Raw genomic sequence first — 55,906 nt, forward strand, 5'->3', positions numbered from 1 at the left:
CGACAACTCGAGAAGCGAATGTTCGCCTGGAGACAAGAAACGACAGTGGGCTGGTCATGACTATGAGCACGGACAAATTCACGCGCGGTGACGGAACGCGACGTACGAGCGAAACGGCCGCGATTCACATAGACGATTTGACCAAGGTCTACGACACACCTCGCGGAGAGGAACTCGTCTTCGAGGACCTTTCGGCCTCCATCGAGGCGGGGAGCTTTACGAGTGTGATCGGGCGATCGGGCAGTGGCAAATCAACGCTTTTGAGCATAATGAACGGCACCGTCTCGGCCACATCGGGGAGCATCTACTTCGAACAGGGGGGCGAGCAGGCAGAATCGGCCGAGATCGGTCAGGTATTCCAGGAGCCGCGGCTGCTACCGTGGGAATCGTGCAAAGACAATATCGAACTCGTAAACGAGAACAACGATGCGTATACCGACGAGACGGCCCAGGAGTTACTCGATCTGGTAGGGCTATCGGAACACTACGACAAGTACCCGACCGAACTGTCCGGTGGGCAACAACAGCGAGTTGGCATCGCCAGGGCTCTCAGTATCTCACCGGACATCCTGTTGATGGACGAACCGTTCAGCAATCTCGACGAACTCACGGCAAAGAACATGCGAGACGAAATCATCGAAATATGGCGTGAACTCCAGAAAACCGTGGTGTTTGTGACACACGACATCACCGAAGCGATCCAGTTGTCGGACCGTATCCTGATGATGGGCGGCGGGGAGATTTATTGTGATCTTTCGGTTCCTCTCTCTCGGCCACGTGATGTTACAAGTAACGAGTTCGCGTCCTTCCGCCAAGAGGCCGTAGCGAAGTTCGAGGAGATACAGGAGTAGTATGTTGCTAAAATATATCCGGGGAACTGCTGCCGGCTGGCAGGGATTTTCCATCCCTCGAAACACCTTGGTATACCGTGCGATCGGCGTCGGAGGCGGGGTCGTACTGTGGTATCTGATCGCGTTCACGTTCCCCGAGAACCTGCTGCCCTATCCTCAACAGGTCATTTCCGCCGCGGTCGATCTGTTCCGGACGGATCGGGTCCTCTTCCACGTCGGCGCCACGCTACGCCGAACAGTGCTGGCATTCGGCGGATCGTTCCTGATCGGTGGCGCAGTCGGTGTATTAATGGGGACGAGCAGCATCGGTCGGCGGTTCCTCATCCCGCACGTCCTCATCTGGTTTTCCGTCCCTGCCGTCGCCGCCGCCGCGATGACGACGCTTATGTTCGGGTACGGTGAGCTGGCGATTCTCGCTTCGACTGTCGTTATCACGTTCCCGTACATCGCGGTGAACGTGTGGAAAGGCGTCGAAAGCATCGATTCCGAACTGGTCGAGATGAGTTCCTCCTACGGGGTGTCGACAAAACGAACCCTGCTTCGAGTAATCGTGCGCGATACGGCCCCGAGTTTGTTCAGCGCTTCCCGGTTCGGTCTCGCTATTTCCTGGAAGATTGTCACTGTCGCAGAAATGTTCGCGGCCGACAACGGCGTCGGGCAGAAGATCATCGGCACGTACGAACTGTTCAGATTCGAGCAGACGTGGGCGTGGGCGTTCATATTCATGTTCATCATCCTCTTGCTCGAATACTGTCTGTTCAAGCCGCTCGAACGGCGAGTCTTCGACTATCGCCAGGACGCCGACTTCACCCAGCTCGGCGGTGGCAGGTAGCCACGGTTGGATTCGGTCTGCTTCACACGGAACACCTCTCATAGATCGATCTCGACTTAACATCGATGATACAGTTATGCAGTCAGAAAACATATAGTATATTACAGCAATCGAAAGCAATAATATTTATTATAGTATTTCGGCCCGCCAGTCTGGGGCCACTCGTGGAGAACAAGATCGTCACGCCTGCGTAGACGCCGGCGCTTTTCAGAAATATCCGGACGGGGAAAGCGATGTCATCCACTCTCTCTCGAGCTGTCGGCGGTTGTTCAAAGGATCAAAAGTGGGTCGTCACAACCACGTTCCAGCGATCTTGGCTGTCAAATCGGTTCTAAAGCGTTTACCGCTGGGCTGGGAAGGTGGCGGGGATTGGATTATCCCGTGGTCTGCATCGATCAAAGGGAGTATCTCCACTGTTGGTGCGTGAGCCGCGTATTTTTACGCCGCAGCTCATGGCCCGCGGTCGAATTCTCCGGAGTAGAGGGCTAAACTTTCGCTGGGCGCAGTCGTCTAAGGCGGTGAGCAGTTAAGTACTGATTCGAGGGTTGCGCGACTCCAGTCACGCAAAACATTTTTATCAATATTCTTTATATTTAGTGAAATTAGATAGTTAGGGCCCGCTCGGTTCTGGCTGTTCACGTACGAACTGGTTGTAGGGTCTTTGGAGAGGGTCCGTTCCGAATCCTGGGATCGTGGGCGGCCGGCGACACGCTCGTCGAGGCCGCCGAATCTGTCTCGGCGTCCGGATGCCCAACCTCGCGTCGGCGGCGCTCGCGCGGTCCCAAGAACGGTTCGTTGCCGATTGCGCCGACCAGGAGGGAACACTATTCCTGCTCACTTGGGTACGTGCCGACTACGACGGCGCGATGGTCCGTGCCCTGCGAGACAAGGGCTGGACCTGTACGGGGTTTGCCGAAACAAGCGAAGCCAGCAACTGCGAGGACAAGCCGATCCGAAAGCGCTGGAAGTGGCGCTTTCTCTGTCCCGTCGAACAGGTGAAACAGCAATCCACGCTTACCGACTGGATATGATCCCGCAGAAATCCGTCATCGAGGACATTAACGTGGAACGAGATGCTCCACTACACCATCCGGAACGAGTAGGCTCTCACCCCGGTTAGACTCTAAGACAATCCTACAGTCGGTAGCTGATATCTATTCACCGTGCGGACGAACATGCTCGAGTACATGCACAAGAAAAGCGACGAGAAGATGGAGGCGTTCAACGACCGCATCAAGCGTCACGTCAGGTTCGAGAAAGAGCGTGACGTACCAGGAGTATTCTGGGTGGGGCGGAGGGTACCTTTGATCGACGTTCCGGCATATCTTGTTCAGGGAGATTGTCGATAGATACGGCACGGCGAACATTTTGCTGTCGAGCACGTCGGGGCAGTAGGCCCCAAGAAGTTGGTTCGTGACTGCGTGGTGTCTCGTTATTATGAACAGCACATTTGGAACGGCGGCGGACGGATGTACAGTACACGTTCCGCTGGATGAGCCTCTGGGAGGACAAAAGGCATAGGTGTGATAGCTATAATTACTTCGCCCTCCAGCGCGTTACCAACATGTTCGGCTACTGCGGTACCGAGTACGACGAAGACGCCGGTGTCATGAAGTATCAACTCGCCTCTGAGGACCCGCTCCAGGACGGAGAGAAGACCTTCTACGGCCGCGTCATCCACAAGGCCATCCAATAGTTCGTCAACAAGGTCAAGTCCGTCGCCCTCGGGCTGGGACCGGCGAAACGCATCAAACTCCTGCTGGGCCCGATCGGCTCCAGGAAGTCCGATTTCAACCGGCAGGTCCGACGCTACTGCGAACATTACACCCACACTGACGAAGGGCAGATGTACACGTTCCGGTGACTCATCCCTGTTAAGATACACCTTGCCACTTACCTGGTAGAGACAGCGGTATTCGAGATTGCGGGACAGAGCCTCTAAGTCGCACAAATCCGTAACTGAAAAGCTTGAGATTGCTCATTGCTTATAAAATCAGAATGTCTCGCAAGATGGCTCTACCGCTGTCCTGCGATTTATTTCGGGAGTGTATGCAGTCGGAGGAAGTCTTATGTGACTAACTGCCGTGCTAAATGGTGCCGTGAGCAATGAAGACCTCATCGGACTGCTCATTTCGACACTTGCGTTCGCGGCCACTACCTTTGGGATAGGTGTTGCCGTTGGGGTCGCGATAGCGTAGTGGTTGATCCGAGCAGTCCTACACGGCTTTTACTGCTCCAGGCCTTGAATAGTTATTGCCAGCGGCATCAAGGTGAGAACATCCAACTCACTGTACGTTAGCAGGCAAGTGGAGAGTGCCCACGGATTGTGACTGGCTCCCGCCGGTTTCGATGTAGCACGATCTCGTCCGCGGTTGGGTCAACGATACACAGGCAGTCTGTAAACAGAAATCCAGAAACATATTTATATGAATCAGCTCTATAATTTACAGAGATGCTGACAAAGGCCAGCCTCGCATTGCTAGACGCGCTTAGCGCTGGACGTGAGGCGGCGCCAGACGAACTCGCGACCGAAACTGGGTATTCGCAGGATCATATCTACGATGTCCTCGATGGGTTAATCGAGGACGGCTTGCTCAGCGAAGCCCGTGGTTCGAAGAACCGGCGTCTCGTCCGAGTGACTGACCATCCAGTCGTCGAGTCGTATCGAAACCTCCGTTCGAATCTCGGGCACGTCGACTGGACTGAGATACTCTCACCAGCGACGCTACGGGTGTGCTGGTACCTCGACGAACCACGTCGAGTGACCGAGATCGCAGATCGACTCGACATCACCAGACAGGGCGTCCACAACGCGTTGTCACCGCTCAAGCACCGGGCAATGCTGTCACCGTCTGGGCCCGAATACGCGTTGACCGATGACCTCTCGCCACTGCTGACGTTCGCACGAGAAGCCGTGACCCACGAACATCGCTCGCGAGTTCGAGAACTCGCTCCGAGTGCGACTGTCGAGTGGTGCGACCCGAAGCGAGCACTCGTTCGCGTCCAGACGTCCGAGGATACGACCGCACTAGAGTCGGCCGCTGAGTGGCGGGTGACTGGACTCGCACGATTCCAGGAGTACGGCTTGCAGTTCTTCCTCGCCGGTGAACCCGCGTTCTGGTACGCCCCGGATGAAGACCTCACGCCCTCGGAGGTCGTGTGCCACACCCTCGTCCTCGATAGCGGTTCGCGACGCGTCAGTTATTCGATGCTATTGATCGAGAAACTGGATATCGACCAGGAAACCCTCATAGAAACGGCAACGTGGTACGATCTGGAGACAGCGGTGGCCGCGATGTACCGACCCCTTCACGGAGACTTCGAGGTCTCCGAGGACCTCCCGATCTTCCTCCCGAGCGAATCAGAATTTAGCGCTCTCAAAGAGCAGTACGGTGTCTCATGACGGTGTTCAAAGGTGGCGATGCGATCAGAGCGTTCCTCGAAGAGTTCGACAGCTGGCTCTCGGAACCCGTAGACGTGTATCTCCTCGGCGGCTCGGCGATGACAGTGCGAGGGCTGAAAGATCAGACCGAGGATATCGACCTTGCACTGGGTGTCGTTTCCGAGTTCGAGCACGTCTACCAGGCGCTCCAGGCCCAAGGGTTCGCGGTGGTTGACGAGCCGACGGAGTCGTTCGAGGGTGTCGGGAAAACAGTTGAACTCCATCACGAAGACCGCGGATTTCAGATCGACCTCTTCGAGCGGCAAGTCGTCGGAAAGGTGTGGATCACCGATCGAATGCATGACCGGGCCGAGGAATTCTGGACCGGCGACCACGCGACGGCGTTCATCCTCTCGGACGAGGATATGTTCCTGTTGAAAGCGGTCTCTGGTGGTGACCTGGCGAGTGGCCGCCGGCGCGACATCGATGACATGCGGAAGTACGCCCAGCGTGGCCTCGACTACGAGTCGATCCTGACCGAAATCGATGAACAGCGTCCGTTCAACACAGGGTCGACTGAAGCACGACACATCCGCGACCGTTCCCATCCGCTGTTTACTATCGAGATGGCAGTCGATTCGCTGTCAGGCCTTCCAAATTCGTTCACATCTCGTGTCGCAGAGTTCGCGACAGAGTTCGAGGTCGAGTATACCGTCTTGGGTGCGGTCGATGATGGACTAACCGATGTCGAGAAAATTCGAGACCGCGTCCTCTCGAACGTGAGAGCGCTTTCTGACGACCAGCCGGACGCTGTTGACGATGCGATCGCTCGGTTAATCGCAAAACAGATTCTAAAGCGCGAGGAGACTGCAGTCCGCCTTCAGTGAGTTTTTGTCCTCCGGCCGGGTGAGAGTATGTCTTCTCAGATCGAAGCACCCAGCGGCCAGCAGCGTGCGTTCGAACAGTTCATGGCCACCGGTTCCCGGCCCGACAGCCACCAGATCCACAGCTCGGTCGTCGAAAAGATTGGTGACGAGAGTTCGCTGCAGACGGTCCGCGACCACGTCCTCAAGACGCTCTGCCAGCAAGTCCCCGGCCTCGGCGTGGCCGACGTTCACGACCTCCGGGTGAGTCTCGACATCGACGTTGACGCGGATGCGTCCGTCGACGCGCAGGTCTCGTCGATCCTCCAGGCGGCCGCCGCGACGCTCGCCGAGTGGGATCACATCTGAGGAGATTCCAATGTCAGGGAACTTCACGCTCGGAGATTTCGGCGTCGGCGGCCGCCGCTCTCGCGCTGGGGACGTTCGGATCGATGTCGAACAACGGGCCACCGAGACCGCCGCCGGCCAGTGGGAATACCTCGCCCACACAGAGAACCGGATCGCGTGGCACATCCCCGGCGAGACGTCGACGCTAACGCTGCATAGAGGCGACACGGGGACGACACTGAAACGAGGGACACGGATCGTCGGGACCGAAGACACGCTCGTCGACGGACTGGAGTTGGCTGCCGCGTACATGCGCGCCCACCCAGAGGGAGGCTCCCGATGGTCCTGATCGAACGCAACGACTGGCCTGCGACCGAACGCCGGCGGGTCGACGAGGCGCTCCGCCGAGCCCACTGGTGGCAGTCCATCGAACCGCACAAATGCGCGTTCTGGCCCGTGTTCGACGGAACACTTCTCGCGCACTACCCAGAGTGTCGGTTCAAGCGGAACGAGCAGGTTTCTCTCGCCGATTTTGGTGAGCTATGACCGATCCCGACAAAGCACTCCGTGAGCAGTTGCCGCCGTCCAAACTCCTCGACACATCCAATTTCGACTTGATCAAGGCTGGTATCGCCTGTATGCGGCGCGAGGAAACTGTCCGCGAATATATCGGATACGAGAACGCCCACCAGCAACGAGTAGCGATTATTGAATCGCTCGCGCTCCGGCTTGACGGTCTGGAGGAGTAGCTCGTCAACGGCCAACGAGAGCAATCTGAACAAAAAGTTTGTTCTCCCGAGTCGAGTGAGGGTCGTGTCCGAGAGCGCGGCCCGTTCGTACCTATGTCCGTTGACGAATCCACATCCGCAAGTCCAGAGACCGACCAGCAGCCGACTCACCAGTGCGCCATCTGCGAAACATCGCTCGAGCAGAGTTCCCAACACCTCGCGGACAACCGAGAGACGCTCGTTTACTCGTGTCCCGACTGCCGGATCGGGGCAAAGGCCGTCGTCCAACAGTCCGGCGCGTCCAGTGAACGGTGTCAGCGCCGCTTCGACAGCGCCCAGGCCGATGCCGTGACCAATCCGTCGGTTTACACTCTGGCCGCCTTCGCGACCGACGAGTTTCCCGACGGCCAGTACCACGTTACCCGAATTGGCGAGCATACCTTCGAAATTAGCCTCCCCGAGTCAGCAACCCAGTGGGACATTCTCCGACTCGTGGATCGCCTCTCCGTGGGGTCACTATCGGCTGTCGCCGAGAACCGGTGTATCGTCGTTCGTGATACGCGCTGGCCTGATACCTCAACAGAGCCTGTCCCTGACGGCGGTATCATCCAGGCCCGAATTGCAGACGGAACCGTCCCTGATCCCGCCGACGACCCCTTTGCCGTCGCCGACGACGACAAGCCCCGTACCAAGCGCGCTAAGCGCGAGGAGATGGACGTTTCGTTTCACCAGAAACCTGGTGTGTACGAGGTCCATTCGGCCTCCGGGAGTTACTACGAGGTCGACGTCATCGCGGAGACGTGTACCTGCCCTGACTTCAAGCAGACCTGCAGCGATCCAGACACACCCATCGACAAGTGCAAGCACCTCCGTCGCGTCGCACTTGAGATTGAGGCCGGCACCGTGCCACGGCCGGACGGGAAACTCCCCGACAAGTAGCGCCTCGCGAGGCGACTGAACAAGAGAGAAGAGCGCGTTCTCGTGTGTTTGTTTCCCCCGAGAGGGTGCGGGAGTCGTCCTCCCGAGAGCGTACATGTCTGTCGAAAATTCCAACAGTCCCGACGAGCACGTACAGCTTCAGTTTGACCAGCACGGCGCCCCGATCTCCCCCACAGTCGGCGAGCCTGATCGGACCGCTTCCTGGTCGGACCTCGGATGCGACATTCCGAATACCTTCTCCAACACTCGGCAGGTATCCCTCGCTGAATGCATCCTTGTCGAACTCGAGCACGAACCCGTCGCCGTCCAGTTGGCATTCCGTGACGAGTGGACGCTGTTCTTCCACTCGGAGTTCATCAGTGGGGAGCGCAGTGAGGAGTTCGTCCGTTACCGGCTAACCTCGGCGGCGGGCCAGCAGATTGTCGCGATTCCACGAGCGGACGTTCGCAACCAGTTGCTCACCTACCTAAGCCGCTCGGAACCTGCTGGGCAGGGATCGCTGACTGTCCGTCCACTTTCGACGCTATAGGACTCTGTTAAATGTAGAGTCGTGTAGTCAGGACCTCACGGCCGGAATTGGCATCTATGTGATGGCTTTCTCATCTCGTGCGAGATCCAGAGTTTGAGTTCAGTGTGAGCCCGAGGCCAACCGTCACGGCGTAGTGAACCCGGTTACCACGGGCGAGTGGAACACGTCGTCGGACGAGTTACTCGCCGCCACCTTCGCTGCCACCTCCTTCGGTCGTGTTAGTAGGAATCGTACTTTCAGGGTCAAAGATGCCTTTGAGTCCGGTGAGCAGGAGGAGAACGCCCATGAAGATCGAAATGGGGCCATCGGGTATGGTTCCCGTATACGGTATCATTGGAATGTCTCTTATAAACACAGTCCAGAGCATAACACCGCCCAACACTGCCAGACCGACCGAGATGATACGTTGGGTCCGTGTACTCCGATAGTTTGCCATACCAGAACATCACTCCAACTGTCATATATATTCTGGGACGTGGACCTACTTGCACCTCCGTTGTTCCGCCAGTCCCCGACTGCTGCATTCGCGCCCTCTATTCAGCAGGCTGGTTCTGTCAGGTAGCAATTCGATATTTCCCCACGTACTGCGCCAACATTCCAACGAACCTACCAAGCAACGGTTGATAGAGAATTGAGCGCTCGCTCTCGGCCAATTTATCTCGCTCTCCGGGTGCGAGCATGCCGTCGCCACAAATCGATACAGATCCGATTGTCTCGATTCTCAACCAGATCCAGCAGCGCGGGCACAGCGCCTACACTATTTTTGAGGACTGGGTCGAACTCATGCTGTTGGGCCTCCAGCGTCGGGACGATCCATACCTGGAGATCGTCGACGACTACAGCGAGCCCCGAGACATGGACCACTCGGAGGGAGAACGTACGGTTGACCTCTTCGCCAACGCCTTTGGCCAGCTCCAGAAGCAGATGTCCGAAACCAACGCCGACGTGCTAGGCGCCGTCTACGAAGCGTTCGGTATGAGCAGCGACAATTTCGGCCAGCACTTCACGCCCCACAATGTCTGTGAGACAATGATCGAGATCACTCACACCGTCGACGAGCAGCCCCGCAATGAAGGCGAACAGCAGGTCGTTATTGACCCGGCCTGTGGGAGCGGGCGGATGCTCCTTTGTGCAGGCCACCGGATTCCCGAAGCCGTGTTCGTCGGCCAGGACAAAGACCCGCTCTGCACGAAAATGACCGCACTGAACCTCTGTTTCTTCAATCTTGATGGCTACGCGATTCTCGGCGACTCGCTCACACTCGAGTATTGCCGCGTCTGGCAGACGAACTACTCCCCACTAGGCGGCGCCGTTCGCGAACTCGACGACGAACAGGTTCAGACGTTGCGCAAAAATCTCGCTCCGGAGGCCGACACCAATACGTCCGAGGATGATGTCGGAGTCGCAGACTCCGTTGGAACGCCATCGATCCCCGACGATACCGCGACCGAACAGCAGTCGCTGACAGTATTCCAGACTGAAGATATCTAACAACGTTATCAGCAATCGAGCGCACCCCTCGTTTATAGTGTAAATATTCGAATTTCAGCTGTGATTCGCGGTCTTACGGCGGGTTACAGATTAATACCGGGGCACCACCGCCCCAGTTTATATACCCCATTTGACTGGAGGCTTCCAAAAAATGAGCTCCGAAGCATCCGACGCTTCGACCGATGCGACAGCACAACAGTCTGAGTCATCAGCGAGAGGCCCGTCGCTGACCGTCGTCGGGACCGGGCCGGCGACGTTCACCCGGCAGGTGAGCGACGAGGCGAGCATCCTCGCCGAACACGACACCGTCGAACTCACGATCGAACGGGAGGTGTACTCGGCTGCCGAGTTCGAGACAATCGTCGATCCTACTTTCGAGGGGACCGGCCCGACCGTCTGCAAGCCCCTAGTCGTCGATGGGTTGATCGACGAGCACGCGATGGAGGGCTACCAGCGCAGCGAGATCAAAGACGACTGGACGCTGAAGGTCACCGGAACGGTCGCTGACTGGAAACAGCTGATTCTTGATCTCGTTCCCGATCTTCACCGGCGCAGCAGTGACGAAGGCGCGGCAGTCAGGCGACTCTGGGATCTCGCTGCTGATGGTGTGACCAACGACGGCGCTGTCCTCGCAGCACTGGATCTCATCGACCAACACGACATCGAGACTCGTCGTGAAAAACTGACCGATCTCTTGACCGACGGTGGTGACGCTGAGTGATCGATCCGGTCTCACTATTCGTTCTCAGTCCCGACATGGTCGGGACGATCCCGGACGGGGACTCCGAAGCAAGGCGCGTCACCGTCCACGAATTCGGCCGTGCGGATGCCCAAACAGTCCGGGTTCGGACCAACGCGGGGCACCGTGTCTATCCGGCGGCCTAATATCGAACATATCGTCGACTTCCAAATCAGGGAGTGCCGGCCTCAATAGGTTGGGTCCTTCATCAATTAACAGGGCGTCGTGACATCCTCCGCGCCGTGAACGGCGCGGCTTCCCACGCATGGGGAATACCAGCTAAGTGCGGCTATCGCTGGCAGAGGGTTCCGACCCGTGGAAGGCCGAGAGAGTCATTTGCGAGTGTTTCTCGCTCGTCTCACGGTGGGTCGTGGTGCTGTCACAGGCACTCCCATCCCGAGGCGAGTCATTGCCTGCCGGTTTCAGCGGCACGCTCTCTCCCCACGGGTCAGCCCGTTGTGCAACGTTGATTGCGCCGTTTATGTCGCCCTGAAACGCCGTGATGTGGCACTCGTCGTTGGTACACCGGAACGTGGCTTGTGCGGCTCTGTTCCCGATGTGGCCGCACTCGTGGCACGTCTGGCTGGTGTACTCCGGTCGGACGTACTTGACCGAGATACCGGCCTCTTGCGCTTTGTCCTCGATGCGGTTCTGTAACCGGGCGAACGCCCACGCATGGAGTCGCCGGTTCATGTACGCGCCGTAGTCCAATTCTTCACGGATGTACGTCAGATTCTCCATCACCAGCACCGGCTTCTCGAATTGTCGGGCGTACTCGACGGCCTGCCGAGATGCCTTCTCAACAATATCGCTCAGCGCGTTCTGATAATGGTTGAATCGCTCGTCAATCCGCCACTCGGCGGCGTCACGCTCTTGAAGTCGTTTCAGAGTGGTGTGCATCTCTTTGCGGAGATGCTTCGCACGGCTCCCGTCACACACGAACGGGCCAGTTGGTGAACCGTCCTTGAGGGCACAGCCCGTTATCAGGGCGGTTTCACCAATATCCAGACCGATGTGCGTCACGTCGTCGCCGTCTGTCGCGTAGTCGGGTTCTTCGACCGGAAACTCGACAGTGACGTGTAGCGTCCACGATGTACGATTCCGTTGCAGGCGGAGTTGGCCTGCCGAAGCGTCCTCGCCTACGAGGGCGTGCCACAGACCCTCTTGTTCGGGGTTGATGCGAAGCGGTATCCAGAAATTCGTTCCGCGACCGGGTTGGGGTGCCCACCACGTAAACTCGTAGTCTCGTGCCGGAGAGTGGTCAAACTCGGCGGCTTGGTTAGTGAGCCGAACCGGATGGTCGTCGTCTAATTCTTGTGCGTTGTAGGTGTCGTGCAGTTGTGGGACGTAGTTGCACAGGGCCGCTTTCGCCTGATACGGTAAGTCGTAGGGCGTCACCACGTCGCTGGTTGCACTCATCATGTCACACCCGGCGTCGAACGCTTCGTGTAGCCCCTCACGGTAGGCTTCGAGCAGGTTACACAGTTTCCGCTCCTTGTGTGCTGTCGGCGGCGCGAGGGTCGCTTCAAGCGTCTTAATCGTCGTTTCCATCCGTCTCTAACCCTTGTTCAATTAGCTCGCGGTAGGCACGCGGATGGCGGATGCCATTCTCACGAGCGTACTCTTTGACCCGCTCGTGCAACTCGCTACCGCGCTCCATATCTATCTCTGTTCGCACAAGAATTTGTACGTTTCTGTCTTACTAAATACTTACGTTGGGTCTTCAGTCAGGCAACAGTCACGGAGATTGTAGCACGGAGCTTACGCGATTCACTCCCGTCCCCAGAACTCTTCGCGTTCTGGTGTGCGAATGAGACGCTTCGCGTCTCGTCAACGCCGTGAACGGTGGGATTCTCTCGCTGTGTCAAGATAGAACAGGTCTGAAAAAGGCGCAAAACCCGTTCTCATTCCGGCGCGACAACGTCTTCGCACACCGGACACTCGGCCCAGACACCGTCAGTACCGTCGTCTTTTTCGTACTCTACCAGTAGCCACGCTTGGGGGATAGACTCACCACAGTCCGGACACCGACCGAGAGACGATTCATCGGTGCTCATGGAAAGGGGGTGGAAGGAGCGTGTGACAGTCTTCCTTCCGTACGTACCTGTGAAGTCCTCGTTGGTAAGTTTTCGGCGGCATTGCCGGTGATGAACACAGGATTTCCGCTGGAACAAGTCTCCGCCACAATTAATCCGTTGTCACCTGTAGTTCAAAGGACGATGGGGGTCCGCACAGTCCTCACTCGATTACTCCCCGGAGGCGGGTCGAACGTAGTCGTCGAGTGTCGCAACTGCGGAACGAGCGTCTCGCCGGGGACCGAAGAGTGTCCAGACTGTGGGGACACCGAGTTCTCTCGGTACGAGATCCCAGAATAGATCGCAGAGTTACACGGACTCTGCGTCACCATGATGACGACTTCGTCGGTAGCCTCACAGTGGCTAATCTCAGCCAGTCTCCGCCTCGACCCAGGAACACGATTCTCCGTAGCCGAGATGGCTTAGCCGGTCAGTGAGGGCCATACACTGAGCGGCTCGAGGAAGAGAATTTAGGTATTAGAACCGTTCTATTTCAGCCTACAACTGAATCTACCGATTACGGCTAATCGATTTGTCTCCTTCTCACAGAAGTAGAATGTATTCTGACAACTATCAAGAACTAAGAGCAATGTCGTCGTACGCCTTCTTAGACGCGATGTCTGACAAGAATCCTCTCTACGACGAAGACAATCCTCGCGGAACGGTCTACTCTGAGTCTACTGAAGATCCATATGGAGAGCCGGACGAACACGATCCGGCCAGCGGCCACTACCCCGATCGGAAAGACCAGCGTGAGCAGCATGGCCCACACACCTGCCGGGACTGTGACACGGAGATCCCGACGGTCTGGGATCGCTGTGAACTCTGTGCCCGTGAGGCTGCCGACACAACGAATCGGCCGTGGCTCCAGGACGAGAACTCCGAAACGAATGCTGACCAGGAAACCCCCGACTGGACGTTCGGTCGAGTGGTGTTCGCGGTCGTCCCGTCCTCGACGCGATACAAGGCACTCGCTCTCGGTGTCTCGGCTTTCAGACTCGCCGACAGCGAGGCACTAATCGGTGGTCAAGAGTATCCCGATGCGGATGTGAAGCCGGTGGCCGACTTCGAGAGTCCGCCGGCGACACACCTCACAGCTGGCTGGGGCCACATCGTCGACGTCGCGCCCCTTGTCAGCGACGACGGCGGACGGCTCTTCAAGGCGGCTGTCGAGCGGACGGTCCAGGCGTCGGGAGCGGACACCCACCTATATCTGACCGAGGGTGACCCGCTCGTGACCCGGGACGACGTCGAGGCATTCCGAGCGCAGATCACAGACGGTGACGACCAATACTGGATCTTGCCCGGAATCGTACGCCGGTACAAGTCAGTCTCCGGTCGAGCAATCCCTGAGTCCGATCCAGAGATCCTCCAGTGTCGGCAGTGTGAGGAAGATACAGATCATCAGTACACCGGGAAGTCAACGTTGGAGAGAGAGCGCGGACGACCGGTGTGGGTCTGTGCGGAGTGCGACACGCCTCGGTTTGGACACGAACCCGGCAACAGCAAACCAGACGAGGTGGTCGTAGACTTCGTTGACGGCTGGCAGGACGGTCGATCCGAACTTCACGAGCGGGTGATGCGTTCCTACTATGACGATCATCGAAGATATCCTTGGGAGAAGTAAAAGGGACACTCCGGAGATCAGATGCTAGCTGGGTTCAAGCACCCCACCGTGTCCGCAGTTCTTTGATCATATTCCTCCAGCAACCGTCGAAAACTGCGGACACGGTGGGGTGTTGGTTCCGCTCTAATACGGCCCAAATTCAAACTTGCAAATAGAGGCTGTCTTAGAACTACTGCGAAAAAATACGGGACATCTCAAGAGCTCCCTTATATAACACCCCACCGTGTCCGCAGTTCTACGTGGGCCTCAAGCCCGGAGTGGCCAAGAACAGCGGACATGGTGGGGTGTTGATTAGCAGATGTTTTGCTGCTAATAGCCGGCAACGAACTCTGAAAGGCAGATAAATAAGAAACAGGCCAATGCTGGGAGCTGAATAGCACTACTGAGGATCGTTAGGAGAGATTGCGTAGAAGGAAGCAATATAGCGACCAACGAGGAGTCACAGAGGGCAAACAGAGAATGAAGGCAATAAAATACAGGAGATGACACACCCACCCCATCATGTCCGCTGTTCTGCGTAACAGATGGTGAAGGGGAAGAGAAACAGCCGTTGAGGAACGAATCTTCGATTGTTCCTCGTGACTATGAGGAGTCGTTCGGAAACTACTCAGCCTCCTATTATAAATCTATTCTAGTCAAAATAAACATTAGATGATAGCTGTGGAGGGGTCACCACACCGATTCACAATTACTGCGGACATAGTGGGGTGGGGGAGTCCACTGGATAGGTTTATAACATCAGAACAGCGGAAACGGCGGACACTGCGGACAGGGTGGTTTTATAACCCTCCCCTCCTATGTTTCCCGCAAATGGGCATGTTTGAACGGGATACTGAAATCTACCGAAACCGTGATGCCCTTCGTGAGGATTATCAGCCGGACGAACTCGTTGGTCGCGACGAGGAACTTGAGCGATACAAGACTGCTCTTCAGCCGGTGATCAACGGTGAACAACCGAATAATATCTTCCTCTACGGCAAGACTGGAGTCGGGAAGACAGCCGGGACTCGGTTCCTTCTAGACCATCTCATCGAAGACGCAGCACAGTACGAAGACATCGACCTTACTGTGAAGATGCTCAACTGCGACGGACTCTCTAGCAGCTATCAAATTGCGACGCGTCTCGTCAACAAGTTCCGTGCTGACTCGAACCAGATCTCCACGACTGGGTATCCACGGGCAACCGTCTACGACATGCTCTGGTCGGAACTTGACGACTGTGGTGGGACTGTCATCATCGTCCTTGACGAGGTTGACCACATCGAAGATGACAGCATACTATACCAGCTTCCGCGAGCGCGAGCGAACGGCAACCTATCAGAGGCAAAAATCGGTATTGTCGGGATCTCGAACGACTTTTCGTTTCGAGATAATCTCTCTCCGAAGGTCAAGAGTTCGCTTTGTGAGGAGGAACTACAGTTCCCGGCCTACGATGCAAACGAACTCATACAGATCCTTTCACAACGAGCAGAAGTGGCCTTCCACGAGGGTGTGGTTGACGACGGTGTCATTGAACTGTGTGCCGCATACGGTGCGAGAGACGCCGGCGACGCACGGCAATCTCTCGACCTGTTGATGAAGACCGGCGACTTGGCCCGTGACAACGATACGGATACAATCACCGAAGATCTCGTTCGCGACGCCCGCGAAGAACTTGAGCGTGGACGGATTCGCGAGGGGATTTCTGGACTGACCCAACACGGGCATCTCGTCTTGTATGCACTCTTGACGCTCGAACAGCAGGGAGAGACACCGGTGCGCTCTCGGGATATCCGACCTCGGTACACGAGCTTTGCCGAACAAGTCGGCGTTGATCCGCTGGTTCCCCGTCGGATGCGGGATCATCTCGGAGAACTCTCGATGCTGGGAATTATTTCCGCGGTCGAACGCAACGAGGGTCGCCGCGGAGGGACGTACCGCGAGTACTCTACCGACATGGATGTCGAGATGATTCTGAATGCGCTCGAAGAGACGGTTGAACAGGTTGGAATCCACGAATCCGTATCCGAGATGGTCGATCAGGAGACGACCCTCTCGGAATACACCTGAGGTGTTCTGCTCTCCATTCTTTCCTATTAAACCAGTAGAACAGCGGACAGGGTGGGGTCGGGTTCGGGACTTTTGATTATGATCACAGGGCTTCTCTGTTCGATTTCAGACCACCATACAACGGAGGAAGAACAGCGGACATGGTGGAGTCCCTGGTTTGCTCTCAAACTCAGCAATATATTCACATAGTCCATTCATATTTTAACCAACACTCGGATGCTTGCAGGAATGTTGGTTAATCTTGCATGAACGCTGCTAAGGGTGGTACCGTCGTCTCCGCGAGTTGTCGTCGAGGGTCGTGATCTGCTCCCGAGACGCGAGCGTAGATACCGATGACAGGTATACTTCTTGCGGCGACGTCCACTCTTATAGAATATGTCCTGTTCTTGTGGGAGCGCAGAAAGCACTACCTTTCTGCGAAAGCCGGGACAACGAAGCGATCAGATTCTGGTCGATATCCTCTTCTAAGTCAGGTCGAAATGAGTAGATGAAGCGATCAATGTGTCACATCTCCTGATGGTGGTTTTTAACAAGGTTGATACTAAAACGAGTGTCAAATGAGTGCCGGCAATGACCTGCTCCGAAATGAGTTGGCGCGAAAATTCGAACCGCCTATCGACGTGTTGCTCGATCCGTCGCTTCTCGTCGCCAGTCGTTCTATCGACCGGTTGACTGACTCTAATGTCTTCTCTTCGCAGACTCAGGCCACACTGGGGGGCACGCCGACTCAACCTCGGCTTGGCGAGCTCTACGTGCCTGCAGCGTTCTACAGTTTGCTCACGGACGAAACGGAGTCGACCGTCCAGAAGTCGAACTTGTGGGACTTCTATCGTGGACAGGCTGAACCAGCTTTTCCTGAGGATGTCGCTGAACTACTTGATCAGAACGGCGTGGAGGGCTTCTCTGGTAAAGCACACGCCGACTTGCAATGGGGGAACGCGACCAACGACCCTGACCGACGTGAGAGACTGTTGATGGCCCTCCAAGAGGAGCTCTCGTTTCTCACGAATGGTGGCGTTCTTCTTTCGAGGTCGCCGGTGGCCCTCACCGCTCTACGAGATGCTGGTCTACCAACTGTCGATGTGGGTAAGACAGAATTGACCCCCGAACTGCGAGAGACGTTGACTGGTATTGGCTACAGAAACCCGGCTGACGTCTGTTCGTTCGCCGTTTCCTCAGCTCAATCGACGGTTGACGCACTCACGGGAAGCATACTCAGAACCAATCCAGATACCATTCTGTACCAGCTAGGCGACTGACACTCTCAGTCCCCACAACACGCGTCACCGATAGCGTGACTCCTTTCTAGAGCAAACGGGTTCTCCCACGTCAGTTGCCGCCCACAGCGATCACAACTCGGTTCTTCCATCACCCCCGCTCCAATGGCATACGAGTACGATTTCTCGACAGTCGCATCACCCGTGGTGAGTTCGAGGACGAGATCTCCTCGCTCGTAGGAAACCGACGTTGCTGCTACCGGTCGCATTCGGACGGTCAGGTCATGTCTTTCCCGAACTTCTCGCCGTTTCTCTGGAAAGTTCTTCTCTATCTGTTCCGTGAGGCCATCGAGTTCGGCTCGTCGGTCATCGAGTTCCGACTGGAGTTCCTTTCGCTTCCGGAGGGCTTCGACACGTTCCGCCTGTTCCGTGGCGGCGTCGATTGCTCTGGTCTCGTCTTCGATTCGGTCGCTTAGGCGACTGATCTCTTCATCTATCTCTTCTCGTCGCTGTTGTACGAACTGCCGATACTCGTCTAGCTCCACCTCTGCAGCACGGGTCGCACGTTCCCGTGTGTCTCGAACCATCGGTGCAATCTCTCGTTCCAGAACTTCGTTGGCAGTCTCGATCGCGTCACCCAACGTCTGCTCATCGAATTGCCTCCCCTCAGAGGGGTCTCGCTGGTCGTCTTCAGCCAGATCCAAGTACGTCTCCGCGAGTCGAGGGCGCTCCTCGTGATCGTTGAGGTCGACCGCTACTGCGTGCAGTTCCTCCGTCTGGTACTCGCTGACTGTTTCGATGCCGACGTGGAAGAGCGCACAGAGCGCACGCCTATCGTAGTACGGAGTGAACGATCGATCCACGACTTCGACTGTTCCGCCAGTGATCCACGGGGGCAATCGCAACTCGAACTGGTCTTGTGTCAGTGAGAGCGACCCGAGGGGTGTTCTGTCAGCCGATTCGTCGAGCATTCGCTCTACGAATGGCGCTTCCGGTGAAATGGCGATAACTCCCTCGTCGACCTCGTCCGGATCGCTTACAATCTCCAGTACGTCGCCATCCAATTCCAGAGAGGTGTCAGCGTCGGCGGGAAGCGTGACTGTCCACCGACGTCCCTGCTTTTCGATTTCGGCCCCCAGTGACCGTAAGTACGCCTCAGTAAAACGCTCAACTGCCCGCTCGGTGACTGGGAGGGCTGCGTCAGTCATCGCTGTCCCCCAAGTCAAATCCCTCGAAGACGCCCTTGTTGAAGTCCTCGAGCTTGTCGGCGAGGTCGCGCTGTTCCTGCAGGTCGATCGCCATTGCGTCGAAGTCGTTCTCCAGTTCAACCTCCGAATCTGCCGAGACCAGCCGTTCGAACACTTCGTCCTCGAAGTTGCGTCCCGTCTCTTCCAGTCGAGTCAGAATCTCGCTCAGCTCGCCGACCGACTGTTGGAACAGGTCGATCTTGTGGTAGAGTCGCTCAAGAACGTACTCCTCGATGGTATCCTCCAGCGCGATATTGAACACGTAGACCTCACGTTCCTGCCCAATGCGATGGATACGACCGATGCGTTGCTCGACCTTCATCGGATTCCAGGGCAGATCGTAGTTGACCATCACGTTGCAGAATTGGAGGTTTCGACCCTCGTTCATGGCGTCTGTCGAGACGAGAACCCCGCCCTCCTCCTCGAACCGCTCGACGATTTCCTCCTTCTCGTCGCTGCTGTGCCCGCCGTGGAAGGGATGAGTTGTGTAGCCCTGATCAGCGAACGTCTCAATCAGCTTCTGTTGGGTCGCCCGGAACTGGGTGAACACGATCACTCGTCCTTTGTCCACGCGTTCCCGTGCCTCACTGGTAATACGCTCGACGCTCTCCAACTTCGTCGGTGTCTCAACCGCGTCGACACAGTTGAGAATTCGATTGAGCTGGTCGGCGTGGGCGACGACCTTCCCGTCTTCGACGTCGAGTTGCCGCTCCACGGTCTGTTTGAGTGCTTCGGGGCTACTGACGACCTCCTTCTGAAGGGTCATCAGAACGAGCTTCTGGCCTTGATCTTCGCCGTAGGCCGTGCGAACGTAGTCAGTCACGGACTGGTAGAGGTCTTTTTCTGCCGGCGAGGGTTCGAAGGTACGCGTCGTCACATTGCGAGGTGTGAAGTCGATGTCCGTCTCGTCACGGCGGTTGCGGATCATCACCTTCCGGAGACGGTTTTGGAGTTCGTTACGGTTGACCAGCGTCTCCTGTGACTTGTTGACGAAGTAGTTGTGGAACGCCTCACGTGTCCCGAACAGTCCTGGTCGAAGCAGCGAGATGATGTTGTAGAGGTCGGTGACATCGTTCTGGATAGGTGTTGCGGTGAGGAAGAACGCGTAGTCGTAGGAGAGTTTCTCTAAGAGTTCGTAGCGGTCGGTATCTTCGTTCTTCACGTAATGAGCTTCGTCCAGCACGAGGACGTCCCAGTCGCGGGCGAGGACGGTCGAGCGGTGGCGGTCGCTCTTGGCGGTGTCGATGCTGGCGATGACGTGGTCGTGGGCGTCGAAGCCATCGAAGTCTTCGTCGTAGTTGCAGGTGAAGTCGAGGCCGAACTTCTCCAACATCTCGCCCTGCCACTGTTGGGCGAGTTGTGCCGGCGTAAGAATCAGCACCGCGTCGTCAGTGCCGCGGTAGTGCATTTCCTTGAGAATCATTCCAACTTCAATGGTCTTCCCGAGACCGACCTCGTCGGCGAGGAGTGCCTTGCCGTCCATCTCGAAGAGAGCGCGGTGGGCGGCGTCAACCTGGTGTTCGAGAAGCTTGACGTTCTCCTCGTCGAGGTGCGAGAGCGAACGGAGTTCGGAGTCTGGCTGGCCAGCTTGGAGTCGATTCGCCTGAACGGAAAGGAGATGTTCAACAAGGGAAGAGGACTCTCCAGCGTCAGCCAGTAACGTATCCTCGTCCTCGTGGCGGAACTCGACCTCCACGAGATTTTCTCTCGACATCTGCTTCCATCATTTCATCGGAGGTGTTTCTGTGTTTCCCCTGGCCGAAGCCCGTCCATTGCAGCGGGTTGAACGAGTAGACTCGTTCTCGTTACTGCCAAATTATATTATCAGTGGGTCAGTTGTTTGACTTCATGACTGGGGACAGCACTCCTGAGGACGGAGCTGACGAGGACGATCTCGATGGATCGGTCGAGATGGACGACTTCGAGTTGTATGGGTCGCCGGCGCCGACGTCCAACGGTGTCTCAAATGCCATCGAGAAACTCGACCGGAGCGAACCGGAACGGTATCTGGTCGAGTGGGCTGGCGAGACGATGGATTACGAGGCTGCCTACGAGGTGACGACAATCGGGTTCGGTCGTGGTGGACGTCCGATTCTGGAGATCGAGGGACGCCGAGGAGGGGAGTACCTGATCGACTCCAATCCTGCAGGGAAGCCGCGCGTGGAGTATCATCCACCGAACGGTAGTCCACAAGAGGAACGGCTGACGATGATCCGGATATACGATACCAAGTTCGAGTGGAAGAACTGGGTCAAGCAGCGGCTCGGCCTCTGAGGTGCTACAGGTCTATATGGTCGAGAACATCGAAACTCGGTGTCCCGAGTGCGGCAAGCAACTGAAGGTGAGTACGCACGATCAAGCGACCGGGTACGACTGCCCGAATTGCGGCTACAGCATCTACTGATTCGAGTATGGTCGAATATCCGCCGGGAGAACCACAGGAAGTATGCGCCATCTGCGGCGAACCGTTCGAGGGCTACGACCCTGATTTCGCATCGAACTATGCGAACCTCGTCTGCGACGCGTGCGACGAACGTGCGGTGACGGAGGAGGCTGCTCGGCCCAGGCACGGGAACGAGTATCTCGACCGGGATTCCATCGTCGAGAAGGAAGACGGGACGAACGCGATACGACTCAACCCCGACGTTGGCGATAATCCCGTCTTCATCGATGGAGAGAAGTGCTGGCGACGATACCGATTCGGCGGATGGATTACGCGTCGCGACGACCACGACTGCAGTTCGATCGAAGAGTTCCACGAGAAGCACAGGGACGACTTCTGAACCGATGACCTCTGAAAAAACCACCTCGACCAGCATCACCGATCACTCCGGGCTTGCGGAGCAGCTCCTTCGGGTCTACGAGAACTTCGCCGACGAGTTCTCTCGCCGCGACGTCCCGGTTCATCTCTCTAACGTCTCTAGAGAAGGAAAATACCTGAAGGGAAAGAAGCTCGGACAGCATCCAGAACGATTCGTTGAGCAGTATCTCATCTGGCCAACGCTGCGACTCCTCGACTACGAGTTTTGGGCACAGCCGTACGGCTACCCGAAGTGGAACAAGACGCGCCCAGATTTTGCAATCAAGAATTTCGATTGTGGCTTGGACTGTGCAGTCATCGGTGAGGTGAAGACTCCAAACAAATTCGAGTACGGCGAGGAGCAGATGGAAGACTACCTCAAGAGCGACTTGGGAGAAGCTACGGTCGGGATTACTACTGATGGAGTGCGGTGGAAGACAGAAGCGAGGCCCGAAAAATCTCCTGAAATCTTGGAAATCGTCGATGTGAACTTCCACGATATCGTCCGGAAACTCCCCAGCCGACACGAGGAACAGGAGTCATACTCGAGTCATCGTACTCGACAGGAAATGGAGATGGTCGAATCACTCGAACGGGAAACCGTTGAGGCGGGCGTGTCTGAGGCACTCACGATGGCTACTGAGAATTACCTCTCACGGGGACTGAATTATGATCATTCCGAGTTGACGCTTGGTACGGCACTGTCTAGTTGAGCGAGTTTGAGAAGCGAGGAGGCCGTAGCGAGAAGTGCCTATGCAACTCGCAGACCTCCTCACCGAGACGTTAGAAGAGGACAGCCAAGACGTTTGGGAGAACGAGCGCACCCCGACACCAGTCCGGCGGTTTGGGGTGCGTCTCCACGCGGCGGGGCTGTCGATCAGGGAGACGGTTGCGATCTTAGACCTGCTGGGTGTCGATCGCTCTCACGGCGCTGTCTGGAACTGGGTCCATACACTTGCTGAGACCCAGAGCGACCCGCCGACGGCGTCGCCGTCGCGGGTCGCGGTTGACGAGAAACAGATCGAAGTTGACGGCGAGAAAAAGTGGCTCTACGCCGCTATCGACACCGACTCAAAACTGCTGCTCGAAGTTGACGTGTTCAGCCGCCGCGGGACTGACCCCGCGGCGGCGTTCCTGCACCGACTCACCGAGAAACACGATGTGGCCGACACAGAGTTTCTCGTGGATGCTGCGGGCTATCTGACTGCCCTCGCTCGTCACGAATTGAGCGGTCGGCTTGATTACCACATCCGGAACCACATCGAAAAATGGTTCCAGACTGTGACCATGCGAATCGACCGCTTTCACTCAGTCTGGCGGGGCAGTCAGCGGAGCGCGAAACAGTGGTTACGACGCTTCAGACACCACTACAACCACGAACGACCGAACCAGGCGCTCGACGGTCGAACGCCAGCTGAGGTGGTTCAGAACTAGACAGTGCCCAAAACGTGGATCTGTTATTCCTCAAAAGTCATCCCGTAGCCCCATTCTTCGAGTTGGCCTTCAACCTCGTCCAAATGGTCAAGTCCTGCTTTCACGAGCGCTTCGCGGAGGTCTGTGAGGGAGACATCATCGCCAAATCGATCCTCAAGCTCCCGGAGTGCATCACGTTCGCCGTCTTTGGTGTCGCTCTGGAGGAACAGCGGCACACGATCACGCCCGTCCTGCACTCCGTCGCGCCGATACTTGTACGGGATTTGCATCGATTGCCGACTTGCCTCTTCTGTTTCAGCAGATTCTGTCGGGGATTGGTCGGCCACGCTATTATTCTGCCCCGTATCTGGCTCTGTGGCGGCCGTCGAATCGTCCGAATCCTCAGCAAATGGATCCTCGCCTGCCCCTTCTTTCATTCCCGTCATGCGATCACCTCGTGATCCAGGTCACCGGGCTCTGGCGGGTTCGGGGCTTCTAGGCCGACGCTCTCCTCGAGATGGCGTGCGATCCGGTCGTATTGCGCGAGCGTTTCCAGCTCGTAATCCCGGCGCCGGTCTCGGTGCTCGCGGACGTAGGTGAACGCCGAACATTGCTCCATCCAACAGCCTTCCATCAGAGATGACCGCTCGCCGATGACCTCCGGGAGTGGATAGTCGATTTCGTCGAGGATCTTCCGCTGGTCTCGCGTGTCCTTGAATCCGATCGGTACTGCCGCCAGAACACCCACCTCGACATCGAGTTGCTCCTCGAGGCCAGCCACGAGTGATTCGAGTCCTTCCACAGCTGCTCGCCCCTTCGCACTCGGCTCGACAGGGATGACCAGAGATCGGGTCGCGTGGATTGCGTTATACAGATGTGGGCCTTCCGTTGCTGGTGGATCGCAGATCAGAACATCATATTCTTCGGGGACGCCAGCCTCCCGGAGGACACGCAGCAGTTGCGCGTGCATACCGAAAGCCTCACCCATTGCTTCAGCCTGGTCTTTCTCCCGCTGGAGGTACTCCGCGAGATCTGAGAGCATGTTGTGCTCGGGGATGATGTCGACGCCATCGACAGTCCGGATGAGGTCTGAAAACTCACCGTTCGGACGCCGTATCATGTGTCGGACGAGGTTATCGACGGATTCTGTGCGCTGGGCATCAACCCCGAGAAGCCGAGACAGGTCTCCATCCTGGGGATCAAGCGGGACGACGAGTGGCTTCAGCCCTGCACGGGCGTGGGCAGCAGCCAGATTCGCCGCGGTGGTGGTTTTACCGACCCCGCCTGCCTCACTGTACGTCGAGTACGCTAACATGCTCACATCATGAATGGCATCCATCTTGAAAGTACGTCAGACACAGTATTGAATGAACACCATTGTTGAATACACCTTCATATAATCTTGAACTGAATCCATGAATACACTGGGTTGGTGTAGTGGTGTGATGTAGTGAACATCATCAATGAATGTATGTAGTGAACATCAGTGGCGAACACACGTACTGGCTGTAGTTCGCTGGATGTGTTCTTGATCGGTCGTGGCTGATACACACTAGAACACGGGTATGGCGGCGGGATTAGAGAAAACCTCAACTTTGGCCCACACCGGATGGCTGAGTATCCCGAACTAGCGGACAGCTGGATCGCCGATAGGCTCGGCGAATGCAACATTTTCCTTGACTTCTGTAATCCGTACTTTCGCCTGATCGCCAGGTTGGGTTCCCGAGACGATGACGATGAACCCGCGTTCAACCTTTGCGATCCCATCGCCTTGGTCGCCCAGGGTGTCGATTGTCACGGACCGGACCTCTCCTTCTTCCACTGGGGGAGAAGGAGTTTGGTTCGATGAATGCTGAATATTGCTGGTGGATCTCCCTTGGTCATCCGCAGTGGTCTTCGACCTCGGTTGACTGTGACTAGGGGAGGATTCGGACTCTGTTGCCGGTTCTGTTCCAGGAAGGAGGGCAACACGATAGGATTGTCCCTCTGAGAGTGATCCATCCTCGACGAGTTCAGAGGGGATTGAAATTTTGTATCGATCACGCTCCTTCTCGAGGGACGTCTCAAATAGCAACTGAAGCGAATCGGATATTTCTACCATTGGCGGGCATAGCGGGTACAGGGGTAAAACTGGCTGGAATTCGGTCCGATACATTTTGCAGGCTCCTGCTCTCAGTAGTTGAGACTGGCCGTCTCAATGCATACGGTTCCGAATCTACTGGAAGCAACTTATTCTTGTCACTCGCTGAATCTTCTGAAGTGATCGCTCTTGAAATAGGCTGGGGCTTCAATCACCGATTATTTCTTGGAGACGGGTGTTGATATGCTAAAAAAGAACCTCTAGAAGGGTGCGGTCGGGGGTCCATCGTCCTCTCCGCCGCTTTCTCCGCTGTCGGTTGTTTCTCCAGGGAATGACGGGCTCTTGCCGCCGTGGCCACTCCCGCCACCACCGCCGGTATTAGCGTGAACGGTCTCTATTTCGGCAATCTCGTTCACCATCCGTTTCTTGATGGCCTGAATCGTCATCGGAGAGATACCGCACCCGCTGCACGCACCCCCGAGTTGGATGGACACCTCGCCGCTTTCCCGGTCAAGGTTCTGGATCGCTGCCGACCCGCCGTGCATTTCGATCTGTGGAAAGTTCTTCTGTAGGAAGGTACCGATTTCCTCGCGCAGGTCATCCTCACTTTTCGCTTCGGAACTCATACCCCGCTGTTTCGACTCTGGCCGTATAACTCTGAATCAACATGATTTTTTGAGATGTTCTAAAGTGATATCATCAGCGGTATAATTAGTGCCCCAACTCCCGAGTGGCCAGGGGTGTAGTCACTGCCAGGTCCGGGCACTGAATCTTTTATTCTTCCGACCGTCGATCCAGTGATGACCGAATTCGACCCGGAGAAATTCGAAGACAAATACGTCCATTACTTCGAAGAACTGGAGACGGCATACTCGAATGCGTACCAGCAACTCCACGGACAGGCCGACTCAGAGGTTCTTCGCGCCATCGACCGACAGGTGCTCAACGAGAGTGAACCGGTCTACGAGGGCGATGGACAATTCCGTATCACCTTACCTGACGATATTGAAGAGCGGAAACAGACCTTGCCCGGCGACGAGGAGACCTTTGATGCCCTTCTCACTGAATTCGTCGATCGGATCGAAGATGAATTGCGCCAGATCTTCGGATTTGAAGAGTAAGCGCGGGGCAGGATCCCTTGATCTGGAGGGGGGGATCAAAAAATAGTCGCCACGAATACAGCGGTAGTGATATCGTTGCGCTCTCGCCCCCTGAGCTACTGAATTGAATTAGACCTGATCGCTCCGCTCGCGTGTCGCTTCTCCGATGCCAGCATTCGCTGAACAAGCAGGACACGCGTACACTACGCCTGTCTCATCGCCAAACACTCGTATAAACCGATCCGAAACGTGCTCTCCGCAGGTGCTGCATTCTGGCATGGTGTTATCGATATGAAAGACATCCAATCCTGGATCGGGGAGTGTCGTCGTCTACGCGATTCAGAATAGGCGCAATGTTGATCAGAGCGTCCGCGCACCCACGATAGTTCGACACGACACCAGTTGGGACAGCGGGTGAACGGTGAACCGACATGTCAGTATCTGTCATCGCTCAGTAGAACTCCCGGACAAGGTCCATCGCGTCGTCCGGGGCGCCGTCGGGGATGTCGGCCATGTTCTCGGTGAGTCCTTCGCGCTGTTCCCAGGGGGTGGAGTTCTCGTCTCGGTAAATGATGCCTTGGTACTCCTTGTCGGCGTCGAGGATGGCATCTTTGGCATCGTCGTAGTCGGTGGGGTCGTGGTCGCTTTCTTGTAGGTCGACGATGGAGTCTCTGAAGTAGTCGTAGGTGTCCACGTCGTTGAACGTCACACACGGTGAGTAGACGTTGACGAAGCCAAAGCCGTCGTGTTCGACCGCCTGCTGCACGATCTCGGTGTGGCGCTGTGCGTCCGACGAGAACGACTGGGCAATGAACGTCCCGCCGGCAGCCAGCGCAAGCGCGAGTGGGTTGACCGGCGGCTGTTTCGGCCCATCGGGCGTCGTCGACGTCTCGAAGTCCTCACGCGACGTCGGCGAGGCTTGGCCCTTCGTCAGCCCGTAGATTCGGTTGTCCATGACGACGTAGCTCATATCGACGTTGCGGCGGACGGCGTGGATGAAGTGGCCCGCACCGATGGAGTACCCGTCACCGTCACCACCGGCGACCATGACCTCCAAGTTCGGGTTGGCCAACTTCGTGCCGATACCGACGGGGAGCGCGCGGCCGTGGACACCGTGGAGCGCGTAGCTGTGCATGTAGGTGCCGATCTTCCCCGAGCACCCGATACCGGCGACGACGAACGTGTTGTCCGGGTCATTGCCCGTGTTCGCGAGCGCTTTCATCATCCCGTTCATCGTCCCGAAATCACCGCAACCGGGACACCAGGTTGGCTGCTTGTCGGATTTGAAGTCGGTGAATCTGACGTCTGAGCTCATGTTGTTATCCTCTCTGTCTCCCAATCTTGACAGCCGGATTCGCCGGCGTATTGTTTCTCATTCCCGGTCACCAGTCGCTCAAGTGATTGCTTGTCATCACTTCGATTGTTTGGGGGTATTGGGATCTACTCGTTCAATTCCTGCGTCAGCGAGTTCGGTTTCTACTGCCGGGGGAAGCGTTTCGAGTGTCTCGTCTACTTGTGGAGCAACTGGTATACCGTCGACTCTCAGTGCCACTAACTTTCCACGGTTGCCCTGTGCGGCGACCTCGAACTCGAACGGGCGATCTCGTTCGTCAAGCGCATACACCCAGACTTTCGAGAGGCCGTTTGCGCTCTCCCAGTGAGCGCTGTTGAGGACGCTGAGACTCCCTGCAGGGGGAACACACGGCGAGCCACACGCCTGGCACTGGCCTGGATGAGGCGAGGTGCCAACGTACTCGTAGTCGGCCCCGCACCGGTAACACTGTAATGTCAGAATCATCGTCAGCGCTCATCCACCCCGAGTTCAGAGCCTCCCCGCTCGCCCCGGGTCAACGTCGATGGCGTCGACAGGGCAGACATCGACACAGAGCATACAGTCGATGCACTGGTCCTCGTAGGTGGGATCGGCCTTGATTTCGGACTCGGGATGGCCAGGGGTATCGGTCCACTCGAATACGTCGACGGGGCAGTCCTCCAGACAGGCCCCGTCCGCAATACAGATGTCGAAATCCACTGCGACATGGGTTCCGTGGATGCCCTGTTTGTCCTCCGTTGGTTCCTCGCCATCTGTCGTCCATACCCGGTGGTCCTCGTGGCGGTCAACTTCCTCGTAGGTGTTCTCGAAACTCGGATCGATAGCCATTGAGATATCCTCTCGTACGTTGTGTAGCGTTCAGCCGACCTGGTCACTACCCGAGCGATCCCTCCATCTCGAGTTCGATGAGCCGGTTCATTTCGACCGCGTACTCGATGGGCAGTTCCTCCGTGAGCGGCTCGATGAAGCCAGCGACGATCATCTGCTTGGCGTCGTCGTCGTCCAGCCCACGTGATTCGAGGTAGAAGACGTCCTCATCGCCGATCTTCCCGACCGTCGCCTCGTGGGCGACGTCGACCTTGCTCTCCTGAATCTCCATGTACGGCATCGTGTCGCTGGTCGACTCGTTGTCGAACATCAGCGCGTCGCACTCCACGCTGGTCGAGGAGTTCTCGGCGCCGTCGGCGATGTGGACGAGCCCGCGGTAGTTCGTGCGGCCGCCGTCTTTCGAGATGGACTTGGACTCGATAGTCGACTTCGTGTCAGGCGCGTTGTGGTACACCTTCGCGCCGGTGTCGATGTTCTGGCCTTCGCCAGCCATGGCGATGGTGATGTGGTTGTCCGTCGCGCCGGGGCCCTTGAGGATGGTCGACGGGTACAACATCGTGGCTTTCGAGCCCATCGACCCCGACACCCACTCCATCGTGGCGTCCTTTTCGGCGATGGCGCGTTTGGTGTTGAGGTTGTAGGTGTTCTTCGACCAGTTCTGGACCGTCGAGTACTGGACGTGGGCGTTCTCCTTGACGAACACCTCGACGCCACCGCTGTGCAGATTGAACGCCGAGTACTTCGGGGCCGAACAGCCCTCGATGTAGTGAACTTCGGAGTTCTCCTCGGCGACGATGAGGGTGTGTTCGAACTGGCCCATCCCCTCCGAGTTCATCCGGAAGTACGCCTGCACGGGCATGTCGACGTTCGTGTCCTCGGGCACGTATACGAACGAGCCGCCCGACCAGATCGCGCCGTGTAGCGCCGCGAACTTGTTGTCGCTCGGTGGCACGGCCTTGGTCATGAAGTACTCCTTGACGATGTCTTCATGCTCCTGGACGGCCTTGTCCATGTCACAGAAGATGACGCCCTTGTCCTCCCAGCGCTCTTGCATGTTCTGGTAGACGATCTCGGACTCGTACTGGGCGCCGACGCCCGAGAGGGCGTTCTTCTCCGCCTCGGGAATGCCCAGTTTGTCGAAGGTGTCCTGAATCTCCTCGGGAAGGTCTTCCCAGTTCTCGGCACCGCCGCGGGTCTCGATGTCCGGGCGAATGTAGGGGACGATTTCGTCGATGTCGACTTCCGAGAGGTCAGGCTGACCGGGCCAGTCGGTGGGCATCGGCATCTCCTGGAACTGCTTCAGCGCTCGCAGCCGGCGCTGGAGCATCCACTCGGGCTCGTCTTTGTCTTCCGAGATCAGGCGGATGGTCTCCTCGGTGAGCCCTTTCTCAGCCTCGAAGGCCGACTTCTCCTCCTTCTTGAACTCGAAGCGAGCTTCGGTATCGGTGTCCTGAAGATGGTCTTGTTCTGAACTCATGAACTCACGTTGAGACTCTGTCCCCATAAGTTTGATTCATGACTATCTTTGATTGCTATCTGTATGAATGATCTCTTAATCTCCTATTCTGAGTATTCAAATTGGTAATTGATTTTTGCGATATAAAAACTTACTATCGCACAGGCTCAAAAGCGGTATATGGTATCATTATCCACTGCTCGTCAGTCCAGGAAGCAGTCTGATAGCCGACCTCTGCTCAGAGCCGGTATACCCAGTTCGTCTGCTACTTTCAGGAGTTGCCGGGTTTGGGATATCCGCTTGTCCCGCCGGCAGCGACGCTCCCGCTCTGTTATCGGGGGGAGCTGAACGTGACTGAGTCATTTACTACGCCAAGGGTTCGCGAAGAAGGCTCTCCCGAGGAACACGGTGAGACGGCCGAAGAAGAGCAGAATGACCTGTCGGCCAAAACGTGTCCGGAGTGCAGTGGACGCATCGTCCACGACGAGGCACAAGCCGAAACCCACTGTCAAGACTGTGGTCGCGTACTCGAATCAGATCAGATTGACCGCGGACCTGAATGGCGTGCGTTCGATTCGCGCGAAAAGAATGACAAGTCGCGGGTCGGAGCCCCCCAAACCCAGCAATTACACGATCGTGGCCTGTCGACGGTTATCGACTGGCGAGACGAAGACGCGTATGGACGGTCGCTCTCGTCTCGTCAGCGAAAGAAAATGCGACGTCTTCGGAAATGGGACGAGCGGTTTCGGACGAAAAACAATCGGGAACGGAATCTAAAGCAGGCGCTGGGGGAGATCAACCGGATGGCCTCCGCGCTTGGATGTCCCGATCCGATCAGGGAAACGACGAGTGTGTTGTATCGGCAGGCACTGGAAAAGGACATGCTCCGGGGCCGGTCGATCGAGGGAATGGCAACAGCAGCCCTCTACGCCGGGTCACGTCTGGAGAATGCGCCCCGGACACTCGATGAAGTTGCTGCCGTGAGTCGTGTCGATAAAATCGAGATCGAGCGCACCTATCGCTATCTGGCAGATGAATTGGAGCTCGAAATGGCCCCGACGGATCCTGAAGCATACATTGCCCGGTTCGCTTCCCAGCTGGAGTGTCCCGATGAAACGGAACGTCGAAGTCGGGAACTGACTCAAGCCGCGGTCGAAGCGGGTGTTCACAGTGGGCGAAACCCAGTCGGGATTGCAGCATCAGCGCTATATGCAGCTGCCAAACTCACAAATCAAGACGTCATCCAGGACGATCTGGCCGAAATCGCTAACGTGAGCAAGGTCACGATTCGGAACCGGTACACGGAAATTCTCGAAGCGGCAGACGAGGTGTCAAGTGGGTGAATAGATCTAAGCGGAAAGCAGTCCTCTTCTGTTCGTCATGTGGGCACGAAAGCCCCATTGAAGGCGATTGGAACGTTCCTTCTGATGGTGGCCAGTACCGGCTCGAATGCCCAGACTGTGGATTTCGACTATTTGCTCTTAGCTAGGTCAGCGCGTCATAGAAACATTCACAACCAATCTACTGCGGTGGAACTCGAAGTGATAAATGTTGGAATAAATATAGGTATAGGGAGCGTTGCAAGAGATAAAGCATCTATTCAGCAGTTCGGATGAGAGGAGAGATAGTTTGACGAATATGACCTAGTTCGTTATATCTAAGACCAAATACACTCTGATACGCAAGATATTTTCGCTTTCAATCGGATGTTCGCGCAATGACTGACGAGACCCTGTACGACCGGCTTGGAAAGAAGGAAGGGATTCGGACGGTCGTTGACGACTTTTATGATCGACTTCTTGCGGACGCCGAGTTGGGTCCGTTTTTCGAGCGAGCGGATATGGAGAAACTCCGACGAACGCAGACGGATTTTTTGTGCGAAGCAGCTGGTGGCCCGGAAACATATGACGCTGAACCAGTCCGTGAGGCACATCTCCACATTCCGTTCACCCCCGATCACATCCAGCGAGCCGTTGAGTTACTGCACGATAGTTTAGACGCGTTCGACGTGCCTGAAGAGGATGCAGACGCCGTCGTTCAGGCAATCGCCGCATACGAGGAGGATCTATTAGCAAGACCCGATGACACCGAGGAAGAGTGAACCCAGAAACTGCAACAAGCCCGCCTCACATCTTGCATGCGAGTCTTACCAAGACTTGGACGGGAAGTGCGTGCGAATCTTTCTATGACACACCAGGGGTGTCATAGAAACAACCACAGACGGGGAGGCTTTTGATGATGGATCACGCTCTATCGGTATGCCCGAACGAAATGTCCTTGGCGAGGAACTTGCCACCTGTAGTACTGATCCGAGGACTGGCTTCGGCCGCGATGGCTGCTGTGGAACTCATCCCAACGATCGAGGCAGACACGAGCTCTGTGCGGTCATGACCGACGAATTCCTGTCGTTCAGCAAAGCGCAGGGCAACGACCTTGTGACGCCGCGTCCGGAGTTAGAGTTTCCCGGGCTTTCCCCTGGCAATCGCTGGTGTCTCTGTCTCGGACGGTGGATCGAGGCGCTTGAAGCCACGCGAGCCGAACGCCTCCCGGAGACGACCGTCCCACCCGTTGTTCTCGAAGCGACCAACGAGGCAGTGCTGGATTCCGTGGATCTGGAGACGCTCGAAAGCCACGCCTACGACGCGTGAGCAGCCGACGGGCGTGATATCGCGCGGTTATACACGATACGCTCTTGTGGCGGAGATTGTTGGTAGCGAACTCTCGTCTCGGTCTGGGTCAATCGAACCTTCGGTAGAAACGGTGACACCCCTGTTCGGTCCCGTCCACCAGTGAGACACAACGACAGCGAAATCGCCCGAAGGCTCTCCACCAACAATCCTCTACGCAAAAGCGTACACGATAACTTCGATTGCTCCCGCTTCGGTGTTCCTCCTAACTGGTGTGATGCCCGTTCTACGACACCCTGTCTAGTGAGTACTCAGCAGCTGAGTAGTGAGTATTTGTAATTGGCGCAGGCTACTCTGGGGCGTATTCTTCGTGAATCCGATCCATCCGCGCCGCCATTACGAAGTCGGTTTTGTGCAGTCCGTCGATTTTGTGCGTCCACATTTCGACTCCCACCTCGCCCCATTGAAGCGAGATATCTGGGTGATGCCACTCTTGTTCAGCAAGTTCCCCGATCTCGTACGTGAACTCGAGTGCATCGCGGAAATCTTCGAACGGATACTCCGCCTCAAGATGATGGTCATTAACGACTTCCCAGACATCATCGTCGATTTCAGTTAGGTACTCGGCGTACTCTGCCTCTGTGAGCGGTTCGTCCTCTGATGTACAGGCCTCACATGCTTCGTCGGCAAGTGATGATGCCATGCCCATACGTTCGACGGGCCCGATACTTGTGTGTTCGTTCTCCGGTCCCGCTACGCTACAGAAGAGCGATCTCACCAGATATCTCAGAGCATTCCAACCCTGCCGAGAACTCTACCGGAGTCCGGACGAGAAGCACTCGAACACGCTGTCGAAGCCACTTTCTGAATCAACAATGTGCTCGAGAAGAGCGTTCGTCAAATCCGGGGTTGATCCCGATGTTTTAGATTGATGGGGCACAGTCAACGAGCGATCGAAGTCAGGAGCTCTGTTCCCCGAGTCCGAACGTTCGGAATGTGGGCGGGTGTGAAAGCACTAGCCGACAACCGATGATAGAGTAGCGCTAATCGACTTCCTCCTCGAAAACCGGACGAACTCCCGTATTGCGTCTGCAACCTCCTCCTCCGAGTCGACACGTTCCGAGTCGTGGGCCGTGACATCGGTGGTGCCATCACGCCTTCAAATTGGAACGTCACCCGGTACACGGGCGTACCATCGGGCAGATGGTGAACTCGGATCTGTGCGGTACCGCTGTCGTGGGGGTAGATCTCGGTACGGCCACCTTCGCCGTATTCCCACTATCCACGTTGAACCGTCTTATTTGAGCCGTTCTTGAAGAACAGCCGGGCAAGCCGTGGTCACGCCCTGAATGGAGAGGATCTGATCGCTAACGATTTCATTCAGCTCGGTACTTCCTGTCGCCTCGAGTTCGGCCATCAACATGTGGTCCCCGGTCGCGGTATATAACGCAGTCAGCGAGTCGAGATTCCTGAGTTTACTCGTCGCCTCAACGTACTGGTCGCTCTCGACGTCAATTCCCACCATCGCAATGCTCTGGTGGTTGACTTTCTTTGGGTCGATCTCGACAGTGTACCCGACGATAGCGCCTTCCTCCTCGAGTTTCTGGATATATTTTCGAGCGGTAGGTCGCGCGACGCCAGCCTGGTCGGCGATCTCTCCGAGAGAAGCTTTCGGATCCTCTTTGAGAATGGAGAGCAGACGATGCTCGAGTTCCTCAGCGTCCATTGTATCTGATTTTATATGAAGCGGAGATCATCGTGCTGGCAGTCGTGTTCAGGTGCGGAAAGATTCGCCACAGCCACACTCCGAAACGATGTTGGGATTTTCAACATCAAAGCCTGCGCCTTGGAGACCCGTCTCATACTCAACAACACTCCCCGCAATATATTGGATACTCGCGGGATCAACGAACACTCGCAGGCCGTGGTGCTCGTAGACGATATCATCTTCGTCAGGACTCGTATCGAACCGCATACCATATGATAAACCCGCGCATCCTCCTTGCCGGACGAACAGCCGAAGTCCTGCCGTGTCAGTGTCCAAGCTTTCTTCCTCTAAGAGAGCGAGAGCCTTATTCGAGGCAGCTTCTGAAACTTCGATTTCAGGTTGTTCACTCTCCTGGGCCGTCGTACTCATACGTTGAGTTGATTGGGCCAGGGTGTTAACCATGACGCTCAAAACTGTGACGTAGAGTTAAGGCTCGAAATTGTCGAGAGACAGCTATACGCGTGGGCTCAGAGCGGTAGATTCCGCTGAAGACTGCCAGAGCCGGACATCATAGAAACCGATCGTTGGACCGAGTTGACCGGATCATGGGCCGTGAGGCGACAAGCCACCCTATTTCAACGTGATACCCGGCACATCGAATCGGGGGACGAACGCAGACACAGAGGATGCCTTGTAATAGTCGTCTTCAGAATCTCTTGTTAATGTAAACGAGTTCTTGAGCGCGTATTGCTCAGTATCTCGTAGTGGGTTCGACTCGTGTGTCTCGCCGAACTGTCTTTCGACGTATCGCCCAGCGACAATACGGTGAGTGGCCGGCGTATGATTCGACACCGCTGTACGGTCGCACATCGCTTGCCGGACTGGAATCAGATATCCGGACAGTCTCGGAGACGTGGTTCGATCACGAGAGCCACGACTCCATCGAGGAGTTCGTCTGTGTTTTCCCGCTAGCCTACTTCCGGTTCAGCGCCCACGACCGATATGCGGGGCCGACACGCTACCAGATGGACACTCTCTTCCGGGTGTTCGTCCTGCAAGAATGCCACGGGTGGGAGCACGAAACCGCACTCGTCGACTACCTCGGGGACCGCCCTGAACTCTGCGAGCAACTGGGTTTCGAGACGATCCCGGACCAATCGACACTGTGGCGAAGTTGGCACGAGCGGTTCACCGCTGACCTCAGGGAGACTGTCGAGACGGCGGCTCGAACGATCCTCATCAAAGCCCAGAATGCAGGTGTCGCGGTTCCGCGTGAGCCGGCACGAAAGCTCCGATACCACGGGGACGAGTCTGGTGAGTCAGACCCGGATGATCAAACTACGTTAGGGCAGGCAGAGAAGATCACCGACCACGTCAGCCGCATCGTGTTCCCGGCGTTTTCGCTGGAACGTGGGGACGGCTGTGAGATACACGAGAACGCTTACTGGGGTTTACAGACGTATCTCGGACTTCGTGAGAGTCTCGCAGCCAACGAGGGCGCTCGTAGTTTCACCTACGAGTCGACTCGTGAGCGGACACCACTCGGACATGCCCACCGCGACCACATTCGTGACCTCTCCATCGCGGAGATCCGCGAGATGTACCGACAGGCCGTCAACACACTCCTGAGCGAAGTCGAGGAGACAGAGGAGTTCTTCCGAGCCGGAATCATCGCCATCGATATCACCGAAGCAGACCCCTTCACTGGTGATAGAACGGGCCACGAAGACGAAATCATCGGCACGAAGGAGAAAACTGACGAGTACGCCTACCAATGGGCGACAGTCCAATTAGTCGGCAACGCCGTTCCGATCGTCCTTGATGCGCGGCCAGTTCAGAAGGGTGAGTCCCGCTTGGAAATTGTCAAGGACCTCTTGGATTCTGCTGAAGAGATGTTACACGTTGATAACGTGCTGATGGATCGGGAGTTCGACAGTCAGCACGTCTTGGAGATGCTCAGCCGACGTGGGCTCTCCTACGTCGTGCCGAAGCGGATGCAGACTAGCGAGAAAGCCCAGGCCAAGCGATTGCTTCGACGTGATCAAGACCGCTACGAGACCGACCGGAAACTCCACCTCGGCAAGAACGAATGGCACGAGACGACGCTGATCTACCGCCGGAAAGAGGACTCCGAGCACGACGATCACCGGCAGTATTCGGTGTTCATGTCGAATTGCGGGAGCGGGCACCTCACAGAGTACGGCTATCGCTGGGAGATCGAGAGCGGCTACAAATCGATCAAACGGTTCATGGCTGCGACAACGTCGAAGGATTTCGGGCTACGGTTCTTTTATTTCGCATTCGCGTGTCTCCTGTACTCGATCTGGCGAGCCGTCGATCTGCTCGTGCAGGTTGAGTTGACTGGTGAGTACGAGCACTCGCCGATCGTAACAGCCGACAATACGCTGACGCTGCTGAAGAAGGAGACTGGAATTGGGTAGAGAGACACTCTGTCTAGGTTAGCGCGCCGTCTGAGTGGCTACACTGTTGGAAGTCACGAAAATTCGTCCATACAATTGAAAGTATGACAGGAATGACCGCTTAGGGAGTGATATGAGGTGATTTGCCTTGACTGAATAGGCCAAATTCACGCATCACAGCCTCGCTAAATTCGGTGTAGTCTCAACTTCCAACTGCTCTTGGTAGTTGAGACTAGCGTTCTCAATGCATATGGATCAGAGATCAAGCAGCCGAAATCTATTCGAGTTGTTAGTCGTCGTCTCCTCGATAGGCGTCGCCACCCCGCTTCTTGATTGTGAGTACGTAGAGAACCTTCTCACCACGATCAGCACGACAGCCGAGACGAAATGGACCGATTCGAAGTTTCTGATGGGGCGCGCCCTCAAGCGGTTTCAGGTAGTCCGTCGGATCGCGCCACTGGTCGGTGACGATCTCGTCCAGTTTCGAGCTAATTCGCTCTTGCGCGTACTCGTCAAGGCCGTCGAACTGCCGGTTTGCGGTGTCGGTGAGTTCCCAGTCCCACGCCTCACTCATCGTCGCTGTTCCCGGCCAGCCCGTGATCTGCCTTCACTTCGTCGCTCGTCTGTGTTCTCCCTTCCTGAATGTCGACTTCACTTGCGAGCATTGCCTTCAGATCTGCCCGGTTGAAATCGGGATGCTTGATTGCATCTCTGAGCACATCACGGATGAACTCGCTCCGACTGTTGTATCCTTCCTCCTGCCAGGTGCCGTCGACATCGGCGAGGAACGTCTCTGTCATCCGGATATTGACCGTCGTTTTCTCAGGGGATTCGGCTTCTGCCATGTCTTCGTGTTGAATCTGTGTAGCAATAACCATTACGCTTGATCTTCAGATCCGAGGTTTCACACACCAGGTTTCGAGTGAAAAGCCGGCCGCTATCTACTGGTTTTTCAGCGGAAGCAGTGGTGTGTCAGGGACTGGAGCACGAGCAAGCAGTCTCGACATTGTATCATATGCTGTTGTTCTCTAAGGTCTGGATATTTGCGCAGTAGTTGAGACTGCTGTTTCCCAGTGGTTCCAGAATCACAGAGTCGTGTGTCTTCCAGTGACGTGACCGAAGGACTCATCGGGAATCGAACACACGAGAGCCTATGGATAGCGACGAGGGGTCGAGCTCACAGACAACTCCCGAACTGGAGGATGTCTCATCACTCGACCGGCTGCCATTGCACTCGACTGATCTGCTGACGTTGCTTGACCCGTCGGGTGTGGTGCTGTACGAGAGTCCGTCCATCGAGCGCCTCTACGGGTACGATCAAGAGGAACTGGTGGGCGAGCAGGTCGCCGAGTACTTCCACCCCGAGGACCGGGACCGCGTCGTCGAAGCATTCGCTGCAATCGTCTCCGAGGACGGCCAACACGTCGAGACGGTCGAATACCGCCACCTGATGGCAGACGGCTCCTACAGGTGGATCGAATCCGTCGGCTCCTCGGATCCGACGCCTGACGGGAATTACGTCATCAATTCCCGGGATATCTCCGAGCGGAAACAGCGCGAGCGTGCCCTCCAGCAGACCCGCGAACAGGTCCAGTCCGAACGGGACGGGAAAGAAGCCATCCGCCAGCTCCTCCTGCAGACCTCGACCGACACCGAAATCGCCGCGAGTGTCTGTCGCTTGCTCGTCGACGACTACGGCTACGAGGCGGCCTGGGTCGTCCGGAAGCAGGGGACACAGGGAGACGATCCGCATCCGGTGGTGATCGCCGATCACGGATCGGACTGGGGTTTCCGGCGACCGGACGAGGACGGCAGCATCGACGCGGCGACACGACGGACACTCACCACTGACGACCCCGTGACGGTCACGATGGACGCCGACGAGGAGCCAGAGATTGGCGCCCAACTGGAGCAGTGTGGGCTGACCTCGGTCCGGTCGGTGCCGCTGGATCACGAGGGGCTGTCCTATGGCGCGCTCACTGTGGTCCGGACGGACGCTGGCAGCCCCGTGGCAGGACAGCTGGTCGACGAGGTGGCAGCAGCGCTCGCGTTCAAACAGCGGATCCATCGCCAACAGGAAGCACTTGCCAGCGAAACCGTGACCGAACTCACGCTTCGATACTCGGGTGAGCACGTCCTGACGGCCCTATCGAGAGCGCTGGCTGCCCAGGAATACGACGACACCGACGGCGACTCCGCCGGCGAGAATAACGGCGACGAGATTGACGCCGAGGACGACAGCCCGGAAGTTGTCGTCGAGGAACTGCAGGGCAGTGACGGTGTCACGTTCCTGCTCAAAACAGCGGACGTGGACGCCGAAACACTCCGGGCGACTGCAACAGGGCTCCCGTCGGTCCGGACGGCGACCGTCGTCACGGAGTCGGAGACGAGGACGGTCGTGTCGATTCGCACCGACGCCGGGTCGATCAGGGAACTCGTCGGTGGACACGGCGAGGTCCTGCGCTCGATTACCGCCCGTGACGGTCGCCTGGAACTAATCGTCGAGTTCCCACGCCGGACCGACCTCGGTGCAATCGTCGACGCCGTGCAGGACCACTGGCCGGAGGCGACCATGCACGCCTGCACCGAGCGGACCGTCGACGACGACCACCCGAGCGCGTTCAGCGGGCTGACGATAAAACAGGAAGACGCCCTCCGGGCGGCCTCGCTGGCGGGCTTTTTCGAGCGGCCACAGGAGGCCAGCGCCGAGGACGTGGCCGCGACGCTCGGCTCCTCGGCCTCGACGTTCCTCCATCACCTGCGCAACGCCGAACGGGCCGTCTTCGAGGATGTCTTCTCTCACGACGGGCGACTCGACTGAGCCGACGGCGCGTGGCTGTCCGCACATACTGGTTGTTTCGTTGTCACTGTTGCGTATATTTGCAAGCCATCTTTACACCGACATGATGCGTAGCGGACAGCAACGTGTATTTGCTAACGTGTCTCTGTGAGAGTCGGTCGCTGGGCACGAGCGCGGTCTACTCTACCGGCGGCCAGCATCGACAGACGACGGACAGCGGTGACAGGCACAAACATCGAATCGTTGGTTCCGCAACCGCAGCAGCGAGTCGCGTGAGCGGTCGGGCACGTCAGCGTCGGGGAGCGAGGCGGCCGTGGTTCTGGCGGTGGTCGGCGTGACCCATAGGGCGGGCAGACTGCTGGCGGTGTATCTCGTCGGGCTGGTCGGACTGGCGCTGCTGGCGACAAGTACCGGGTTCGTCGGGACCGCGGCGGCGGGCAACACCGCCCCGGACTGTTCCACGGTGAGCTACAGCACCGACGGCTCAGGAAACTTGGAGGTCAGCACCATCGACGAACTCCAGTGTATCAACGAAAACCACGACGACGCGACTAGTCGCTCGGACGCGCTGAGCAAGGACTACAAACTCGTCGCCGACATCGATGCTAGCGGGACGAGCAACTGGGACCCCGACGACGACTCGACGACGGAGGGCTTCGACCCCATCGGTGACTCTGGGACGAAGTTCACGGGGACCTTCGACGGAGCAGGCTACGAGGTGTCCGGGCTCACTATCTCGCGTAGTGGGACGAACTACGTCGGCGCGTTCGGGTACATAGAATCCGGTGCCCTGGTCACTGACGTTACCTTTGCGAGTGCCGACATCACGGGGGGCGACCAGACCGGTGGCGTCGCCGGCAGGAACGCAGGCGGGGACATCATCGAGACACGGGTGACTGGGTCGGTCAGCGGCGACAGGTACACCGGCGGCGTCGTCGGCCTCTCCGGCGGCGTCGTCAGACGGTCCGGGTCGACGGCGAGCGTCTCCGGCTCGGGAAATCAGGCTGGCGGACTCGTCGGCGAGAACAGAAATCTGATCGAACAGTCCTACGCGACAGGCAGCGTCAGTGGATCGTTCGACGTCGGTGGACTCGTCGGCAAGAACGACAACGGCGACAACGTGAAGTCGTCCTTTGCGACCGGCAGCGTCTCGGGGTCCAGCACCCTCGGTGGACTCGTCGGGAACAACGCTGGGTCCGTCTCCAACTCATACTGGGACGCGGACGTGAACAGCAACGGTCAGGATGGTGCCAGCACTGGATCGTTCGACGCCACTGGACTCACCACCACGCAGATGCAACGGTTCGCACCGCAGTCGAACATGGGGGACCTTGACTTCGAGACGGTCTGGATCGTCACCAGTGGCTATCCGCGACTCGCCTGGGAAGGGGCGACGGCGCTCACCGTCGACAGCATTGAGGCCACCAGCCCGACCGTCGGCGAGGACGAATCGGGCACCATCACCGTGACCGCAAAGGAGAGCGGCACCGACGCCGGCGAAGGCGTCACCGTCGAAGTCCTCGACGACGATGGCCTCGCTGGCTTCGCCGCGAGCGATACGAAAGTCACCGACACCAACGGCGAGGTCGAGTTCACCTTCGACGAACCGGACCATGGGAGTTACAGCCCCGAGTTCGCGTGGGCCGACGACACGAGCGTCTCTGTCACGCCGACCGTCACCGTTCAGGACGCGCCCGAGGTCACGTCTATCGAGCGGGCGAGCGGCGAATCGAACCCCACCAACGCCGACAGCGTCGACTTCGACGTGACGTTCTCGGAGAGCGTCAGCGGTGTCGATGACGGTGATTTCACGCTTCACACCACGGACAGCGCGAGTGGCACCGTCCAGAGCTTCGGACCGACCACGGCCGGTAACTCGATCACTGTCACGGTCGATTCGATTTCGGGCGACGGTGACATCCGGCTCGATCTGGACGACGACGACGGCATCACCAACGGCAACAGTGTCCCGCTGAGCGGTGAGGGAACCAGTGGCGGGAGTGGTGACGGCTCCTTCACCAGCGGCGAATCGTTCACCGTCGACAACACCAATCCGGGGTTCAGTGCTGGCTCCAGCAACAGCGCGTCGGTCGACGAGGAAAGCACAGCGAGCGATTTCCTCGACGTGGATGCCGGTGACGACGGCCCACCGGGCTCGGAAGTTTCGACGTACGCCCTGTCCAGCGCCGCCGGCAGCGACGCCGGACCGTTCAGCATCGACAGCAGTTCGGGTCAGCTTTCGCTCGACAGCGCACAGGACTTCGAGAACCCGGCCGACGACAACGGCGACGGCGACTACGAACTGGACGTGACGGCCACCGACGACGCGGGCAACACCGCCATCCAGTCCGTTACCGTTAGTATCACCGACGTGAACGACCCACCGACACTGGATACCAACAGCGGTGTGACCGTCGACGAAGGGTCCAACGCGAACCAGATTCCGAACTCGGAGTTAGACGCCAGCGACCAAGATGGGGACTCGATCACCTACACGGTGACCGCTTCTCTCTCGGCGGGTGATCTGTTCATTGACGGGAGTGGCGGCGGGACTGACGACGGAACGCTGGACGGCGAGTCTCCCATCGCCGCTTCTGACTCGTTCACCCAGGCCAACATCGACAACGGAAACCTGCTCTACAACCACGACGGTTCCGAGACCACGAGTGACGATTTCGACTTCGACCTGTCGGACGGCAACGGTGGCTCCGTGACCGGAAAGACGTTCTCGATCACCGTCGACCCCGTCAACGACGCACCGACGCTGGCGGCGACTGGGACGAACCCGTCCTACACCGAAGACGGGAGTGCGGTCACCCTCTACATGTCGGCGTCGGCGTCCACCGTCGAGAGCGGGCAGCAACTCACTGACGTCGAGATGACCGTGAGCAACGTGGCAGAACCAGCCCAAGAGACACTCACCATCGACGGCGAAGCGGTGACGCTGACCGACGGAAACAGCGGGACGACGGCGGCAAATAGCTTCGGGTACAGTGTCACACTCAGCGGTGGAACCGCGACGGTCACCGTCTCGAAGTCGGCGACGCCCGGGGAGTACGAGACCCTGATCAATGGTCTCCAGTACGAGCATACGGGCGACGACCCAAGTACGGGGTCCGACCGCGTGGTCAAACTCACGCAGGTCACCGACAGCGGCGGCACGGCAAACGGCGGTGAAGATACCACGAACCTCGATATCACCAGTACTGTCTCGCTCTCGGCTGTCAACGACGCGCCGACGCTGTCGGTCTCGACCAGCAACCCGACGTTCACTGAGGGCGGGAGTGCAGCCGAACCGTTCTCCTCGGCCAGTACGGATGTCGTCGAGAGCGGCCAGCAGGTCGAGCGCCTCACACTCACCGTCAACAACGTGGCCGACGGCTCGGCGGAGACGCTAACCCTCGATGGGAGTTCCGTCGCTCTCACCGACGGGAACAGTGTCAACACCGCGAATAACGGACTTTCGGCGTCGGTCAGCGCCTCCAGTGGGACGGCGACCGTCACCGTCAGTGGTGGGTTCAGCGAATCGACGGCGAATACGGTCCTCGACACCCTCGCTTACCGGCACACCGGGGACGATCCCTCGACCAGCAACGACCGGACCATCACGATCACCGAGATCGTTGACGACGGTGGGACATCTAACGGTGGCAGCGACACGGCGAGTGTCTCGAAGTCTGGCACCGTCTCGCTCACGCCAGTCAACGACGCGCCGACGGCCATCAGCCTCACCAGCACCAGCGTCGCCCAGTCCAGCGGCACCGACGCGGTGGTCGGGAGCCTCTCTGCCACGGATGTCGACGACAGCAGTCACACGTTCTCGCTGGTCAGCGGGAGCGGTGACGGTGACAACATCGAGTTCAATATCGACGGCGGTGACCTGCGTGCGAACGACGCGTCAGCGCTCGCCGAAGGGGACTACGACGTTCGCCTCGAAGCCAACGACGGCAACGGGGGAACATACGAGAAGGCAGTCACTGTCAGTGTGACCGACGACCTCGCGCCCACCATCGCGTCGAGTACGCCGGCCGACGACGCCACTGGGGTCGCCAGGAGCGACGATATCACGATCACGTTCAGCGAGGACATCGCCTTCGGGTCGGGCACCATCACGCTTCACGAGGACGACGGCGGCTTCAGTGACTGGGAGACCTTCGACGTGAGCAGCGACACTGGCAGCGGCGACGGGACGGTCTCCATCTCTGGGTCGACGCTCCGGATCGATCCCTCGACTGCACTGGCTGGAGCCACCACGTACGCCGTCCAAATCGACGCCGGGGCACTCACCGACACGGCCTCGTCGACAAACGACTTCGGCGGCATCGGTGACGACACCACCCTGAGTTTCACGACGACCGACTCGACAGCGCCGACCGCGAGCGTCGGGTCGGACAGGACCATCGACGAAGGGCAGTCAGTGAGTTTCGATGGGACTGGGTCGACAGACAACGTCGGCATCGTCAGCTACGACTGGGACTTCGACGACGGTGACACGGCCAGCGGTGCGACGACGAGTCACACCTTCGACAGTCCAGGTACCTACACCGTCGAACTGACCGTCACAGACGCCGCAGGCAATACCGACACGGCCACTGTCGAAGTCACCGTCGAATCGACTGGCGGCGGAAGCTCCTCACTGACCGCCGACGCCGGCAGCAGCCGCACCGTCACGGCCGGTGAGAAAGTTACCTTCGACGGCAGCGACTCGACGAGCGACAGCGGAATCACCAGCTACGAGTGGGACTTCGGTGACGGCGAGAGCGCGACCGGCGAGACGGTCACGCACACCTTCGAGGACGCGGCAACAGTACTGGTCGAACTTACTGTCTCGGATGGGTCGACAACTGACACCGACACCATCAGTGTAACCGTCGAGCGGGCGAGTGAGGACGAACAGAGTGACGACAGCAGCGAGAGCGGCGGAAGTAGCGGAAGTGACGGCGGTGGCAGTGCCGGAAGCAGTGGCAGTTCCGGAAGCGGTGGCAGTGGTAATGAGAGCAGTGGCCCCACCGAGACTGGTGGCGACCAGCCCACTGCCGACGATTCCAGCGGCGGGACTGGGACCGTCGTCAGCGGCACTCGCTCGGAGGATGGCAGCGTCACTTTCACCGTCAGTGCTTCCGACGACGACGGTCCGATCAAGCTCGACCTCAGCGGGACTGACGCCGACAGTTCCGACACACCTGCCGATTCCAGTGGCAACGAGACAGACGAGCCAAACCAGACGAACGAGTCCGAGACCGACGCCAGCGGGGCCGAGGGCCAGGACGAGAGTGACGGCAGCGACGACAGTGAAGGCGAGGGTGAGGGTGAGAACGCAGTCTCCGTCGACAGCCTGTCGATCACCCCGAGCGAGAGCGGATCCCGGGAGTTCGATATCTCGGTGCGCGAGTGGGAAGCCAACACCGACACCAGCGAGCGCGGGAGCGAGACCGACGACACAGGGACCGACACGACGGCTCCCGACAATCAGGGAGCGACCGACAGCGTCCGTAACCGCACGGACCCACGGACGTTCCTGGTCGAGACCGGCTCGTCGCCGATTGGCTACGTCGAAGTGACCCACACCAACCCCGACACCGACATCGACAGCGTCACGTTCCGCTTCCGAATCCGGAAAGCCGCGCTGAACGAGACTGGTGTCGACCCGAGTGGTGTGGCGCTCTATCGCGACGAATCCGACGGGTGGACTCGCCTCCCGACCGACGAAGTCGGTGCGAACGCCACCCACTACGTCTTCGAGGGAACATCGCCCGGGCTGTCGCTGTTCACCATCGCCTCGACGCAGCCAGCGTTCGAGGTCGTGCGTGCCAGCAGCCAGTCGGAAACCCGCGACGTTTCCGAGCCGGTCACTGTCGACGCGACGGTCCGCAATCTCGGCGGGGCGGCTGGGACCTACACTGCCGAGTTGCGAGCCAACGGAACAGTCGTCGCTACCAGCGATGTCGACCTCGCCTCGAACTCGACGCGGACCGTGTCACTCTCGTTCACGCCAGCCGACTCCAGGGAGTACACGCTGACAGTCGGCACTGTGTCTGCCGGGACGGTCTCGGTCCAGTCGGACGAGACGCTGACTGAGTCGACACCAGCAGACCAGGAGACCACACAACAGACCACCGCGGCCACAGACAAACCAAGCCAGACAGCAGGTGACACCGAAGCCACGGAGACGACCGACGCGAGTGGCCCCGGCTTCGGCGTCCCTGCGGCGTTCGGTGCGTTCTTGATGATGGTCGTCTTGCGTCGGCGGCGGTCGTAACTCGGGCCTACCCAGGAAGACCTGCTCGGACCAGGGCTTCTGGCGACCGGCCGAGGAGGTAGGATCGACGCGGCGACACGCCGGACGCTCGCCACAGACGACCCGTGACAGTCACGACGGGCACAGACGGGGAGGCCGACATCGTCACTAATCTGGAGCGGTGTGGGCTGTCTTCGGTCCGGTCAATGTCACTGGACCCCGAGGGGCAATTGTGTAGCAATAACGTCACATCTCCAGTCTGTATCACCAGAAACGGATTCTTGAGCGTGGTGAGTCCAGTGTCTCGTAGTGCCACCAACTCGTGACTCTCGACGCGCTGTCTATCGACGAGTTGCACAGCGCCCCCATATCGACTGGCCAGTGTACGATTCGACACCGGTGTACGACCGTCGCTCACTCGCCGGATTGGAATCAGATGTCCGGACTGTCTCGGAAATGTGGTTCTCACACGATGCCCACGACTCGGTGACCCAGTTCGTCTGTTCGCTCCCGCTAGCCTATGTCAGATTCGATGCGCATGATCGCTACGCAGACTCGACCAGCCATCAGATGGATGTGCTCTTTCGGCTATTCGTGCTGAGAGAATGCCACGGGTGGGATCACGAAACAGCGCTCGTTGAGTTCCTGGATCAGCACCTTCATCTCTGCGAGCAGTTGGGCATGGAGACGGTCCCAGATCAGTCGACACTGTGGCGCAGTTGGCGCAAACGTTTCACTGCGGATCTTCGTGAGACTGTCGAGACGGCTGCACGGACGATTCTGATCAAGGCACAGAACGCAGGTGTTGCGGTTCCGCGTGACCCAGAACGGAAGCTCCGACATCAGACTACTGAGTCTGAGAACGAGAGCGCCCCTGATGACAAAACGATCCTAAAGCACGCAGAGCGAATCACTAATCACGTCACCCGCGTTGTCTTCCCAGCGTTCTCACTGGATCGTGGAGATGGGTGTGAGATTCACGAAAATGCGTACTGGGACCTCCAGACACACCTCGGCTTACGCGAGAACCTCGCTGCGAACGAGGGCGCTCGCAGTTTTATTCACGAATCAACACGTGACCGAACACCACTAGGACATGCCCATCGGGACCATATTCGCAATCTCTCTGTCAAACAGGTTCGAGAGATGTACCGGCAGGCAGTGAGGCGTCTGTTGGACGAGGTCGCAGAGACGGGGGAGTTCTTCCGAGCAGGTATCGTTGCCATTGATATTACAGAGGCCGACCCGTTCACCGGTGATCGAACGGGTCACGAAGACGAGATCATCGGGACCAAAGAGAGTTCTGACGAGTACGCCTACCAGTGGGCGACGATCCAGTTCGTTGGTAACGCTGTCCCGATTGTCCTCGATGCACGACCGGTGCAGAAAGGCGAGACGCGAAAAGAAATCGTCGAGGACCTGCTGGAGTCAGCCGAGGATCTCGTCCACGTCGACGAAGTGCTGATGGACCGTGAGTTCGACAGCCAGCACGTCCTCGAAGCTGTCGACAATCGTGGGTTGACATATGTCGTCCCGAAGCGGATGCAGACCAGCGAGAGAGCCCAGGCAAAGCGACTCTGTCGGTGGGATAGGGAACACTACGTCACTGATCGGAAACTCCACCTCGGGAGCAACGAGTGGCACGAAACCACGCTGATCTACCAGCGCAAAGACGACTCAGACCACACTGATCACCGGCAATACGCCGTATTCATGACGAACGGCTATCCTGCGGGGGTGATCTCCCAGTACAACGCTCGCTGGGAAATCGAGAGTGGCTACAAGTCGATCAAGCGCTTCATGGCCGCCACGACCTCCAAGGATTTCGGGCTACGGTTCTTCTACTTCGCGTTCGCGTGTCTGTTGTACTCGATCTGGCGAGCGGTCGATCTGCTTGTCCAGGTCGAGTTGACTGGTGGGTATGAGAAGTCGCCAATGGTGACGGCAGATAACACGCTGACACTGCTGAAGAAAGAAACTGGAATCGGATAGCTGACTTCGTAACCCGACCGAACGCCGCGGTTCTGAGTGACAACTTTGGTAGCAGATACAGAAACTCGCAGAACTAGTATAGAGACCAACAAGAAGTGGTGCGTGAGCGGTTATTCGAAGCAGTTCAGACTCGTTGACCCGTCTGAATATCTGCATTACAGCCCCTCTATAGCCGGTGTAGTCTCATCTTCCCAGGTCAGAGAATCAGTATAGCAATATATGGTTTATTGGAAGTTTATGAAATGCTAAAACGTGGATATTCGGGGATAGACTCTCTGTAACGCGCAATTAGCGTTTTGAGAGTGCCGATTGCCTGTACGTACTCTTAGTGCGATAAGAGTACGTACTTTCAAGCAGGTGGCCGCTGTCTACCAAAGCGAATCCCATGACTCCACCCGACATCCCAGGTATTCCCGCCCAGATAGACCTCGAAACACGGTTCCACGGAGGCGGTGAGTGAGATGAGTTCTTCTGGCAACGGCCAGGGCCACACGGACGGCCAGGATGATCGGCCGGTCGAGGTCGCGGACGTCGTCGAGGATTACCTCACCGACAAGGGCAAAGGAGCGGAAGGAAAGAGTGGGACGTACCGCCGAGATGCAAAACGCGAACTCGACCGCTTTCTCACTTTCCTCGAAGATGAGCGCCCGCGTTCGCCCACGACATTCGAGGAGCTGACCATCCGAGATATCCGCCAATACGCTCGCCATATCGCGACACAGGATTGGACTAAAAGCACGAAGCAGAACTATTACGCCCACATTTCGGCGTTCTGCGGATGGGCAGTACGCGAGGGATATCTCGACGAGAATCCGGCGTTAAAATCACGGGCGAAAGAGCCACTTCCAGAAGACGACGGACGGAAGACCGAGCGCCAACAGGCGTGGTCACCCGAGCAGCGAACGGCACTCCTGGAGTACGTCGACGAACAGGCACACGAAGCCATCGACGAAGTAGGTGAGAACCGCTACGAGGCGATCAAAGCGTGTCGCGACCGAGCGCTCGTCTATCTCCTGTGCTTCTCGGGTGTTCGCGGCGCGGAAGTCCTGGCTGATGTCGCCGACGCCCGGCGCGGTCGCGACGGTCTCCGGTGGTCGGACGTCTCCCTCAATGACAACACAATCACCGTCCTCGGGAAAAAGGGCGAATGGAGCGATAGGGCTGTCCCACCGTCTGCGATCCCGTCACTCGAACGCCTCCGGTCAGTACTGAACCCATCGAGTGACGACTGGCCCGTGTTCACGACGCTGTCGTATCCCACCCTCGTCAAGACGTTCAAAGACGAACTCGTTGAGCGGGACTATACGCGCAAAGAGGCTGAGAGTCTGCATCGCGAGCGGGTGAACGATGGGGACGTCTCGATGATCGAACTCTGTGTCGAGTACGATGTCGACCCTCCGGCGTTGACGACCCACAGCGCACGGCGGATTTTGCAGCGACTCACAGAGGAAGCAGACATCGAGTTGGATGACGACAAACACGGCTATCTTGCCCCGCACGGCGCTCGTCGGGGAGCCGGCGAAGTCATGGTTCGGGAATTCGGTTATACGGAGGCTGCACGACACCTAGATAACTCCGAGGAGGTGGTTCGCGAGCACTACTCACATATCGAGGCGAGTGAACGCGCTCAGATGGCTGAGACGGCGTTTCAGAATCAGCGACCTAGCCAGAAAGATGTGCCCGACCAGGACTCCGACGGGTAGCACTCATCGATCCACTGTGCCCCAGTCGGTAGCGATCTTAATGTCTGTCATAGTAGTGCTAACATGTTGAATGTTCAAAATGTAGTTACCGTGAATAATGGAAATAGTGTAACAAATAGTACTAACAGCAATAGCCTTTTTAACGGTAATATCGCTAATAACGGTACTACTGACAATAGTAGTGATAATGATAATACCGCATATACTGTTAAAATCGGTATTACCGTTATCATTGTCGCATCAGAATAGGCCCTACATAGGTTAAAATGCCGAATTGGAGAAATAGAAGCAGATCAATAATAGCATTATTAACGGTAGTACCGTTCTGAACGGTAATCGTCTGACGAACAATTATAACGGTATGAATTCAATTTGAGGGTAGTTATGACCGACACCTACCCAGAAGTACTCGCCATCTCGTTTCAGAAGGGTGGCACTGGCAAGACATTCACCTCGTTGAACATTGCGGGCGGTCTTGCAGCTCGCGGCTTCAACGTGCTTGCCATCGACCTTGACCCACAGGGCACTCTCACCGCAAACCTTGGGAAGCGAGACCTCTACAAAGACCTGAACGCGCTCTCACTAGATGAAATCCTTTTAGATCCGAAAAGTTGGGATAATGTGAACGACCTCATCCACACCGACCACGAAGAGTTCGATCTTATCCCCAGCAACCAGAGTTATAATGGAAATAAAACACCCCTAGACTCGGCTGATGCCGGCGAGAACCGATTGGGGCGACTCTTAGAACGACTTGAAGACGACTATCACTACGTTGTCTGTGATTGCCCACCGGATTTCTCACCATACGCGAAGAACGCGGTCACGGCCGGCGAGAAGATCGTCGTGCCGATGGAGCCGGAGACGGAGATGCCGCATTCGACAGATCTGTTGTTCGACCAATATGAGGTCCTTGGAATGATGCACGATCTCGAGATTCAGTATCTCGCATTCCTGATGACGGTTAACTCGACGAAGATGACCAACGAGAACAAGCGAATGGTCGAGTGGTTCAATGAAACTTTCGACGAGAAGGGCGTTATTACTGACCATCGAGCGGCGTTCGCGAGGGCCAAAAAGAGCCAGCAGTCAATCTACGCTCACCCAGAATCGCTCCGGAACGACGAAGTCGAACGATACGACGAACTCCTTCAATTGATTCTTAAGCAGACATCACCACCGACGCTCGGATTGGATGTTGAAGCGGCAAAGGCGATGACCGTCGAAGATATTCGCGCTGCGGCGGCCGACCAAGAGGTGGAAGCATGAGTGACGATCCCTCTGAAGACGACTTTGAGGCACAGATGAGCGATGTTTCAGAGCGGGCACAGAAGCTCGGAGTCTCCGGTTCGGACCCAAGCTCGAGTTCGGGCGCTGAATCGTTGCCCGAAAATACCACGGGTGACACTGAGGAGATAGCCGAAGTGGATTCTGATGATCCATCGGCTGCTCAGCAGGCAGTTGAACAAGAGTCACGCACGACTGGAGGACCTGATACCCACGAATACCCGAACCCAGATAGGGAGCTGGGAGCGCTTGCTGATGTCTATGTAAATAATAACGTATTCCTCTCAACCGAGGTCGTCGACGCCGTTGAGGGTCTCTGGGATGACGTCGAGTATGAATGGAAGAAGTCTCACGACACAGAACTCAACAAGAACTGGGACTTCTACATGGCCTGCTTCCGGGTCATCTTAGACAATCCCAATCTCATCCGTGACGAACTTGGTATGGACACTGAGGAGTAATCTCAGCGTTCTCTCCTGGCCAATAATATCACTTGTTTATGTGTTCGGTATATCGGTGTGAACACTCATATTGGTAACAGTGGTAGTAACGTTAGTATGATTAATACCGTAGATAGCGCAAACAACTATGCGGCCAGTGAGTTAGAGACTTCGCGAATCGATATCAAGATCTCGGGTTGTAGAGGTGGCGATAGGCATTCTAAGTGAGTCCCACAACCATCAACCGATCTCGTCGATTCTACCCTGGAACAGCCTATCGGCTGTCGATTGGGCCAAAGGATATACCATGTGAGTCAGTATATTCAACTCCGACAGGACTACGACACCCGGTCAGGAACGTCTGCGCGGATGAGTGACAGGTTCGCTCCCGTTAGAATGGGAGTGGCCATCGTCACCCAGGCACTTCTTGGAGGGTGTTCCCCTGTGGCCGGTGCTTTTGGAGGAGTACGGGCCACTACGCAGCAGACGTCTCCGGTAAGTGTCGTAGTTTTGAACCGTTTAACATGGTTTAACCGAGGTCTGGCAATGGTATACTACTCTCGTCAAGATTGTATCCCTCTGAAATGCCGACCTCCAGGAGAACCTCGACAAGGAACTCGATGTCATGAATCTCTTGGTCAAGCTGTGTGCGCTCGAGTTCGCGAGCGAGGAGGGCATCGAGAAGGTACTGTATGAGAATAGTGGCCTCTGCTGACCGAACCGCGTGAATTTCTTCGTCGGTCAACGGTGATTGAGTAGTAGTGGGAAGCTTCCCATCAGGTCTGGGGACGAGGCCGGCTTGAATGTCAGTACGAACGCGCCTGTAGTGTTTACAGCCACTTTCCGGTGGCTCATCGGGGCACGTACAGGTTCGTTGGAGTACGTCGACCTCGTAGATACCCCCGGACGCCGATCGAACCTCGTAGATGCCACCCTGTCGGAGCAACGAGACGTCCATCTCCTGAGTCTGTGCCCGGCCCTCACGTCGGATTGCGGCGTTCTCAATAGACGGTGTCGATTCTTCTACTGGGTTGGAATCGGATGCTGCTGTTACCATCGGGATATCGGTCTCCATGGGACGACGACACGTCGAGATGCTGTACACGACTGGCAGGTTCCTCTGGTGTCGCCCCTCTACACTCTCGGGGAGACATAAAATCGGCCAAGTAAAACTGTGCGTTTGATTGGCGGAGGGTATATCCTACGTTACAACCTCATTGTGTCATTGTGACTATTGCGTAGGACTACTGGCATCTGCGACGAACGAGCGGTTTTACAGTTTGCAAACGGGAATTAGAGCTCATCCCACATGGGTGGATCAAATGATGAGGCGATCTCCTTGTCTGGCTCACTCCCGAGGTCATGGATATACGCAAGCAACTCTTCCGGTGGCGACATCGCTGAGACCGTCTCGGCTTCATCAACGGGCACGATGTCCCCTTCATGTCCGCCTTCCAGCTCCTGTTCTTGACTCTGTTCTCCGGGCAGGATCTCGCCGTTCTCCTCGTAGATGCCGTCGATTCGGTCAGTGAGATAGCGGATGATACCCGCTCTGTCACGGTTTGCCCGCTCGTGCTCGAGGTATCGTTCAACGGTCGCGGCCTCTTCCATCATCCTAATTGCGGGCGTGATGACCCGCGTATTTCGAGTGTCGAGCAGTTTCTCGGGCGGGAGCTGTTCGAGGAGCGATTCATCGTGACTCATGCTTGACCAGGGAGTGCAGGTGGCTCGGAGCGGTTCCACGCATCGAGATGGGAACAAATGTCTGCAACGACGTATTCGATCGCTTCGGTCGTCGACGAATCGACGGGAGGTGTCTCGACGATTACAGCGAGTTCCAGGGCGTCCTCGAATCGGATGAGTGGGTGTGCGTCGTAGAGTGCTTTGACGACGGCCTTCGCAAGTGTGTCTCCATCGAGGGATCTGGGATCGTCGATAGCGTCTCGGGCGACGGCAGTGAGATGGTGCACACGTCGGGTGGCGGCGATACTGGCGTCGATGTCGCTGCTGGTGGAGATGCGCTGTGCGGTCGTGATAGTGTTCATCGGAATGAATCCCTCCACCGAAGCGAGGGACGACAAACGAGGAGTGGTGAGCCAGCCCTACGTTACATTATTAATACGAAGGTAGCGTAGGATAACGCATGCCCGAACCTGACCCCGACGCTGGCGCTCCCACCAGCCCTGAAGAAAGGGGCGCAGAGATGCCTACACCCCCGGAAGGGCTGGCAAAGCGCGTATGGGAGCCCCTGCAGGCACAGACAGTGTACGATCTAGAGCGAGTCATCGACTACTGCGAGGAACTTATCGAGCACAAGGAACGGCCGGTGTCTCCGAGTGAGACGGCCGGAGAGGGTGAAGTCGCAGACAAGAAACCACCGCAGAACCTCTCTCATGAGGAGCAGCGTGCAGCGAAAGAGGAGCTCGAAGAGATGAGTACGGACGAGATGAAGGAACTCTCAGAGGATGAACTGACCCGGTATGGACACGTCCAGATACGGAAGCTCCCGTGTGGGCCAGGATGCGATGGTTGCCCCCATGGACCGTACACTTACATCGTCTATCGAGATAGCCGAGGGAAGGTGACCTCGAAGTATGCGGGGAAGGCTGATGGGGGGTAGCACCATCGCCGTACGGAACCCACGGAAGACGAGAATCCTATAGAATCACCCGTGGTTTGCAGTCTCGACGACGCACCCGGAATCACGACACGCGGCGAGCCACCCATTCTGGTAGCCGATCCCCGCAAGGTCGTCGAATGGAAACCGGCTCGTCACGTGCTTAGGAGTGACGTCGGGAAGTTGTACACGGAGCGCGTTCCCGTCCTGGTCGGCGGCCTCAAGATAGCCACTCCCAGCGAGTGCGTAAAGTTCCCAGACGATGTCCCGACCGTCCTTGGTCGTCCCGGGCCACTCCACATTAGAGAGCGCCGTGCGGACGTCCTCGACCCACTGAGCGATGTCCACATCGTCGTTGGTGATGGCGAGACGTCGTAATCGTCGATGACGCGGTCGGGATCAAGCAGTCCGAATTTCGCAGAAAGGATCCACCAGCGAGCACAGAGTGTCTCAGCGAAATCGCGCTTGAGGCCAAAGTATGTCGAACGGTATTTTTCGCGAGCAGGAAGCAAGCCGTCGTGTTTCGCGTCGCCACACCCGACGAGGGCAGTTCGGCGAACGTGGAGATCGCTTCGAGTACTACCCTCGTGGCCTCCACCGTCAGTCTGGAGTGTCCCGATATTTGTCTGTCTCATTGATATCTATCGTATCGGCGGTGAGGACTAATAGTGGACGTCGACGGGCGTCACGAAAAACGAGGTCTCGTCGCTCCCCGTATCCCCGGTCGCGACCTCCTCGAGAAGTTGATCGAATTCGGCTTGGCTCCGAATTGCGGTTCCGTATTCGTTGTAGAGGTAGTAGACCGGGCCGGCGTATTCACCGACAGAGTACATCGCATACCGGACGTCGATTGAGTAGGAGTCGATGAACTCCTCTTCGCTTCGGGCGGGGGCGAGAGGGTTCCACGGTTCGACGTCGGCTTCAATACGGGGGCTTTCGAGGAGTTCCTCGTCGGTGTACTCTTCGAATCCCTTGCGGATGACAGCCATTCGTCGAGCAAGTTCGCGAGTGGTTGATACCCAGGCGCCCTCGAGAAGATCGTTCCCGACCTCGGAGTCGGCACGAGCGGAGCCCTCTTCACGGAAGATGTCAGGGAGTGACTCGCTCCAGCGATCACCATCGGTCATGAGTGTGCCGTAGTCGAACGTCGGGTAGAGCGGCGCGTCAACGCCCTCAAAGAGGGCGTGGGCGATGCCGGTCGCGTCTTCGGCGTCGTAGGCTTCGCAGACGACTCTGATGAGCATGTGCATGATGAATTTGGTCAGGGGTAGAGGGCGAACGCAGTATCGTCGGCGTCGGTGCCGAATATTGTGCCAGGAGCGTTCCCTTCGGGATCAGCCGACGGGTAGAGGATCGTCCCGGACTCGAGTTCGAGAACGACCGTCGATTGCCAATCATGGGCTTGCCAGCCTTCGCGTTCAATTTCTTCGCTGGTCATTTCACGAACGTCGGCGATGCGCTGTCCGGCGATATTGTCGTCTGTGGTGGATTCCATTTTAACTGGGCCTCCACCGCGCGGGGGCCAGACAAATCAAGTCCTACGCTACACTCGGATACCAACAATTCGTACTGTAACGTAGGACTGAGACGGCCCTCACGTCCGTTTATCCGCGATCTTGCCCTTGAGTCCTTCATGATATTCGACGTAGTCGCGCTCTGTCTGAGTTCGATATGCAAGTGTGCGCCCGCCTTCGTAGGTGACGACGATGGCCTGCTCGATGGGAAAGGGCCCGTCTTCGTCCGCGTAGTCGACAAGTTCTGCCCACTCATCGGGTGACCCAAGCGGATCGGGATCGCTGAGATCCCCTCCGTTGGCAACCCAGATCGGGTCATCCGGTTCTTTGACGGCGGGCTCGAGGCGTTCGATTGGCGTCTTCCCCTCGGCGGGCCACACTCCACGTTCCTCCCAGAATGCTCGCATCTCACGGAGGCTTCGACGGACAGTCCCACGGATGCTGAGGAAGTCAGCGTCTTGCCACCCGTCGCGTGACCAGGATTCGCCTTTGTAGGCGATACCCTGCGGGCCGTTCCAATCGAGACCGATGATGTCCGCAGGCGGGTCCGCTGTGAGATTCGGTTGGGTGAGCTCCTGGATGACGCGCCATTGCTTCGTCGGGCTGGCTCCAAGGAGATGCACACGGTGACCG

General features: G+C 57.4%; 59 protein-coding genes and 2 pseudogenes (2 of these 61 only partly in view). 35 read left to right on the plus strand and 26 right to left on the minus strand.

Annotation, left to right across the window (positions count from 1 at the left end; genetic code table 11):
* The 13 genes and pseudogenes from MUG96_RS21755 to MUG96_RS21815 form a co-directional block, all read left to right on the plus strand.
* Positions 1–60 carry the 3' portion of an ABC transporter permease gene (locus MUG96_RS21755; protein WP_246989766.1) on the plus strand. The gene continues 765 nt to the left of window position 1, outside the view, so 60 of the gene's 825 nt are visible here — the last part of the coding sequence; its start codon lies off the left edge, out of view; its stop codon occupies positions 58–60.
* Positions 61–62: 2 nt separating this feature from the next.
* On the plus strand, positions 63–851 hold the full coding sequence (locus MUG96_RS21760) for an ABC transporter ATP-binding protein (RefSeq protein ID WP_246989768.1): 789 nt from the start codon (positions 63–65) through the stop codon (positions 849–851).
* 67 nt (positions 852–918) lie between these two features.
* Positions 919–1,683: an ABC transporter permease gene (locus tag MUG96_RS21765; RefSeq protein ID WP_246989770.1), complete on the plus strand. Its 765-nt coding sequence runs from the start codon at positions 919–921 to the stop codon at positions 1,681–1,683.
* A 692-nt stretch (positions 1,684–2,375) separates the two neighbouring features.
* A complete protein-coding gene (locus tag MUG96_RS21770; RefSeq protein WP_246989772.1) occupies positions 2,376–2,714 on the plus strand; it encodes a hypothetical protein in 339 nt (112 codons plus the stop codon).
* Between the two features lie 144 nt (positions 2,715–2,858).
* Positions 2,859–3,032, plus strand: a complete 174-nt coding sequence (locus MUG96_RS21775) for a hypothetical protein (protein ID WP_246989873.1) — start codon at positions 2,859–2,861, stop codon at positions 3,030–3,032.
* A gap of 101 nt (positions 3,033–3,133) precedes the next feature.
* Positions 3,134–3,544 (plus strand): annotated as a pseudogene (locus tag MUG96_RS21780) (PrkA family serine protein kinase); the annotation flags it as partial.
* 591 nt (positions 3,545–4,135) lie between these two features.
* Positions 4,136–5,086, plus strand: coding sequence for a MarR family transcriptional regulator (locus tag MUG96_RS21785; RefSeq protein WP_246989774.1), 951 nt, complete (start codon positions 4,136–4,138; stop codon positions 5,084–5,086).
* Entirely contained in the window at positions 5,083–5,952 is an 870-nt protein-coding gene (locus MUG96_RS21790) for a hypothetical protein (RefSeq protein ID WP_246989775.1), read from the plus strand. Before MUG96_RS21785 ends, MUG96_RS21790 begins: the two co-directional genes overlap by 4 nt.
* A 27-nt stretch (positions 5,953–5,979) precedes the next feature.
* Positions 5,980–6,297 (plus strand): hypothetical protein, encoded by a 318-nt coding sequence (locus tag MUG96_RS21795; protein ID WP_246989777.1) that lies wholly within the window; start codon positions 5,980–5,982, stop codon positions 6,295–6,297.
* Positions 6,298–6,307: 10 nt separating this feature from the next.
* Complete coding sequence (locus tag MUG96_RS21800; protein WP_246989779.1) at positions 6,308–6,625, plus strand: hypothetical protein; 318 nt, start codon at positions 6,308–6,310, stop codon at positions 6,623–6,625.
* The gene (locus tag MUG96_RS21805; protein WP_246989780.1) at positions 6,616–6,822 is read left to right on the plus strand and encodes a hypothetical protein; all 207 of its coding nucleotides are present in this window, start codon (positions 6,616–6,618) and stop codon (positions 6,820–6,822) included. The genes MUG96_RS21800 and MUG96_RS21805 overlap by 10 nt, the downstream gene beginning before the upstream one ends.
* Positions 6,819–7,025, plus strand: a complete 207-nt coding sequence (locus MUG96_RS21810) for a DUF8129 domain-containing protein (RefSeq protein WP_246989781.1) — start codon at positions 6,819–6,821, stop codon at positions 7,023–7,025. The genes MUG96_RS21805 and MUG96_RS21810 overlap by 4 nt, the downstream gene beginning before the upstream one ends.
* A 93-nt stretch (positions 7,026–7,118) precedes the next feature.
* Positions 7,119–7,943, plus strand: coding sequence for a hypothetical protein (locus MUG96_RS21815; protein WP_246989782.1), 825 nt, complete (start codon positions 7,119–7,121; stop codon positions 7,941–7,943).
* A 707-nt stretch (positions 7,944–8,650) separates the two neighbouring features.
* Here the strand turns inward: MUG96_RS21815 and MUG96_RS21820 are convergent.
* On the minus strand, positions 8,651–8,908 hold the full coding sequence (locus MUG96_RS21820; protein WP_246989783.1) for a hypothetical protein: 258 nt from the start codon (positions 8,906–8,908) through the stop codon (positions 8,651–8,653).
* Between the two features lie 242 nt (positions 8,909–9,150).
* Between MUG96_RS21820 and MUG96_RS21825 the strand changes: the two genes are divergently transcribed.
* Together MUG96_RS21825 and MUG96_RS21830 are read left to right on the plus strand one after the other, a co-directional pair.
* Positions 9,151–9,963, plus strand: a complete 813-nt coding sequence (locus tag MUG96_RS21825; RefSeq protein WP_246989784.1) for an N-6 DNA methylase — start codon at positions 9,151–9,153, stop codon at positions 9,961–9,963.
* Between the two features lie 151 nt (positions 9,964–10,114).
* Positions 10,115–10,684 (plus strand): hypothetical protein, encoded by a 570-nt coding sequence (locus MUG96_RS21830; protein ID WP_246989785.1) that lies wholly within the window; start codon positions 10,115–10,117, stop codon positions 10,682–10,684.
* Positions 10,685–10,981: 297 nt separating this feature from the next.
* Here MUG96_RS21830 and MUG96_RS21835 read toward each other — a convergent pair whose 3' ends face one another.
* Both MUG96_RS21835 and MUG96_RS21840 read right to left on the minus strand, forming a co-directional pair.
* On the minus strand, positions 10,982–12,253 hold the full coding sequence (locus MUG96_RS21835) for an RNA-guided endonuclease TnpB family protein (RefSeq protein ID WP_246989786.1): 1,272 nt from the start codon (positions 12,251–12,253) through the stop codon (positions 10,982–10,984).
* Between the two features lie 353 nt (positions 12,254–12,606).
* The gene (locus MUG96_RS21840; protein ID WP_246989788.1) at positions 12,607–12,759 is read right to left on the minus strand and encodes a DUF7837 family putative zinc-binding protein; all 153 of its coding nucleotides are present in this window, start codon (positions 12,757–12,759) and stop codon (positions 12,607–12,609) included.
* Between the two features lie 607 nt (positions 12,760–13,366).
* Here MUG96_RS21840 and MUG96_RS21845 point away from each other — a divergent pair.
* The 3 genes from MUG96_RS21845 to MUG96_RS21855 all read left to right on the plus strand — a co-directional run bounded on the left by MUG96_RS21845 (position 13,367) and on the right by MUG96_RS21855 (position 17,712).
* Positions 13,367–14,404 carry a hypothetical protein gene (locus MUG96_RS21845; protein WP_246989789.1) on the plus strand — a complete coding sequence of 346 codons (1,038 nt, stop codon included), beginning with the start codon at positions 13,367–13,369 and terminating at the stop codon, positions 14,402–14,404.
* Between the two features lie 810 nt (positions 14,405–15,214).
* On the plus strand, positions 15,215–16,453 hold the full coding sequence (locus tag MUG96_RS21850; protein WP_246989791.1) for a Cdc6/Cdc18 family protein: 1,239 nt from the start codon (positions 15,215–15,217) through the stop codon (positions 16,451–16,453).
* Positions 16,454–17,010: 557 nt separating this feature from the next.
* Entirely contained in the window at positions 17,011–17,712 is a 702-nt protein-coding gene (locus tag MUG96_RS21855) for a hypothetical protein (RefSeq protein WP_246989792.1), read from the plus strand.
* Between the two features lie 5 nt (positions 17,713–17,717).
* On the opposite strand, the gene MUG96_RS21860 is transcribed toward MUG96_RS21855, so the two are convergent.
* Positions 17,718–18,878, minus strand: coding sequence for a hypothetical protein (locus MUG96_RS21860; protein ID WP_246989794.1), 1,161 nt, complete (start codon positions 18,876–18,878; stop codon positions 17,718–17,720).
* Complete coding sequence (locus tag MUG96_RS21865) at positions 18,871–20,631, minus strand: DEAD/DEAH box helicase (protein ID WP_246989796.1); 1,761 nt, start codon at positions 20,629–20,631, stop codon at positions 18,871–18,873. The genes MUG96_RS21860 and MUG96_RS21865 overlap by 8 nt, the downstream gene beginning before the upstream one ends.
* Before the next feature lie 134 nt (positions 20,632–20,765).
* Here MUG96_RS21865 and MUG96_RS21870 point away from each other — a divergent pair, with 134 nt between their 5' ends.
* From MUG96_RS21870 to MUG96_RS21885, 4 genes are all read left to right on the plus strand, one after another.
* Positions 20,766–21,191, plus strand: a complete 426-nt coding sequence (locus MUG96_RS21870) for a hypothetical protein (protein WP_246989798.1) — start codon at positions 20,766–20,768, stop codon at positions 21,189–21,191.
* A 137-nt stretch (positions 21,192–21,328) separates the two neighbouring features.
* Positions 21,329–21,700: a hypothetical protein gene (locus MUG96_RS21875; RefSeq protein WP_246989800.1), complete on the plus strand. Its 372-nt coding sequence runs from the start codon at positions 21,329–21,331 to the stop codon at positions 21,698–21,700.
* Positions 21,701–21,704: 4 nt separating this feature from the next.
* Positions 21,705–22,430: a hypothetical protein gene (locus MUG96_RS21880; protein WP_246989801.1), complete on the plus strand. Its 726-nt coding sequence runs from the start codon at positions 21,705–21,707 to the stop codon at positions 22,428–22,430.
* Positions 22,431–22,470: 40 nt separating this feature from the next.
* On the plus strand, positions 22,471–23,151 hold the full coding sequence (locus MUG96_RS21885) for an IS6 family transposase (protein ID WP_246989803.1): 681 nt from the start codon (positions 22,471–22,473) through the stop codon (positions 23,149–23,151).
* 23 nt (positions 23,152–23,174) lie between these two features.
* On the opposite strand, the gene MUG96_RS21890 is transcribed toward MUG96_RS21885, so the two are convergent.
* From MUG96_RS21890 to MUG96_RS21905, 4 genes are all read right to left on the minus strand, one after another.
* On the minus strand, positions 23,175–23,576 hold the full coding sequence (locus tag MUG96_RS21890; protein WP_246989805.1) for a DUF7970 domain-containing protein: 402 nt from the start codon (positions 23,574–23,576) through the stop codon (positions 23,175–23,177).
* Positions 23,573–24,445, minus strand: coding sequence for a ParA family protein (locus MUG96_RS21895; RefSeq protein WP_246989862.1), 873 nt, complete (start codon positions 24,443–24,445; stop codon positions 23,573–23,575). Before MUG96_RS21895 ends, MUG96_RS21890 begins: the two co-directional genes overlap by 4 nt.
* Positions 24,446–24,757: 312 nt before the next feature.
* Positions 24,758–25,231, minus strand: a complete 474-nt coding sequence (locus tag MUG96_RS21900; RefSeq protein ID WP_246989806.1) for a TRAM domain-containing protein — start codon at positions 25,229–25,231, stop codon at positions 24,758–24,760.
* 239 nt (positions 25,232–25,470) lie between these two features.
* Complete coding sequence (locus tag MUG96_RS21905; protein ID WP_246989808.1) at positions 25,471–25,836, minus strand: NifU family protein; 366 nt, start codon at positions 25,834–25,836, stop codon at positions 25,471–25,473.
* Positions 25,837–26,010: 174 nt separating this feature from the next.
* Here MUG96_RS21905 and MUG96_RS21910 point away from each other — a divergent pair, with 174 nt between their 5' ends.
* Positions 26,011–26,331 (plus strand): DUF5783 family protein, encoded by a 321-nt coding sequence (locus MUG96_RS21910; RefSeq protein WP_246989810.1) that lies wholly within the window; start codon positions 26,011–26,013, stop codon positions 26,329–26,331.
* A gap of 108 nt (positions 26,332–26,439) precedes the next feature.
* On the opposite strand, the gene MUG96_RS24455 is transcribed toward MUG96_RS21910, so the two are convergent.
* The 4 genes from MUG96_RS24455 to sufB form a co-directional block, all read right to left on the minus strand.
* Entirely contained in the window at positions 26,440–26,589 is a 150-nt protein-coding gene (locus MUG96_RS24455; protein ID WP_443984579.1) for a DUF7563 family protein, read from the minus strand.
* A gap of 172 nt (positions 26,590–26,761) precedes the next feature.
* A complete protein-coding gene (locus MUG96_RS21915) occupies positions 26,762–27,625 on the minus strand; it encodes a 2-oxoacid:ferredoxin oxidoreductase subunit beta (RefSeq protein WP_246989812.1) in 864 nt (287 codons plus the stop codon).
* A gap of 507 nt (positions 27,626–28,132) precedes the next feature.
* Positions 28,133–28,471, minus strand: coding sequence for a 4Fe-4S dicluster domain-containing protein (locus tag MUG96_RS21920; RefSeq protein ID WP_015410544.1), 339 nt, complete (start codon positions 28,469–28,471; stop codon positions 28,133–28,135).
* 46 nt (positions 28,472–28,517) lie between these two features.
* On the minus strand, positions 28,518–29,948 hold the full coding sequence (gene sufB, locus MUG96_RS21925; RefSeq protein WP_246989814.1) for a Fe-S cluster assembly protein SufB: 1,431 nt from the start codon (positions 29,946–29,948) through the stop codon (positions 28,518–28,520).
* A 329-nt stretch (positions 29,949–30,277) separates the two neighbouring features.
* On the opposite strand from sufB, the gene MUG96_RS21930 reads away from it, so the two are divergent.
* The 4 genes from MUG96_RS21930 (at position 30,278) to MUG96_RS21945 (ending at position 32,575) form a co-directional block, all read left to right on the plus strand.
* Positions 30,278–31,270 (plus strand): transcription initiation factor IIB, encoded by a 993-nt coding sequence (locus MUG96_RS21930; protein ID WP_246989815.1) that lies wholly within the window; start codon positions 30,278–30,280, stop codon positions 31,268–31,270.
* Positions 31,267–31,416, plus strand: coding sequence for a DUF8106 domain-containing protein (locus MUG96_RS24505; protein WP_505465478.1), 150 nt, complete (start codon positions 31,267–31,269; stop codon positions 31,414–31,416). The genes MUG96_RS21930 and MUG96_RS24505 overlap by 4 nt, the downstream gene beginning before the upstream one ends.
* A gap of 228 nt (positions 31,417–31,644) precedes the next feature.
* The gene (locus tag MUG96_RS21940) at positions 31,645–32,028 is read left to right on the plus strand and encodes a truncated hemoglobin (protein ID WP_246989817.1); all 384 of its coding nucleotides are present in this window, start codon (positions 31,645–31,647) and stop codon (positions 32,026–32,028) included.
* A gap of 157 nt (positions 32,029–32,185) precedes the next feature.
* Entirely contained in the window at positions 32,186–32,575 is a 390-nt protein-coding gene (locus MUG96_RS21945; RefSeq protein WP_246989818.1) for a DUF2237 family protein, read from the plus strand.
* Positions 32,576–32,903: 328 nt separating this feature from the next.
* On the opposite strand, the gene MUG96_RS21950 is transcribed toward MUG96_RS21945, so the two are convergent.
* From MUG96_RS21950 to MUG96_RS21960, 3 genes are all read right to left on the minus strand, one after another.
* Positions 32,904–33,257 (minus strand): 4a-hydroxytetrahydrobiopterin dehydratase, encoded by a 354-nt coding sequence (locus MUG96_RS21950; RefSeq protein WP_246989819.1) that lies wholly within the window; start codon positions 33,255–33,257, stop codon positions 32,904–32,906.
* 594 nt (positions 33,258–33,851) lie between these two features.
* The gene (locus tag MUG96_RS21955) at positions 33,852–34,280 is read right to left on the minus strand and encodes a winged helix-turn-helix transcriptional regulator (protein ID WP_246989820.1); all 429 of its coding nucleotides are present in this window, start codon (positions 34,278–34,280) and stop codon (positions 33,852–33,854) included.
* A 48-nt stretch (positions 34,281–34,328) separates the two neighbouring features.
* Positions 34,329–34,691: a HesB/IscA family protein gene (locus MUG96_RS21960; RefSeq protein ID WP_246989821.1), complete on the minus strand. Its 363-nt coding sequence runs from the start codon at positions 34,689–34,691 to the stop codon at positions 34,329–34,331.
* 335 nt (positions 34,692–35,026) lie between these two features.
* Between MUG96_RS21960 and MUG96_RS21965 the strand changes: the two genes are divergently transcribed.
* Positions 35,027–36,703: a transposase gene (locus MUG96_RS21965; protein ID WP_246989822.1), complete on the plus strand. Its 1,677-nt coding sequence runs from the start codon at positions 35,027–35,029 to the stop codon at positions 36,701–36,703.
* A 268-nt stretch (positions 36,704–36,971) separates the two neighbouring features.
* Here the strand turns inward: MUG96_RS21965 and MUG96_RS21970 are convergent, their stop codons facing one another.
* The gene (locus MUG96_RS21970) at positions 36,972–37,256 is read right to left on the minus strand and encodes a type II toxin-antitoxin system RelE family toxin (protein ID WP_246989538.1); all 285 of its coding nucleotides are present in this window, start codon (positions 37,254–37,256) and stop codon (positions 36,972–36,974) included.
* Positions 37,249–37,527 carry a ribbon-helix-helix domain-containing protein gene (locus MUG96_RS21975; protein WP_246989539.1) on the minus strand — a complete coding sequence of 93 codons (279 nt, stop codon included), beginning with the start codon at positions 37,525–37,527 and terminating at the stop codon, positions 37,249–37,251. The genes MUG96_RS21970 and MUG96_RS21975 overlap by 8 nt, the downstream gene beginning before the upstream one ends.
* A 308-nt stretch (positions 37,528–37,835) precedes the next feature.
* On the opposite strand from MUG96_RS21975, the gene MUG96_RS21980 reads away from it, so the two are divergent.
* From MUG96_RS21980 to MUG96_RS22005, 6 genes are all read left to right on the plus strand, one after another.
* Positions 37,836–39,503, plus strand: a complete 1,668-nt coding sequence (locus MUG96_RS21980) for a bacterio-opsin activator domain-containing protein (protein WP_246989540.1) — start codon at positions 37,836–37,838, stop codon at positions 39,501–39,503.
* A 292-nt stretch (positions 39,504–39,795) separates the two neighbouring features.
* Positions 39,796–45,741, plus strand: a complete 5,946-nt coding sequence (locus MUG96_RS21985; protein ID WP_246989541.1) for a PKD domain-containing protein — start codon at positions 39,796–39,798, stop codon at positions 45,739–45,741.
* A 288-nt stretch (positions 45,742–46,029) separates the two neighbouring features.
* Positions 46,030–47,712 carry a transposase gene (locus MUG96_RS21990; protein ID WP_246989542.1) on the plus strand — a complete coding sequence of 561 codons (1,683 nt, stop codon included), beginning with the start codon at positions 46,030–46,032 and terminating at the stop codon, positions 47,710–47,712.
* A gap of 461 nt (positions 47,713–48,173) precedes the next feature.
* Positions 48,174–49,415: a tyrosine-type recombinase/integrase gene (locus tag MUG96_RS21995; protein ID WP_123124700.1), complete on the plus strand. Its 1,242-nt coding sequence runs from the start codon at positions 48,174–48,176 to the stop codon at positions 49,413–49,415.
* A 384-nt stretch (positions 49,416–49,799) separates the two neighbouring features.
* The gene (locus MUG96_RS22000; RefSeq protein ID WP_123124699.1) at positions 49,800–50,684 is read left to right on the plus strand and encodes a ParA family protein; all 885 of its coding nucleotides are present in this window, start codon (positions 49,800–49,802) and stop codon (positions 50,682–50,684) included.
* Positions 50,681–51,163, plus strand: coding sequence for a hypothetical protein (locus MUG96_RS22005; protein ID WP_123124698.1), 483 nt, complete (start codon positions 50,681–50,683; stop codon positions 51,161–51,163). The genes MUG96_RS22000 and MUG96_RS22005 overlap by 4 nt, the downstream gene beginning before the upstream one ends.
* 508 nt (positions 51,164–51,671) lie before the next feature.
* Here the strand turns inward: MUG96_RS22005 and MUG96_RS22010 are convergent.
* The 3 genes from MUG96_RS22010 to MUG96_RS22020 form a co-directional block, all read right to left on the minus strand.
* Positions 51,672–52,217: a hypothetical protein gene (locus MUG96_RS22010; protein ID WP_148040800.1), complete on the minus strand. Its 546-nt coding sequence runs from the start codon at positions 52,215–52,217 to the stop codon at positions 51,672–51,674.
* Between the two features lie 218 nt (positions 52,218–52,435).
* On the minus strand, positions 52,436–52,846 hold the full coding sequence (locus MUG96_RS22015) for a DUF8129 domain-containing protein (protein ID WP_123124696.1): 411 nt from the start codon (positions 52,844–52,846) through the stop codon (positions 52,436–52,438).
* Entirely contained in the window at positions 52,843–53,187 is a 345-nt protein-coding gene (locus MUG96_RS22020) for a hypothetical protein (RefSeq protein ID WP_123124695.1), read from the minus strand. Before MUG96_RS22020 ends, MUG96_RS22015 begins: the two co-directional genes overlap by 4 nt.
* A gap of 98 nt (positions 53,188–53,285) precedes the next feature.
* Between MUG96_RS22020 and MUG96_RS22025 the strand changes: the two genes are divergently transcribed.
* Positions 53,286–53,762: a DUF6788 family protein gene (locus MUG96_RS22025; RefSeq protein WP_123124694.1), complete on the plus strand. Its 477-nt coding sequence runs from the start codon at positions 53,286–53,288 to the stop codon at positions 53,760–53,762.
* A 45-nt stretch (positions 53,763–53,807) separates the two neighbouring features.
* Here MUG96_RS22025 and MUG96_RS22030 read toward each other — a convergent pair whose 3' ends face one another.
* The 5 genes and pseudogenes from MUG96_RS22030 to MUG96_RS22045 all read right to left on the minus strand — a co-directional run.
* A complete protein-coding gene (locus MUG96_RS22030; protein WP_123124693.1) occupies positions 53,808–54,107 on the minus strand; it encodes a hypothetical protein in 300 nt (99 codons plus the stop codon).
* A 23-nt stretch (positions 54,108–54,130) separates the two neighbouring features.
* Positions 54,131–54,394 (minus strand): annotated as a pseudogene (locus MUG96_RS24340) (DUF6884 domain-containing protein); the annotation flags it as partial.
* A 27-nt stretch (positions 54,395–54,421) separates the two neighbouring features.
* Entirely contained in the window at positions 54,422–55,009 is a 588-nt protein-coding gene (locus MUG96_RS22035) for a DUF7995 family protein (RefSeq protein ID WP_123124692.1), read from the minus strand.
* An 11-nt stretch (positions 55,010–55,020) separates the two neighbouring features.
* A complete protein-coding gene (locus tag MUG96_RS22040; RefSeq protein ID WP_123124691.1) occupies positions 55,021–55,254 on the minus strand; it encodes a hypothetical protein in 234 nt (77 codons plus the stop codon).
* Between the two features lie 99 nt (positions 55,255–55,353).
* Positions 55,354–55,906, minus strand: partial view of a DUF6610 family protein gene (locus MUG96_RS22045; protein WP_373222142.1) — the 3' portion only. It continues 506 nt past the right edge of the window; only the last 553 of its 1,059 coding nucleotides appear in the window; its start codon lies beyond the right edge, outside the window; the stop codon is at positions 55,354–55,356.

Origin of the sequence: Halorientalis marina, from assembly GCF_023028345.1 — an archaeon.
Taxonomy (GTDB): Archaea; Halobacteriota; Halobacteria; order Halobacteriales; family Haloarculaceae; genus Halorientalis; species Halorientalis marina.

What these genes read in the sequence shown, in the direction of transcription:
- MUG96_RS22005 (WP_123124698.1), top strand. Translation starts at nt 50,681, where the DNA reads ATGAGTGACGATCCCTCTGAAGACGACTTTGAGGCACAGATGAGCGAT.
- MUG96_RS21865 (WP_246989796.1), bottom strand. Translation starts at nt 20,631, where the DNA reads ATGTCGAGAGAAAATCTCGTGGAGGTCGAGTTCCGCCACGAGGACGAG.
- MUG96_RS24455 (WP_443984579.1), bottom strand. Translation starts at nt 26,589, where the DNA reads ATGCCAGAATGCAGCACCTGCGGAGAGCACGTTTCGGATCGGTTTATA.
- MUG96_RS21970 (WP_246989538.1), bottom strand. Translation starts at nt 37,256, where the DNA reads ATGAGTGAGGCGTGGGACTGGGAACTCACCGACACCGCAAACCGGCAG.
- MUG96_RS21830 (WP_246989785.1), top strand. Translation starts at nt 10,115, where the DNA reads ATGAGCTCCGAAGCATCCGACGCTTCGACCGATGCGACAGCACAACAG.
- MUG96_RS22025 (WP_123124694.1), top strand. Translation starts at nt 53,286, where the DNA reads ATGCCCGAACCTGACCCCGACGCTGGCGCTCCCACCAGCCCTGAAGAA.
- MUG96_RS21785 (WP_246989774.1), top strand. Translation starts at nt 4,136, where the DNA reads ATGCTGACAAAGGCCAGCCTCGCATTGCTAGACGCGCTTAGCGCTGGA.
- MUG96_RS21945 (WP_246989818.1), top strand. Translation starts at nt 32,186, where the DNA reads ATGCCCGAACGAAATGTCCTTGGCGAGGAACTTGCCACCTGTAGTACT.
- MUG96_RS21955 (WP_246989820.1), bottom strand. Translation starts at nt 34,280, where the DNA reads ATGGACGCTGAGGAACTCGAGCATCGTCTGCTCTCCATTCTCAAAGAG.
- MUG96_RS21820 (WP_246989783.1), bottom strand. Translation starts at nt 8,908, where the DNA reads ATGGCAAACTATCGGAGTACACGGACCCAACGTATCATCTCGGTCGGT.
- MUG96_RS22035 (WP_123124692.1), bottom strand. Translation starts at nt 55,009, where the DNA reads ATGCACATGCTCATCAGAGTCGTCTGCGAAGCCTACGACGCCGAAGAC.
- MUG96_RS21855 (WP_246989792.1), top strand. Translation starts at nt 17,011, where the DNA reads ATGAGTGCCGGCAATGACCTGCTCCGAAATGAGTTGGCGCGAAAATTC.
- MUG96_RS21815 (WP_246989782.1), top strand. Translation starts at nt 7,119, where the DNA reads ATGTCCGTTGACGAATCCACATCCGCAAGTCCAGAGACCGACCAGCAG.
- MUG96_RS21915 (WP_246989812.1), bottom strand. Translation starts at nt 27,625, where the DNA reads ATGAGCTCAGACGTCAGATTCACCGACTTCAAATCCGACAAGCAGCCA.
- MUG96_RS21790 (WP_246989775.1), top strand. Translation starts at nt 5,083, where the DNA reads ATGACGGTGTTCAAAGGTGGCGATGCGATCAGAGCGTTCCTCGAAGAG.
- MUG96_RS21920 (WP_015410544.1), bottom strand. Translation starts at nt 28,471, where the DNA reads ATGGCTATCGATCCGAGTTTCGAGAACACCTACGAGGAAGTTGACCGC.
- MUG96_RS21880 (WP_246989801.1), top strand. Translation starts at nt 21,705, where the DNA reads ATGACCTCTGAAAAAACCACCTCGACCAGCATCACCGATCACTCCGGG.
- MUG96_RS22020 (WP_123124695.1), bottom strand. Translation starts at nt 53,187, where the DNA reads ATGAACACTATCACGACCGCACAGCGCATCTCCACCAGCAGCGACATC.
- MUG96_RS21910 (WP_246989810.1), top strand. Translation starts at nt 26,011, where the DNA reads ATGACCGAATTCGACCCGGAGAAATTCGAAGACAAATACGTCCATTAC.
- MUG96_RS21800 (WP_246989779.1), top strand. Translation starts at nt 6,308, where the DNA reads ATGTCAGGGAACTTCACGCTCGGAGATTTCGGCGTCGGCGGCCGCCGC.
- MUG96_RS21950 (WP_246989819.1), bottom strand. Translation starts at nt 33,257, where the DNA reads ATGGCATCATCACTTGCCGACGAAGCATGTGAGGCCTGTACATCAGAG.
- MUG96_RS21960 (WP_246989821.1), bottom strand. Translation starts at nt 34,691, where the DNA reads ATGAGTACGACGGCCCAGGAGAGTGAACAACCTGAAATCGAAGTTTCA.
- MUG96_RS21900 (WP_246989806.1), bottom strand. Translation starts at nt 25,231, where the DNA reads ATGGTAGAAATATCCGATTCGCTTCAGTTGCTATTTGAGACGTCCCTC.
- MUG96_RS21850 (WP_246989791.1), top strand. Translation starts at nt 15,215, where the DNA reads ATGGGCATGTTTGAACGGGATACTGAAATCTACCGAAACCGTGATGCC.
- MUG96_RS22010 (WP_148040800.1), bottom strand. Translation starts at nt 52,217, where the DNA reads ATGGAGACCGATATCCCGATGGTAACAGCAGCATCCGATTCCAACCCA.
- MUG96_RS21845 (WP_246989789.1), top strand. Translation starts at nt 13,367, where the DNA reads ATGTCGTCGTACGCCTTCTTAGACGCGATGTCTGACAAGAATCCTCTC.
- MUG96_RS21995 (WP_123124700.1), top strand. Translation starts at nt 48,174, where the DNA reads ATGAGTTCTTCTGGCAACGGCCAGGGCCACACGGACGGCCAGGATGAT.
- MUG96_RS21905 (WP_246989808.1), bottom strand. Translation starts at nt 25,836, where the DNA reads ATGAGTTCCGAAGCGAAAAGTGAGGATGACCTGCGCGAGGAAATCGGT.
- MUG96_RS21870 (WP_246989798.1), top strand. Translation starts at nt 20,766, where the DNA reads ATGACTGGGGACAGCACTCCTGAGGACGGAGCTGACGAGGACGATCTC.
- MUG96_RS21825 (WP_246989784.1), top strand. Translation starts at nt 9,151, where the DNA reads ATGCCGTCGCCACAAATCGATACAGATCCGATTGTCTCGATTCTCAAC.
- MUG96_RS21895 (WP_246989862.1), bottom strand. Translation starts at nt 24,445, where the DNA reads ATGTTAGCGTACTCGACGTACAGTGAGGCAGGCGGGGTCGGTAAAACC.
- MUG96_RS21940 (WP_246989817.1), top strand. Translation starts at nt 31,645, where the DNA reads ATGACTGACGAGACCCTGTACGACCGGCTTGGAAAGAAGGAAGGGATT.
- MUG96_RS21975 (WP_246989539.1), bottom strand. Translation starts at nt 37,527, where the DNA reads ATGGCAGAAGCCGAATCCCCTGAGAAAACGACGGTCAATATCCGGATG.
- sufB (WP_246989814.1), bottom strand. Translation starts at nt 29,948, where the DNA reads ATGAGTTCAGAACAAGACCATCTTCAGGACACCGATACCGAAGCTCGC.
- MUG96_RS21760 (WP_246989768.1), top strand. Translation starts at nt 63, where the DNA reads ATGAGCACGGACAAATTCACGCGCGGTGACGGAACGCGACGTACGAGC.
- MUG96_RS21835 (WP_246989786.1), bottom strand. Translation starts at nt 12,253, where the DNA reads ATGGAAACGACGATTAAGACGCTTGAAGCGACCCTCGCGCCGCCGACA.
- MUG96_RS21775 (WP_246989873.1), top strand. Translation starts at nt 2,859, where the DNA reads ATGCTCGAGTACATGCACAAGAAAAGCGACGAGAAGATGGAGGCGTTC.
- MUG96_RS21795 (WP_246989777.1), top strand. Translation starts at nt 5,980, where the DNA reads ATGTCTTCTCAGATCGAAGCACCCAGCGGCCAGCAGCGTGCGTTCGAA.
- MUG96_RS22015 (WP_123124696.1), bottom strand. Translation starts at nt 52,846, where the DNA reads ATGAGTCACGATGAATCGCTCCTCGAACAGCTCCCGCCCGAGAAACTG.
- MUG96_RS22000 (WP_123124699.1), top strand. Translation starts at nt 49,800, where the DNA reads ATGACCGACACCTACCCAGAAGTACTCGCCATCTCGTTTCAGAAGGGT.
- MUG96_RS21810 (WP_246989781.1), top strand. Translation starts at nt 6,819, where the DNA reads ATGACCGATCCCGACAAAGCACTCCGTGAGCAGTTGCCGCCGTCCAAA.
- MUG96_RS21860 (WP_246989794.1), bottom strand. Translation starts at nt 18,878, where the DNA reads ATGACTGACGCAGCCCTCCCAGTCACCGAGCGGGCAGTTGAGCGTTTT.
- MUG96_RS21875 (WP_246989800.1), top strand. Translation starts at nt 21,329, where the DNA reads ATGGTCGAATATCCGCCGGGAGAACCACAGGAAGTATGCGCCATCTGC.
- MUG96_RS21840 (WP_246989788.1), bottom strand. Translation starts at nt 12,759, where the DNA reads ATGAGCACCGATGAATCGTCTCTCGGTCGGTGTCCGGACTGTGGTGAG.
- MUG96_RS21980 (WP_246989540.1), top strand. Translation starts at nt 37,836, where the DNA reads ATGGATAGCGACGAGGGGTCGAGCTCACAGACAACTCCCGAACTGGAG.
- MUG96_RS21885 (WP_246989803.1), top strand. Translation starts at nt 22,471, where the DNA reads ATGCAACTCGCAGACCTCCTCACCGAGACGTTAGAAGAGGACAGCCAA.
- MUG96_RS22040 (WP_123124691.1), bottom strand. Translation starts at nt 55,254, where the DNA reads ATGGAATCCACCACAGACGACAATATCGCCGGACAGCGCATCGCCGAC.
- MUG96_RS21890 (WP_246989805.1), bottom strand. Translation starts at nt 23,576, where the DNA reads ATGACGGGAATGAAAGAAGGGGCAGGCGAGGATCCATTTGCTGAGGAT.
- MUG96_RS21805 (WP_246989780.1), top strand. Translation starts at nt 6,616, where the DNA reads ATGGTCCTGATCGAACGCAACGACTGGCCTGCGACCGAACGCCGGCGG.